Genomic DNA, 56,527 nt, shown 5'->3' with positions numbered 1-56,527 from the left:
ACGGTCCAGCGCCTGGTAGAAGAGACCGTTCATGCCGGCCATGGCGAGCCCGAAGGCGGCAACGGTCCCCCAGTCGGCGCGCCCGTACCCGCGCACCCGGGGCCGGCACACCACCAGCAGAATGATCGCGGCGGCGGCGAGCCGCAGGGCCACGACGCCGGCCGCGCCCGTGCTCGGCATGATCGTGACCGCGACGGCCGACCCGAACTGCACGGACAACCCGCCGGCCACCACCATCGCCACCGGCCCCACCCGCGCCCCGAGCCCGCCACGGGCACCTCCCCCATCACCGGCGCCGACGGCGGCCTCCCCGGTCGCGGCGGGAGCGCCGTGCGGCGGCATGGAAGGCGAGGGGTCGGGCGCGTGGCCGGGAGCGGCGGAGGTCGGCTGGTCCATACGCTCCACGGTAAGTGCGCCACTACCGTCACCTCGCCAGCACCATCACCCCGCCGGTAGTCACCTCGCCAGTAGTCACCTCCAGGCGGCGGCCATCATCGCCGGCAGCGGCACAACACGGGGCAGCGGCACCTCGTTACCCACCACGCCCCCGGGTCTGGACGGCGTGTCTCATCCGGCGGACATACCCCTCCCGCATCTGCGCCGACCGGCTACGCTCCGCTCGTGGCTGAGATCCAGATTCCCGCTGACATGAAGCCCGCCGACGGACGTTTCGGCGCGGGCCCCTCCAAGGTGCGTACGGAGGCGCTGGACGCCCTGGCCGCGACCGGCACGTCCCTCCTCGGCACGTCCCACCGCCAGGCCCCGGTCAAGAACCTGGTCGGCTCGGTGCGGGACGGCGTACGCGAGCTCTTCCAGCTCCCCGAGGGTTACGAGGTGATCCTGGGCAACGGCGGCTCCACCGCCTTCTGGGACATCGCGACCCACGGTCTGATCGAGAACAAGTCCCAGCACCTGAACTTCGGCGAGTTCTCGTCGAAGTTCGCTAAGGCCGCGAAGCTCGCGCCCTGGCTGGCCGACCCGACGGTGATCGCCTCCGACCCGGGCACCCACCCGGACCCGCAGGCCGAAGCGGGCGTCGACGTCTACGCCTTCACCCACAACGAGACCTCGACCGGTGTCGCCGCGCCCATCAAGCGCGTGCAGGGCGCCGACGCGGGCGCCCTCGTCCTGGTCGACGCAACCTCCGGTGCGGGCGGCCTGCCGGTCGACATCACCGAGACCGATGTCTACTACTTCGCCCCGCAGAAGTCCTTCGCCTCCGACGGCGGCCTGTGGATCGCGGCGTTCTCCCCGGCGGCCCTGGAGCGCGCGGCGCGCATCCACGCGTCCGGCCGGCACATCCCGGAGTTCTTCAGCCTCCCGACGGCGATCGACAACTCCCTCAAGAACCAGACGTACAACACCCCCGCACTCGCCACCCTCTTCCTGTTGAACAACCAGCTGGAGTGGATCAACACGCAGGGCGGCCTCGACTGGGCGGTACGCCGCACGGCGGCCTCCTCGGGCAACCTGTACGGCTGGGCCGCGGAGTCGAAGTACGCGACACCGTTCGTCACCGACCCCGCGAAGCGCTCGCAGGTCATCGGAACGATCGACTTCACGGACGACATCGACGCCACGGCGGTCGCCAAGACGCTGCGCGCCAACGGCATCGTCGACACGGACCCGTACCGCAAGCTGGGCCGCAACCAGCTGCGCGTGGCGATGTTCCCGGCGATCGACCCGGCCGACGTCCAGGCCCTGACGGCCTGCATCGACTACGTGATCGAGAAGCTCTAACAGGCAGGCGTACGCACGCCGGGCGGGCCGGGGCGCAGGGAGAAATCCCCAGCGCCCCGGCCCGCCCGGTTTCACGCCCCGCCGCAGCGCCGGCGAACCGGCTCAGCACTCAAAGCCGCGCGTGTGCGCCGTACTCAGAAGCGGGCGTGCGCCGTGATGTCCGCGCCGAACTGGTCGATCATCGCGGGCGTCACAGTGGGCCGGCACTGCGCGACCGCCGCCAGGTAGTCCGCCGTGCTCGCGCCGAGCGTCCGCGGATCGCCCGTACCGGTACCGATCTCCTCCAGGTCCCGCTCGAACGCGGCCTGCGCCGCGATCCGGGCCGCGTGCTCGATGTCCGCCGGCGTGAAGAGCTCGGTGGCCTCCACCAGCACCGCCACGTCCACATCGGTACGGCCGTCCGTGTAGCGGGACCAGATTGCGGCACGGGCCGCCTCGTCGGGCGTACCGATCGGAATCAGGTAGTCGAACCTGCCGGGCCGCAGGAACGCCGGGTCCAGCGACCGTATCGAGTTGGTCGCGCACACCAGCAGCCGCTCGTCGCCCTCCCGGAACCCCGGAATCAGCTTGAGCAGCTCATTGGTCACGCCGTGCATCCCGCCGGGCTGGGCGGGCTCGGTCCGTACCGGAGCGATCTCCTCCACCTCGTCGATGAAGACGAGCACCCGCTCCAGCTCCGCGATACGGGCGAACGCGTCACGCAGCGCCGCCGCGAGGTTGCCCTCGTCGGCCAGCCGCGAAGGAAACAGCTCGACGAACGGCCAGCCGAGCTTGGAAGCGATGCCTCTCGCGAACGTCGTTTTGCCGGTCCCGGGAGGCCCGAAAAGAGCCACCGCGCGCGGCGGCCGCACCCCGTGCCGGGCGGCCCGTTCCGGTTGCGCCAGCGGCAGTACGACGCGCCGCTCGATCAGGTCCTTCTCCGCCTCCATACCGGCCACCTTCGCCCAGAGGTCGCTGGGCAGGAAACGCCCGCCGAGATCCTCCAGCAGGCTGGCCGACGGCCCGTGCAGCGGCTCGACCTTCTCGAAGTACGCGACGGCGGGCTGCCGCGTGTATCCCGCGTTGAGCAGCCCCTCGCCGAGCAGGTCCTCCTCCGGCAGTACGTACGCGATACGCCCCACCCGGGCGGCGACGAGCCGCCGCTCCAGCTCGACGAGCAGCGCACTGGCCAGGCCGCGGCCGCGCCAGGCCGAGGAGATCGCGATGCGCATCACCCAGGCACGCTCCCCGGCCACACTCGCGAGCGCCGCGCCGATCGGAACGCCCTGGTGCACGGCGACGACGGCCGGCTGCCGCGAGGTGAGCGCACCGATGCACTCGGCGAGCGAGAAGACGGACTCCTGCCCGAGTTCGGCCGTGGTGTCGATCAGGTGGACCACTGCCGCGAGATCGCTCTCGCGGTAGTCGTGAATGAGCCAGTTCACCGAAACCGCCCCTCGTAGGTACTGAGCTGCTGTTCCGGTGAGGCTAGGGGCGGCGTCGCGGCTGGTCGCGCGCCGCTGTGCACAAGCCGGTGCGTGGAGTCGGACGTTCCGTCCGTAGCCAATGTGAGGCTTTTCGTCGTTCCCGGGAACGACGAAAAGCTTTCGCCGTTCCCGGGAACGGCCGATGGCCCCCAGTCCCGCGCAAGCGGAACGGAAGGCCACCGGCACAGACCTACGTGCAGGTACGAACGGACCTACTCAGGGGGGAACTGCTCCTGACGGCCGCCCATCGCGCCCTCCTGCTGGCTCTGCTCCTGCAGCCGTCGGGCCTTCTCCTGCAGCTTCTGGCGCTCCTGCGGGTCGCTCGCGCGCTCCGCCGCCTGGTTCAGCTGCTCGGCCTTGTCACGCATCTGCTGCGCACGGCCACGGGATTCGCCTGTAACGCTCATCGTCACTCCTTGGACGTTGGGGAGAGCGGTCCCCTAAATCGAAACAGGCCTTCGTCACCCTCGCACGTCGAACCGTCACGTTCCGTTACGCGGTCCCCTACGCCCGCCGTCAACCTCGCCCCGCGACGCCCGCCCCTTACACCCGCCGCCAACCCCGCCCCGCGACGCCCGCCCCGCGAGGCCCGCCCCCTATACCCGCCGCCGCAGCCGCCTCAGCCCGACGTACGCGGCAAGCACCCCGCCGATCACGACGACCCCCAGAACACCCTTGCCGTCCGAGCCGCCACCACTGCCCTTCCCACCCGCATCACCGTTCCCCTTAGGCGACTCGGAGCCTGAATCCCCGCCACCGTTCTCGCCGCCACCGCTCTCCCCATCACCGCCCTCCCCACGCCCGCCGCCCTCCACTTCCACCCGGGCGACACCGCTCCCGGCCCCCTCCGAGCCGAACATCATCGCCGTACCGTCCGCGGTGTACGTGACCGACTCGGCCTGCCCCTGGAAGGGCGCCCCCACGCTCCGGTCAGCCCCCAGCCGGTCGGCGCCCACCCGCCCGGCGCCCTTCCACTCGTACGCCCGGGCACTGAAGTAGGAGCGCAGCACCAGCTCCTTCCCGTCCGGCGAGAACGCCCCGTCCGTCACCCACGGCACCTCCCCCACCCGCCGGAAGACGTTCGTCCCGTCGCCGGCCAGCCGCTCGGGGCCCTCGTACAGCCCGCCACCGTCCTCGTTCTTGCTGGCGATGTAGACCCGGCCGCTCTTCGGGTGCACCATCAGCGCCTCGGCGTCGCGCGGCCCGTCGGCGTACTTCACCGTGAACTGTCGCGCGTCGACGGTGGCGTTCCTGAGCTGCTTCGGCTCCGGGAAGCGGTAGATCCACACGTGACTCCAACTCCCGTTCAGGTTGTCGCCGATGTCACCGACGTACACGTTCCCGTCACTCCCCACCGAGATCGCCTCGATGTCGCGCGGCGCGCCGACCCCGCGCATGGTGAGGGTGGCGACGGTCCGACCGGTCCTGGAATCGACGCCGTAGATGAACGCGCCGTCGTCGCTGTCGTTGTGCGTCCAGTAGACGCCGGGGTGGGCCCGGCTCGCCGCGAGCCCGCTGGACTCGGTGATCCGGGGGTCCTTGAGCGTGAAGCCGTCGTCGGCGACGGCCGGCCCGGCGGCGAGCAGAAGCAGAGCGGCAGCGGCAGGAGCGACGACGACGTACGAGAGCGAACGCATGACCCAAGTGTTCAGCATCACGTGTTCGACCACCGCACCGATCCGGGATGATGACGTCATGCGCTTCCTGTTCGTCGGCGATTCCATGACCATCGGGTGTGTTGGCGACTACACGTGGCGCTTCCGCATGTGGCAGCACCTGGCCGCGTCGTTCGGCGGCCCCTTCCAGGTCGTCGGCCCCCGTACCGAGCTGTACGACCCCTTCGCGAACGCCCCCATGTCGTACGAGTACGCCGACCCGGCCTTCCCCGCGCACGCCCGCCGCCACCTGTCCGGCTGGGGCGAGGGCTGGCTGCACATGGCGCCGTTGATCCGCGAGACGGTCGCGGCGACGAAGGCGGACACGCTCCTCGTCTCCCTCGGCCTGATCGACCTCGGCTTCTACACGGACTCGACGCAGACGGCCGACAACGCCGCCCGCTTCATCGCGGAGGCCCGCGCGGCCAACCCCCGGGTGCGCATGGTGATCCACCCGGTGATCCCCAACATCAGGGCGGAATCGGACGCGCCCTTCGCGGCGGAGTGCGCCCGCTTCAACGACCTGCTGACGAAAACGGTCGCCAACCTCGCCACCCAGTCCTCCCCACTGCTCCTGGCAGGGCCCCACCCGACGTACGACATCCACCAGGACACTTACGACGGCACCCACCCGGCCCCCTCGGGCGAGCACAAACTGGCGGCGGCCTTCGCGGACGCTATGCACGAAGCATGGAACGCGGGCACGCGCTACACCCCGGCTCCGGCGGCCTCTTTCAGCCGCGCGTGACGCGGCCACCGTGCCTATCGTTGTACCGGTGGCTCCATGCGATCAGGCTGCAGCGGGGAAGAGCCGCACGATGACCGTCGCAGGAGAGACCGACAGGATCGAGATGGCCGACAGCAGCGACGAGCTGACTCTGGACATGCTGTTCGAGTGGCTTGAGCGAATGCCCGTCCCCGAGGGGTACAAGGTCGAGGTCGTCCCCTCAGCGGCGTACACGCCCGGCGCCACATCGACGCCCTCCACCGCCCCGAACGCACGGCCCGCCGAGCCGTCCTCACCGCACTGCGAACCGCCGCCACGACCATCCGCCACGGCGTAACCGCTCCCCAGAGTTGACCCCCACTACCCGGGCCACCTTCATCGCGCCGTACCGACGCGAGCGCTGAACCGAGTGGGTGTTCCGGCGCACCGGACAGGTCAGGTCAGGTCAGTTGTTGACGTCCTGGTTGAAGTCCTCGGCGCACTGATCCCGTTCGCTCTGCGTGTCGGCCTGCTTCACGCAGTCGTCGAAGCTCTTGAACTCGTCGGAGTTGAGGATCGACGCGCCGATCGCGATGATCACCACGGAGGCGATCAGCCCCAGGGCCCCGAGCACCGCCCCAATGATCGACATCTTGCCGTGCGGCGCCCGGCCACCGCGTGCCCTCCGTGCGCCGATGATGCCGAGGATCACCGCGATCAGGCCCAGCACGATGCCGCCGAGGACGGTCCAGAAGAGCAGAAGCGCCGCGATGCCGAGTACGAGCGCGGCGATCGCGAGCCCGTTGCTCCGTCTCACATCCGCACCCTGATGGGTCTGCTGGTAGTCGCCTGGCGTCTGGGGGTGGTTGGAGAAGGACACCATCACACTCATCTCTGGATCCGTACCTGAGGACTTGCAGTACGTGCCCCGCGTGCCCAGCTCTCGACCACGAATGCGTCCGCGTTGCCCTGGCCGGTCGCCTCCAGCCCGTTCGGGAGGCATTCGCACGAAACTTCCCTGGCGTCGTCCCTGTCCGCGACTCCACGGATCCCGCGCGGCCCGTCGCTCGTGTTCGCGGCATCGGCGTGGTCGTCCTTCGTCTTCGCCGCACAAGGCGGGGACTTCGACGCCTGAGCCCCTACGGCCTCACGAATGCAGCGGCCATCGCGAAACGGCGGTGGCCGTTGCCATGACGGCGCCCGGAACAGCAGCCGCGCCCCGGCTGACCTGTGCATCTGAGCCGCAGCACAGCGAGTCAGTGCGAAAGGGTTGACGACAAGGGTGCGGACACCGGTTCGGAGCCCGGCAGCGGGATGGCCCGGCGTTACGCCGCTCAGGACCTCGCAGCGGTCGCCGTCGCCCGATCCGGGCTCACCCCCGCCGCATTCATCCGGCACTCCCCGCACTGCGCCGCACCGTCCACCGGCCGGAACATGTGGTCGTCGCCCGGCCCCGCGCACAGCACCAGAGCGGCCCGCTCGCGCTGCGGCGGCGGCTCGGCGTTGGCGAGCAGGCGGGCCAGCAAGGGAACCTCCGGCAGCTTCTCCACCAGGCGGTATCGCAGGAACCCGGCCACCGACCTGATCACTCCGTCCGGCAGCCCCGAACTCAACACCCGCCGAAGCTCCGCCGGCGACACCCCGCGCCGTAGCCACTCCACTGCGAGCACAGCCAGCCGCCTGGCCTCCCGCACGCCCAGGTGCAGCCGCCCGTCCATGCGCCGCAGCGACAGCAACACGCGCTCGGCCTCCGCGAGTTCGCCCGTCAGGGCCGGCTCGTCTTCGGAGGGTGGGTGGGGAGCGTTCTTCTCCCGTTTTTCATCTTCTGCAGGGGAGCCACCGACCACCCGATCAGTCGGTTCACCGACCGTCGGGATCTGCACACTCGGAACGGGCGGAGTGCCCCGGCCGGCGGGAGGCGGCGCCGCCGCCTCGCCGAGCCCGTTGGTCAGCACCTGCTCTGTGATCCAACGCCCGCGCTCGTTCTGCCACTTGCTTTCCCGCAGAAACCCGCACTCGACCAGCAGTGTCTTGGCCTTCTGGTACGCCCGGCCCTTCAGCCCGAGCCGGGCGGCGTGCTCGTTCAGCGGCTTGTCGCACCGGCCTTCGGGCAGCCCGAGGACGTACAGACAGGAGCATTTTCGCGTCGTTGTTCAGGCGTGTGTGCCGCACGATCGCGTGCGGGGCCTTGAGATAGTCGCGCGAAGGCGCGATAGCATGCCGAAGCATCCCGTTGGACCTCGTTATCCAGTCGGTGTGTAGGTCCTCGGCCGGTGTTGGTAGCACCGCCGGGGACCGCGCCGCCGTCGCATACGGAGCGTAATGACGCGGTCACCGTACAGCACGAACCGCACTCCCGGCCATTCCGCCCGCGACAACTCACCCCCGAAGCACGGCACTTCCGCCATCCTTCGCGGCCAGCGCTCACGTTCGTCGCGGCACCCGAGACGCCGATACGGCCTTCTTCGTGCGCCCCGAGAAGTCGTCGCGCGTCAGCAAAGCGAAAAGACACGCACTCATACGAGAAGACCGCCGCATCGGGGGTACGCGCCCTCTGCGCAACTGGGTGATCCCAGGAACAAGACGCAACTCGGCGATATGCATGAGGAGATGGCGACGATAGCGGTCAAGTCGAAGTTCTTAGTTTCGGTCGCAGCATGCGCGATTGTCGCGGTGGGTCTGACCGGCTGCGGAGGCGATGATTCCGCAAAGGGCGACTCCAAGGGCGACTCCAGTGCTGAACAGGAGCCCTTCGACGGCATGAGCGCGGATCAGATCGCCGACAAGGCCGTCGCCGCGACGAAGAAGGCGGATTCCGTCAGGATCTCCATAGAAACCGAGGGCGCGGCGAACCCGGTGAGCCTGGACCTGGCCATGGACAACTCGGGATCGTGCACCGGCACCACCACGTCCAAGGACGCCAAGGCCGATGTCGTCCAGGAAGGCAAGTCCGGCTGCATCAAGGGGAACAAACCGTACTGGAAGGCTGCGCTCGGCGCCCAGGGCGACTCCGCGCAGGAAGCGGACAAGGCCGTGGCCGCGTTCGCGGACAAATGGGTGAAGGTGCCGTCCTCCGAGGTGGCGGCCGACAACGGGACCTGCGACAAGAAGGCCACGGTCGCCGCCCTGGACAAGGACAAGTCGGAACGTAAGGGCATGGCCAGGGAGGGCGAGACCGAGGTCGACGGCCGTTCCGCCGTGATCCTGAAGAAGAAGACCGCCGAGGGCGCCCTCACCATGCACGTCGCCGCCGAGGGCGAGCCGTACATCCTCAAGGCGGACGAGACCGGCGGAGACGCGCCGAGCAGCATGACCTTCTCCGACTACAACAAGCCGGTCAAGGCACAGACCCCGCCCGCCGACCAGGTCGTCGACCCGAACGAAGCGGCAAAGAGCGAGAGCTGAGGCTCGGGCTCGGCCGTACGGCGTCGGCGTCGGCGTGCGCCCCTGGTCCGCACACCAGGGGCCCGCACACCCCCGGGCCCGCGCACCCCAAGGCCCGCGCACCCGGTCCGCATCCGCGTCCGACACAGGACACGCACGCACGTGAATTCCCCACCGCACAACCGCGCGACTCCCCATAGTCGGAGCCGGCTCCCGCGCCCAATCCACGAATGACCGGGAATCGTCTGGCACGCGTCCCCTGCGGACCGCCAGAGTAGGTGACCGCCGGGCGTAACCATCTCGACCAGGGTGGCCGGGTGGCCGCACACACGGGAGCGATATCTCACGTACATTCTCGGGCCGGCATTCTCGCTCGAATTACCTGATCGGCTCAACGTGCCGAGCCGACAACCCGGGAAGTACCAAGGGAATTACGGCCACGGTTGACCTCCGAGGCCGGGTAATCGACCGACAGGGGAACCATTCACATGCGTCAGGTCCGAAGCACGATCAGGATGAGGTGACCCCCGTGGTGTGGACACACCTAACAATGGATCTTGATGGTCCAGGAAGGTGTAGATCCACATGGCAAGGCCCTCGAAGTACAGTGCGGAGTTCCGGTCCGACGCGATCGCGTTGTGGCGGGCATCGGCGGGAAGGCGGACGTTCAGGGACGTCGCGGCCGATCTGAACGTCAACCCCGAGACGCTGCGGACCTGGGTGCGTGACGCCGACGACGGTCCGGCCGCCTCCGGCGGGTCGCAGGACACCGAGGCCGAGCTGGCCCTGCTGCGCGCGGAGAACGCCAGGCTGGCCAAGGCGGAGAAGGAATGGCAGCTCGAGCGGGAGATCCTGCGACGGGCAGCCGCCTATTTTGCCCGGGAGATGAAGTGAAGACTGCCGCTTGGGACTTCATCTCCGCCCACGCCGAGATGTTCGGCATCAAGCGGATATGCCGGGTACTGGAAGTCTCCCGCTCGGGCTACTACCGGTGGATCGCCGGCGCCCAGACGCGGGCCGTCCGGCAGGCCACCGAGGATGCCCTGGTCGAGGAGATCCGCGAGATCCATGCCGAACACCGCGGGAACTATGGCGCGCTCCGAGTCCATGCCGAACTGCGCGGTTTCGGCCACATTGTCAACCGCAAGCGGGTGGCCAGGCTGATGCGCAAGCACGGCATCACCGGCCGCCACCTGCGGAAGAAGAAGCGCACCACGGTCCCTGACCGGCTCGCGCCGCCGGTGGCGGACCTGGTTCAGCGGGACTTCACCGCTGTCACTCTGGACGAGAAGTGGTGCGGCGACATCACATACGTGCAGGTCGGAGCCGCGTGGCTCTATCTCGCCTGCGTCATCGACATCCGCTCGCGCCGGGTGCTCGGCTACTCGATGGCCCCGCACATGCGGGCCGGGCTCGTCATCGACGCGCTCCAGGCCGCGGTCGCAGCCCGCGGCGGTGACGTCACCGGGGTGATCTTCCACGCGGACCGCGGATCGCAATATACGTCGGCCGCGTTCGCGCAGGTCTGTGACCGGCACGGCATCCGCAGGAGCATGGGAAGGGTCGGCTCGAGCTATGACAACGCCCTGGCCGAGAGCTTCTGGCAGGGACTGAAGCGAGAAGCAATGCACGGGAAGCTGTTCGTGACGATGCGACAGGCCAGGCTGGAGATCTTCCAGTGGCTCACCTACTACAACGCCTGCCGACGCCACAGCGCGCTCGACTACCTCTCTCCAATGGAGTTCGAACAGCAGCACCACAGGACAGCTAAACTCTCACTCGCAGCATGAACCCCTGTGTCCACACTCCGGGGGTCACCTCATCCTGCACTGGGCAGGCTCATACGGCAAGATTCTGGCATTCGGCATCGAGGGAACCGGCTCCTACGGCGCCACCCTGGCCTCGTTCCTTCGCCGGGCCGGGCACAAGGTGGTCGAGGCCGGCCGCCCGGACCGGCGGCTGCGACGGATGAACGGCAAGTCCGACACCCTGGACGCCGAGAACGCCGCCCGAGCCGTCCTGGCCGGGTTCGCGACAGCCACGCCCAAGAGCGCCGACGGTGAAGCCGAGATGATCCGGCAGCTAAAGATCGCCCATGACCAGGCCGTCGAACAGCGCTCAGCGGCGATGGTCACCATGAAAGCGATGCTTGTCCACGCTCCTGATCCCTTGCGCAACGAGACCGCGGGCAAAACGCAAATCGCCCTGGCCCGGCACCTGGCGGGCCTGCGTCCTCGACAGCTGGAGAGCCCCGAGGACGCACTGCGTCACGCCCTTCGAACACTGGCCAAACGGTGGCAGTACCTCGACGCCGAGGCCAAGGAACTGACGAAAATGATCGCTGAGCTGGTCCACCGTGCCGCCCCGCAACTGCTCGAACCATTCGGCATAGGTGTGGACACCGCCGCGGAGATCCTCGTCGTGGTCGGCGACAACCCTGAACGCATCAAGTCCGAAGCCGCCCTCGCCAAGCTTGCGGGCATCGCTCCTGTGCCCACCGGCTCCGGCATGACCAGCGGCAGGCACCGCATCAACCACGGCGGCCACCGCCAGCTCAATGCCGCGATCTACCGGACCGTCATCGTCCGCATGCGATTCCACCAACCGACGATCGACTACGTCACCCGCCGCACCGCCGAGGGCAAGACGAAACGCGAGATCATCCGCTGCCTCAAACGCTACGTCATCCGCGAGGTCTACCACCTGATCCGACCCGCACCACGGACCGTCCCCACAGCGAGTTGACAACTATAGGAGCGTCAACGCCCTCGCCGAGTCGTTCTGGCAGGGCCTCAAGAGGGAGACGATGCACCAGAGGCTGTTCTCGACGATGCGTCAGGCGAGGCTGGAGATCTTCCAGTGGCTGACCTACTACAACGCCCGCAGACGTCACAGTGCCCTCAACTACCTCTCACCGGTGGAGTTCGAACAGCAGCATCTGCGAGCAGCTAAACTCTCAATCGCGGCATGAGCCCCTGTGTCCACACTCCGGGGGACGCCTCACCGTTCGGTCGGTTCGCTGGCGCTGCGGCTGCAAACGCTGGCCGATCCGCGCTCTCGGCGCGGAAGGCGTCACCCGTTCGTGGCGGTGTTGCTGGTGGCCTGCTCGGCGGTGGTGGCCGGTGCGAAGTCCTTCTCGGCCATCGGGCAGTGGGCCAAGGACGCGCCGCAGGACGTCCTGGCCCGGCTCGGGGCCCGCACCGCCACGGCGTTCAACGTACGGATGGCGCCGAGTGGCGCGACGATCCGCCGGATCATCCAGCGGACCTGCCCCGGCGGACTGGCCGACCTGTTGGGATGCGAGCCGAGCGGGTGCGAGACGCTGGCCGTGGACGGTAAGAGCGCGCGCGGCTCGCGTCACGGCACCACCGCGGCCGCCCATCTGCTGGCCGCGATGACCGGCAGCGGGCAGACCGTCACCCAACTGAGAGTGCCCGACAAGACAAATGAAATCACCTGCTTCGCCGCCCTCTTGGAGCCCTATGACCTGACCGGCATCACCGTGACAGCCGATGCCCTGCACACCCAGCGTGACCATGCCCGCTTCCTGGTGGAGACCAAGAAAGCCCACTACGCGTTCACCGTGAAGCGCAACCAGAAGTTGCTGCATCAGCAGTTGCGCACGCTGCCCTGGCAAAAGGCCACGGCGAAGTTCTACGACCGCGCCGAGGGACACGGGCGGCTGGAGACCCGGGTGGTGCGGGCCCTGACCGTCACCGACCTCGGCGTGGACTTCCCACACGCCGCCCAGGTCGCGAAGATCGTGCGACATCGCACCACGGTGGCGACGGGCAAGCGCACCCGCGAGACCGTCTACGTCATCACCGACCTGACCAGCCGACAAGCCTCCCCCGAACGCATCGCGAGGACCGTGAGGTCGCAATGGGTGATCGAGAACCGGCTCCACTTCGTCCGCGACACCGCCTTCCGCGAGGACGCCTCAAAGATCCGCACCGGACACGGCCCGGAGAACATGGCCACCTTGCGCAGCTTCGCGATCAATCAACTCCGCGCCGCCGGCCACACCAACATCGCCGCTGGACTCCGGGAGATGGCCCTCCGCCCCTTTGAACGGCCTCTGGCCCTCATCGGCCTCGGATGACCCGCACCGATCCAAGATCATCAGACTTTGCAATCGCCCTGGCGTTCCACCTCCCTGCGGACCGGCGGCTTGCCTGGCGAGCGCATCGCCGGACGCCCCGTAACCGCCGTCGTCCACCCTGCCGGACGCCCCATCGGACACCTCCATGATCAAGGTGTTGCGACGACCGATTGAATCCGCCCAGTACACCAGCTTCCGCCTGGCCGCCCACCTCGCCGCAGAGGGCATCGCGGCAAGCATCGGCACCGTCGCCGACGCCCTGGACAACGCCCTGATGGAATCGACGATCGGCTTGTATAAAACGGAGTTGATAAAGCGTCAGAAACACTGGCGAAGCCTTACCGCCGTCGAGATCGCCACCGCCGAGTACGTCGACTGGTACAACCAGTCCAGACTTCACGGTGAGCTCGATCACGTACCGCCCGCCGAGCACGAAGCCACCTACTACCTCCAGAACCAGCAAAAACCACTGGTCACAGCCACAACCTAGAGTCTCTACCGAACCCGGAACGATTCACCTCCTGGAGCAGGGAGTGGAACTCGTCGTGATCAGGGAGCTGTTGGGCCACGCCCACATCGGCGTCACCGCCACCGTGTACGCCCACGTCCGGCTTCGCCTCCAACGCGACGCCATCGACCTCCTCGGCCACGCCCTCCGCAACCCCGCCGAGACCACCGGCGGGCCCGACGACAGCGACGAACCACCCCTCGTCGGATCCACCGTCCGCTGACGTTGCGTTGCCGTCAGCTACTGCCGTCAGATACCCCAGAGGCCCCACCCGAGAAATATTCGGGTGGGACCTCTGGGGCTATCGCTGAGCTATTAACCGCATTTCGGAGGCCAGCGTCCCACCTGGAGAAACGGGGAGTTTTTCGACCCAATCCGCAATCACACAAATTCTTGAATATTGGCGGATCTCACTACTTTTTCGAGACCATCGAAATGCCGCCCGCCGCAAGGGAGAACATCCGGACAAGCACCTTCCGAACATCCGGGTCTCGATCTATCCGCTCCAGTGATTCGAACCTCTCCAGATCAAGATCGATCGTGGCAATTCCACCAGCATCGCCGTCACCTACGGTCGAGAACAGCACGAGGCATCGGTACGCCCGTAGAATCCCTCCTCGCTCTTCGCGCATCAGCGACTGGAGGACGACGGCCCCTTCTTTGACCTGACTACGGACTGCGTCCACCGAGGTCCACCGCGTTGCCCAGCCTCGAGCCTCTGCCTCCAATTGGATCTCAAGCAGCGTATCGAAACTGATCTGGCACACACGAAAGTCAGGGTCAGTCGAATGAATCATGGACATCAGAGCACTACTCCCCGCCGAGGACGTCGATACGGATTGGCGTGTCTGGGTCGATACGCCCGTCTTTAATTCTGGTCTCGAGTTCGTCCCAGCGGTGGTGACCTCCAAGAATTGTCCCGCCGCGGGAGACAAGGATTCCCTCTCCCTCGGCAGCATTGTTGATTCCGTCCAGAAGACCCTTGTTGCTCAGCTCTTCGTGATACCACTGTGACGCCGGGTCCCGAGTCGATTGCCCCTCAGTGTATTTACTACCGAGATCGCCAGCCTTCTCGTTGCGCGGCACGAACTCCGGGCACCCGCCAGAATTGTGAACCAGGACCGGCGTAGCCCCCGCCAGCACATAGTACGTGTGTATGTCAGCGACAGTGAGGTTGTAAGTCCTCTGCCTCTGGGTGAAAGAGTGGTTCTCCTGCACCTTGACCGTGGTTTTGTCGCTGCTCAGGAGTGTCATGCCTGGCTTGAGTGCGGCGGCTTCGACCCAGTGCCGCTGCGAAGGGCTCCAGAACGGATGCTCACTGGTAGTGATGAGCTTTTCCGGGCGGGTTGAGGTGGTAATCGTCAGGGTGTTGAAGTCTTTGTCGCCCCCGGTGACGATCTGACGGGTTACGTCGCGAACCGCGGTACGTCCAGAGATCGGATCGGTGGCGAGGACCTTGTCGCCCGGATGGACATCCTCGATGTTCCTCTTGGAGCCGTTCCCCATGAGGACCTTAGTGCCGGGAGGGAAGCACTTCGTGCAATAGCGCCTGAGGGCCCTCAGGCCACCGTACGCCTTTTCGAGTGCCTTGAGTTTGGCGCCGATGAGGACATCGACTGCCAGGCCACTGCAGGAATCGAAGTCCTTGTTCTGCAGGCACGCCTCGAGCTCTCCGAGGCCCGTGAGGTCCTTGGCGGCCCCCCACACTTTCTTCATGCCAGCGTTGAAAGAGGGGCCTACTTCTGAGATTTGACAGATGAGTTCATTCTGCAGGCACCAACGCGCTTGCGCCCCGGCCTCGCAAGGGATGTAGCCCGAGCCGCAGCGGTACATCTCCGTTGCGCGTCTCCCGGGGTCACTCAGTGCCTTCTCTTTGGCTTCCACCGCGGCCTTGCGGCGCGCCTCTTCCTCTTCCTTCAGTTTCGTTACGGCGATGCTGAAGGCTTCAGTGGCGGCCTTGAGTGCGCCCGCAGCGTCTTCGCCTGCCGCAACAGCGGACCTCTTCGCCTGATCGGCTGAGAACCAAGCGCGGGAGGCCGAAGTCTGGGCCATTTCCGAGGAGAGCGTGGCGTCGGCCGCGGATCTGGCAGCATCTCCTGCGGCGACGTCGGCGCTCTTGGCCGCGTCACGGGCGGTCTTGGCGGACGCGGCGGCCCTGGCCGCGGAGTCCTCGGCGTCCTTGGCATGCTTGGCGGCCTGGTCGGCGTAGCCCTGCGCCTGGGTGGCGGAGGCGTTGGCCTTCTTGGCCCAGTTGCTTGCTTCTTCAGCTGCCTTGCGGGCGGTGGCGGCGACCTTCTGGGCGGTGGCGGCGTTCTGCTGCGCTAGGGCCGCGAACTTCGCCGCGTCCGCGGTCAGCTTCTGGATCTGCGCCGTGTGGGTGGCGTTGAGGTAGTCCTTGCGCTGCGCCTTGTACTGGCCGGAGGCGATGAAGACGTGCAGCGTCTGCCCGGACCCCTCCAGAGCGATCCGGGCCGCGGACTTCACCTCGGGCCCGCCGGAGGAGACCAACTGCGCCGCGCGCACCCGCTCGTCCTGGGTTCGGGCGGTGTCCTGCCCACCGGTCAGGAACGCGCTGTACTTCTTCGGATCGCCTGTGGCGAGAGCCGCCCGGCCGGCCTCGGCGAGGACCGCTCCCGCACCATCGACGATCTGTGCGATGGCGACGCGCATGCTCTGGGCAGCAACCTGGTACTGGCCGTCCTTGACGAACGCCGTGATGGTAGCGGCGTTACCGTTGAGGGCGGTCTCGGCCGCGTCACGTACCTCTTTGGTCTCGCTCTCCTCAGCCAGACGCTCGACATAGGCGCGATCATCCTGTGCTTGGGCTTTCTCCCAGCCGTTGCGCAGGTATTCGATCACGTCGTCGTCGGAGCCGGCCAGGGCGGTTTCGGCCGTGGCGCGTTGCCAGGCCGTACCGTTCTTCATCACCAGCACAGCGAGCTTGCGGCCCTCATCGGCCACAGCCTTCAGCTCAGTGTTCCCAGCGGCCAGAGCCACCAGCCGGCTCCGCTCCGCCTCCCGGTCTTTTTCTGCCTGTTCCAGTCTGGTCAGCGCGAGGATCCGGGCGGTGTCGGCGGTCTTCTGATCCTTGGCTCGCTCAATACCGGCGTTGCTGCGGCCCAGCAACTCCTCGGCCTCCACCTCACGAGCCAGGGAGTAGACGCCTTGCGCCTTCACCACAGCAGCGGAGGCCGCGTTCGCCGAGGTCGTGGCGGCGTTGGCGTACTGCGTGGACTTGGCGGCAGCTGTAGCGGCGTCACCCGCATGCTCCGCTGCTTCGTCTGCGGATTTGGCGGCGTTGTTGGCGTGCGTCGCAGCCGATCTGGCGGCGTCTCGCGCCTCCCCTGCGGCCGTGGCGGCTTTGCGGGAGAGAGCCTCGGCGGCCGAAGCGGCACGGTTGGCCTCGGCGGCGTGACGCTTGGTCGCCGCGGCGGCCGCACGGGCCTGGGCGGCGGCCGCGCTGGAGTCACCCGCGAAGCTGCTCGCCTCAACGGCCGCATTGGCCGCCAGGGTGGCATTGCTGCCCGCGCTCGCAGCGGACCGCGCGGCGTCTCCGGCCGCGGTGGCGGCCGTGGACGCCTGATCGGCGGCGTCGGCCGCGAGGTTGGCACCCTTGGCAGCAGTGCGAGCATTCTCCGCCGCCTTGCGTGCGGCATCGGCGTTGCCTGCGTCCACTGCCGCATCGGCGGCGGCGCTCTGGGCCCGGGAAGCCGCCTGCGCAGCACCCGCCGCGGCGGCCGCAGCCTGAGAAGCGGCATTGGCCGCGATACGCGCCGAGTTGTTGGCCGCACGGGATGCGTCGATGGCGGTCCGCGCCGCCGAGGCGGCCTGCGAGGCGGCCTTGGCCGCACGGCCGGCCGCACGGCCGGCCTTGGCGGTGTCGTTCTTGGCTGCCTCCGCCTCGGCGGCCGCCTTCAGAGCCGCTTCCTTGGCCAGCTTCGAGGCCTCAACCGCCTTGGCGGACTGTGTCTTGGCGGCGTCGGTCTCCTTGGCCGCCTGCCGGCCTGCCTCCTTCGCCTGCGCGGCGAGCTGGGCGACAGTGGCGTGCTCCTGGTCCTTGGCCCGCGCGACGAACTGCCCCACCTCCAGGAACTCCCGGATGTCCGTAGCGTTGCCGTTCAGAGCCAGCCGCCCCGCCGCCCGGACGTTGGTAGCGCCGACACTGATGACCTGCACCAGCTGCACCCGCTCGTCCTGCTCACGCTGGACGTACTGCCCCTCGTCAAGGAACTTACTGACATCAGCCGCCGTACCGTTCAGCGCAGCACGCCCGGCATCCTGAACATTGGGCCCGCTGGCGTCGATGACCTGAGCGACCCGGACCCGGTCATCCTGCTCCATGGGAGCCTTCCAGCCTTCCCAACGCAGGAAGAACTCGAGATCGTCCTGAGATCCCGCGAGAGCTTTTCGGGCGGCAGCCAGCAACTCAGTACCGCCGATGCTGGCGAACTGAGCCGCGCTGACCCGCTTGTCCTGAAACGTCAGGTCCTCCACGGCACCAAGGAACTCTTGCAGATCTGCGTCGCTGCCCGTCAGTGCGGCTTCGGCGGCCGCCTTGACCCCGGGACCGCCCTCCTTCCAGTAGTCGACCGCCCTGCCACGGTCAGTCGCCTCCACCAAGTCGATTGACTGTTCGGTCTCGGCAAGGGGTCCTTCCGCTGTAGCGAGAACGGAGCCCAGAAGCCCGGAGGCAGCCGCAGGCTTGCTGGACGGGAAGCGCGCGACCACGCACTGGGCGCACACCGGGACCTTGGCCGCCCGCTACCCCCGGGTGGAAGTGGACCCGGACGTGCTCTACGTGGACAACGGCAGCGTGCTCACCTCCGCCGGCAAGGCCGCCGCGATGGACCTGTGCCTGCACCTTGTCCGCCTCGACCACGGCTCGTCGATCGCCAACGCCGCCGCCCGCCGCCTGGTCGTGCCGCCGCACCGGGCCGGCGGCCAGGCCCAGTTCGTCACCACCCCGGTACCCGCCCAGGCCGACCACCCGCTCGCCGCACTGTTCCCCTGGGTCATCGAACGGCTTGACCATCCACTGACGGTGGAGGACCTGGCCCGCCAAGCGCGGATGAGCTCGCGCAACCTGGGCCGCCACTTCAGGTCGGTGGCCGGTACCACGCCGCTGCAATGGCTGCTGACTCAGCGGATCCGCCACGCCCAGGAGTTGCTGGAGACCACCGACGACACTGTCGACGCCATCGCCGCAGCCACCGGCATGGGCACTGCCACGACGCTGCGCCGACACTTCAACCGCACTGTCGGCGTGCCCCCCGATACGTACCGCCGCACCTTCCGATCACGGATCCGCCCCGGCCCGAACGACAACCGGCAAACCGCCCGACGACCCTGAGCGATGGGAAGCAGGTCAGTACAAGTACAGCGAACGATCAGACAGTCGTTCGTCTCACCATCCTGTCCCACGGCCGGGAGTGGTTCGTCGATACCTTCACGACGACGCCCACGGCCGGGCAACGCCTGACATCTTCCGGTCTGCCCCGTAGACCGTGCTCGGACGCCCGGCGTGTCTCGGAAGCCGTGCGTATCGTTGTACTGCGCGGCTGTGGTGACCGAGCGGCAGCCGGGGAGGAGCGCCACGATGACCGTCGTAGACACCGACAGGATCAACATGGCCGACAGCAGCGACGACCTCACCCTCGACATGATGTTCGAGTGGCTGGAGCGGATGCCCGTCCCCGAGGGATACAAGGTGGAGATCGTCGAGGGGGCCATCCACATGTCGCCGCAGCGGGACACTCACTGGGAGATCATCCGCAGGATCGTCCGCGCCCTGGAGGACAGGTTCGGCATGGGTGTCAAGGTCCTGTCCGACGTACGCGTCGACTTTCCCGGCCACCGAAACGGCTATGCCCCGGACGTCGCCAAACTCCGCGAAGACGCCGCCAAGGATGCCAACGGCCGCTGGCGCCACCAAGACGTCGAGTTCGTTGCCGAAGTCATCTCCAAGGACACTTCGGCCAACGACTACGGTCCGAAGAAGGCCGCATACGCCGTCGCGGGCGTCCCCGTATACCTGATCGTCGATCCGTACACCGCCCAATGGCACCTCCACACGCTGCCGAAGGGCGACGAGTACCGCGGCGAGCTGACCCTCGACTTCGGCGACGGCGTGGACCTGACCGGCACGGAGCTCGGCCTCGTCCTCAGGACCGACGGCTTCCCCCGCGACTGAGCGGCCCCCGCACGGCCACGCGCTCTTGCTTCGAGCGCGCTCGAAGGCGTTGGCTTGGGCGTTATGAAGTACACGCAGCTCGGACGCACAGGACTCAAGGTCAGCCGCCTCGTCCTCGGGACGATGAACTTCGGGCCCCAGACCGACGAAGCCGACAGCCACAGCATCATGGACGCCGCTCTCGGGGCCGGCGTCAACTACTTCGACACCGCCAACGCCTATGGGTGGGGCGCCAACAAGGGCCGTACCGAGGAGATCATCGGCTCCTGGTTCGCGCAGGACGGTGGCCGGCGGGACAAGACCGTTCTCGCCACCAAGTGCTTCGCCAACATGTCGCCGCACGACGCGGAGCCGTGGCCCAACCACGACCGGCTCTCCGCACTCAACATCCGGCGGTCCGTCGAGGCCAGCCTCAAGCGGTTGCAGACCGACTACATCGACGTCTACCAGTTCCACCATGTCGACCGGCACACCCCGTTCGAGGAGATCTGGCAGGCCGTCGACGTCCTGATCCAGCAGGGCAAGATCCTCTACGCCGGGTCGTCGAACTTCGCCGGCTGGCACATCGCGCGCGCCAACGAGACGGCGCGGCGGCTCGGGTCGTACGGCCTGGTGAGTGAGCAGTGCCTCTACAACCTCGCCGAGCGCCGCGCCGAGATGGAGGTCGTTCCGGCCGCGCGCGAGTACGGCCTCGGGGTCATCCCCTGGTCGCCGCTGCACGGCGGGCTGCTCGGCGGCGTACTGCGCAAGGAGCGCGAGGGCGGCGCGGGGCGTTCGTCGTCCGGGCGGTCGGCGGACGCGCTGGCGAACACGACCGTACGGGCGCAGGTGCAGGCGTACGAGGACCTGCTCGACAAGCACGGTCTCGCGCCCGGCGAGGTCGCGCTGGCCTGGCTGCTCACCCGGCCGGGGGTCACCGGGCCCATCGTCGGGCCGCGCACGGCGGAGCAGTTGGAGTCGGCGCTGCGCGCGGTGGAGCTGGAGCTGACCGAGGACGTACTGGCGTCGCTGGAGGAGATCTTCCCGGGGCCGGGGCCGTCTCCTGAGGCGTTCGCCTGGTAGCGAGGCGGACGCTCCAGAGCATGCTGGGCGGCCCGGACGGGGTCAGCCGCCGCCGCCCGGTCGGGGGTTCAGCCGCCGACCGCGGCCGCCACAGCGACGAGAGCGAACATCAGCACGAGTACGCCGGCCATGATCCGGTTCCTGGTTTTCGGGTCCACCCGTCGAGCGTAACCGGCCGGGGGGACGGGTCCGCCCGCGGCCCGGCTCAGTGGCCGAGCGGCCAGGAACCCACGGTGGCGTAACGCGGCTGCGCGCCCCGCACGCCCGCGGTCGGCGGATGGCTGCGTACGAGAGCCAGCTCACCGACCGTCCAGGGCGCACCCTCGAAGGCGCCGAGCGCGTCGACGTACGGGCGGCAGTCCGTCTCGTGGCCGGGGCGGCTGCGGGCGATGGTGAGGTGCGCCTTGTACGCGTGGTGCTCCTCCATCGCCACCCCGGCCCGTCGCGCCGCCGCGTCCGCCCGCTCCGCGAGCCGGCGCATCGCGTCGATACCGCCCGCCGCCCCGGCCCACAGGGCGCGCTGCCCGAAGCGGCCGCCGGCGTGGATACGGAGGGAGAAGGGGGCCTGGCGGGCGGCGGCGCGGCCGAGGCGTTCCTTCAGGTCCGGGACGAGTTCGTCGGCCACCTCGCCCATGAAGGCGAGCGTGAAGTGCCAGCCGTCGTGACCCGTCCAGCGCAGGCCGTCGGCGCCGGGCAGCGTATGCAGCCGGTCGACAGCGACGGCGAGTTCGTCGATGGCCTCGGCGGGCGGCAGTACGGCCGCGAAGAGTCTCATACGACCAGTTTCCGGCACCCGGTGATCGACTGTGGTCGCCGCCCACCCGAATGTGCACTTCCGCTTTCACCTGCGCAGACACCGTGCCAACATGGCGACATGGCTACGAGGATGCTCAGCGTGCGCATAGACAGCGACTCCCTTGAGTCGATCAAGGAGCGGGCCGCGGCTCGTCACATGACCGTCCAGGAGTACGTCGTCACGACGCTCCAGCGGGACGAGTTCGAGGAGCGCTTCAAGGCGGCATTCCGCGAAACGTTGGAGCTGTACGGCGACGTGCTCGCGGAGGCGGACGCGGCCGACAGGGTGGAGGAGGCGGCGCAGCGCACAGAGGCCGACGCCGATGCCCCGCCCAGTACGGAGTCCGTTGCCGCGTGACGAACCATCTGGACCTCACCGATTTGCTCTGGGCGGCAGAGGAGCTTCAGGGCGATCCCCAGCCGGACGACCTCGGTTCCCTGATCGCCGCCTGCGCCCGCACCAGGGCCGAGGCATTCGGCTACGAGGTGTACCAGTCCGTGCACCTCAAGGCTGCTGCTCTCATGCAGACAATCGCACTGCTTAAGCCCCTTGAGCACGAAAACAAGACCCTGGCGTTCGGCGCGGCACGTTCCTTCATGGCAGCCAACGGCTTCCGGCTGCGCCCGAAGCAGGAGCAGCTCCGGGACGCTCTGGCCACCATCCGGCCGGGGGCTGGGGGCGTGCGCGTGCTCGCCAAACACTTGGACCGCTGGGCCCAGCAATAGCCGTCCCGCACGCACGACGGCGGCCCCGGACACGTCCGTGTCCGGGGCCGCCGTCGTCAGGCGAATGGCGTCACGCCACCGTCGCAAGCTCCTTCGGGCGTACGACGTCGCCCTCCTTCGGGGCCTTCGGTACGAACCCCACGTGCCGGTGCCCCCGGCGCAGGTCCAGCCGTAGGCGCAGGCCCGCGAGGCGGGCCAGGACCAGTCCGACGGTGACGGCGGCCAGCGCGGAGATCACGCCGCCCGCCGCGAAGCCGATCCTGGGGCCGTACGTGTCCGTGATCCAGCCGAAGAGGGGCGCGCCCAGCGGCGTACCGCCGGTGAAGACCATCATGAACAGGCTCATCACCCGGCCTCGCATGGCCGGGTCTGTGGCGAGCTGGACGCTGGAGTTGGCCGTGACGTTGACCGTCAGGCCGAACATCCCGATCGGCACCATCAGCGCCGCGAAGATCCACAGCGTCGGGGCCGTCGAGGCCACGATCTCCAGCAGGCCGAAGGCCAGCGCCGCGCCGACCAGCAGGCGCAGGCGGGACGTGCCGCGCCGGGCCGCGAGGAGGGCGCCGGCGAGGGAGCCGGCGGCCATCAGCGTGTTGAGCCAGCCGTACATGCCGGGGCCGCCCTGGAAGACATCGTCCACGAAGGCGGAGAGCCAGATCGGGAAGTTGAACCCGAACGTGCCGATGAAGCCCACCAGCACGATCGGCCAGATCAGCTCGGGGTGCCCGGACACGTACTTCAGGCCCTCACGCAGCTGGCCCTTGCCGCGCGGGGCGCGGTCGACCCGGTGCAGCTCGGAGGTGCGCATGAGCAACAGGCCGATGACGGGTGCGATGAAGGACAGGCCGTTGAACAGGAAGGCGTAGCCGCTGCCGACCGCCGTGATCAGGACACCGGCGACGGCGGGGCCGACGAGCCGGGCGGACTGGAAGTTGGCGGAGTTCAGGCCGACCGCGTTGCGCAGGTCGTCCGGGCCGACCATCTCCACCACGAAGGACTGCCGGGCCGGGTTGTCGACGACGGTGACCAGTCCCCCGGCGAAGGCGGTCGCGTAGACGTGCCAGACCTCGACGTGGCCGCTCAGGGTGAGGGCCGCGAGCGCGAGGCCGGTGAGGCCCATCGCGGACTGCGTAGCGAGGAGCAGGGGCCGCTTCGGGAGCCGGTCGGCGAGGACGCCGCCGTACAGGCCGAAGAGCAGCATCGGCAGGAACTGCAGGGCGATGGTGATGCCCACGGCGGACGCCGACCCGGTGAGGGACAGGACCAGCCAGTCCTGGGCGATGCGCTGCATCCAGGTGCCGGTGTTGGAGACGACTTGCCCGCTTGCGAAGAGCCGGTAGTTACGGATCCTGAGCGAGCTGAACATGGAAGTAGGTGCGGTCGGTGCGGGGGCGGAGTCTGCTCCGGATCCCGTACTCAAAGTGGTTTCGCCTCCTTGGTGGCGCGCGGGGTCGGTGGGGTGCGTCAGAGGTGCGCGAGCTTCTCCAGGACCGGGGCGGCAGCGCGCAGCTTCGCCCACTCGTCCTCGTCCAGACCCTCGGCGAGTCCGGCCAGCCAGGCGTTGCGCTTGCGGCGGCTCTCTTCGAGCATCGCCTCGGCGGTCTCGGTCTGGCTGACCACCTTCTGCCGGCGGTCGTCGGGGTGCGGCTCCAGCCTGACCAGCCCCTTGGCTTCCAGCAACGCCACGATGCGGGTCATCGAGGGCGGCTGCACATGCTCCTTGCGGGCCAGCTCGCCGGGCGTGGCGGAGCCACAGTTGGCGAGGGTGCCGAGCACCGACATCTCGGTGGGGCTCAGCGATTCGTCGACGCGCTGATGCTTCAGGCGCCGGCCCAGCCGCATGACGGCGGAGCGCAGGGAGTTCACGGCGGCAGCGTTGCCGTCGTGCGACAGGTCAGGCATGTAGTTAGCTTAACTCATTACCCACGCTAAATACCAGTGGGATCGCGGGCGTGTCCGGCGGGCGCCTGGATCACCCATACGAGTGAGTCGAGGCCGGAAAGTGACGCATCTCCGGGGCGCGGCCCGCGACTCTCTTCGACATGGGATCCACAGTGCTCAGCCTGCGCATTGACGGTGAGCTGCTCGACCGTCTCCGGGATCATGCCGCCAAACGCGGAATGAGCGTCCAGGACTATGTGGTCCGGACGCTCATTCGCGACGACTTCGACGAACGCTTCAATACGGCGGTCGACGAGACGGAGAAGTTCTACGGGGAAGTTCCACGGCCTGACGTGCGGCAGTAGACCCTGATGTGAGGCAGTAGACGCAGGGAGACTTACGTGAGACCCAGCGCGGGCATCAGGTAGTAGAAGCCGAAGACCGCCGCCACCGCGTACATCGCCACCGGCACCTCGCGCCCGCGCCCCGCCGCGAGCCGCAGCACGCAGAAGCTGACGAAGCCGATGCCGATGCCGTTCGTGATCGAGTACGTGAACGGCATCATCGTCATGGTCAGGAACGCCGGGATGGCGACAGTGTGGTCGCTCCAGTCGATGTCCTTGACCGAGCCCGACAGGATCAGGAAACCCACCGCCAGCAGCGCGGGGGTGGCTGCCTGCGACGGGACCATCGTGACCAGCGGCGTGAGGAAGAGTCCTACGGCGAACAGGCCGCCGGTGACGACGTTGGCGAGGCCGGTACGCGCGCCCTCGCCGACTCCGGCCGTGGACTCCACGAAGCAGGTGGTGGCGGAACTGGAGGTCGCGCCGCCCGCGGCGACGGCGACGCCGTCGATGAGCAGCACCTTGTTGACGCCGGGCAGGTTCCCCTTCTCGTCCAGCAGCTTGGCCTCGTCGCTCACGCCGAGGATCGTGCCCATGGCGTCGAAGAAGCAGGACAGCAGCACGGTGAAGACGAACAGGACGCCGGTCAGCAGCCCGACCTTCTCGAAGCCGCCGAACAGGCTGACCTCGCCGACCAGGCCGAAGTCGGGGCTCGCGACCGGATTGCCGGGCCACTCGGGCGTGGTCAGGCCCCAGGTTCGCGCCGGGATGTCGGCGAGTGCGTGAATGACGAGCGCGAAGACGGTCATCATGACGATCGAGATGAGGATGGCTCCCGGCACCTTGCGGACGATCAGCGCCAGCGTGAGCAGCACGCCGAGCACGAAGACCAGGATCGGCCAGCCGTTGAGATGGCCGTCGCCGCCGAGCTGGAGCGGGACGGTGGTGTTCGCGGCGTCGGGCATGCGGGAGACGAAGCCCGAGTCGACCAGGCCGATCAGCATGATGAACAGGCCGATGCCGATCGCGACGCCCTTGCGCAGGCTGAGCGGCACCGCGCTCATCACCCGCTCGCGCAGGCCGGTGGCGACGAGCAGCATCACCACGAAACCGGCGAGAACCACCATGCCCATGGCGTCGGGCCAGCTCATGCGCGGGGCGAGCTGGAGTGCGACGACGGTGTTGACGCCGAGGCCGGCGGCGAGCGCGATCGGCACATTGCCGATGACGCCCATCAGCAGCGTGGAGAACGCGGCGGTCAGCACGGTGGCGGTGACCAGCTGGCCGCCGTCGAGCTGGTTGCCGTACATGTCCTTCGCGCTGCCGAGGATAATCGGGTTCAGCACGATGATGTACGCCATCGCGAAGAACGTGGCCAGGCCGCCGCGGATCTCACGGGACACGGTCGAACCCCGCTCGGAGATCTTGAAGAACCGGTCGAGACCGTTCTGCGATCCCTGGTGAGACGGCGGCTGCTTGGCGTCGACCGGAGCCGTGGCCGAGGGAGACATGCGTGACCTCATGCGGAAGAAGGGGCTCTTGGGGCCCTGGAGAGAGGAGCTGAAACGGTCGACCTTGGATGTTCGGACGAACATAACCAGTCAGACGAAAGCCGTTTCAGTATGAATACATAAGAGGAAGATCGCTATCTCCGCGCGTAGACCCTTGCCCCGTCTACGTCCTCGCCGGACAGCCCCTACCCCGCCGCCCCGATGTCCGGGCGCCCTACACTGACCCCATGGCGAAGTGGACCCCCCAGCACGAGGCACCCGAGCCCCTCGAAGGGCCGGTCATGGCCACCGTCGTCGGCGGCACGATTGTCTGGTTCGCCCTCTTCCTGGTGCAGCTCCCCTTCTACGGCTGGTACGACGACCGCGGCTGGACCTGGTGGGTGTGGACGTTCCTGGCCGGCGCCGGACTCGGGCTGATCGGAATCTGGTACGTGCGAGGACGCGAGGCGGCGCTGCGGCGCGAGGCGGAGGCCGGGTCCACGGGGTCCTCGAAGTCCGCCGGGTCCGCCGGCTCCGCCGAAGCTGCGGGCTCCGCCCAGTAACCCGCCGGATCACGCCCGTAATCCGCACTGCCGATCGGCAGGTCCCGCCGTACCGTCGACAACATGACGCAGCGGGCAGAGATCGACGCGGGCTCCGAGCTCGACCCCGTACACCCCGTCCCGCTCCCCGCGTCCGGGCGGCCGGCCGGGCTGACCGCGGCGGAGGTGGCCGAGCGGGTCTCCCGCGGCGAGGTCAACGACGTACCGGTGCGCAGCTCGCGCTCCACCGCCGAGATCATCCGGTCCAACGTCTTCACCCGGTTCAACGCGATCATCGGCGTGCTCTGGGTGATCATGCTGTTCGTCGCGCCGATCCAGGACAGCCTCTTCGGGTTCGTGATCGTCGCGAACACCGGCATCGGCATCGTCCAGGAACTGCGCGCCAAGAAGACCCTCGACGGCCTAGCCGTCATCGGCGAGGCCAGACCGACCGTCCGCCGGGACGGGGCCTCCGCCGCCGTCTCCACCTCGGAGATCGTCCTCGGCGACCTCGTCGAGCTCGGGCCGGGCGACAAGGCCGTCGTCGACGGTGAGGTCGTGGAGAGCGACAGCCTGGAGATCGACGAGTCACTGCTCACCGGCGAGGCCGACCCGGTGCTCAAGCACCCCGGCGACCAGGTGATGTCCGGCAGTTTCGTCGTGGCTGGCGGCGGCGCGTTCACGGCCACCAAGGTCGGCCGCGAGGCGTACGCCACGCAGCTCGCCGAGGAGGCGTCCCGCTTCACGCTCGTCCACTCCGAGCTGCGCAGCGGCATCAACCAGATCCTCAAGTTCGTCACCTGGCTGATGGTGCCGACCTCGATCGGCCTCATCATCAGCCAGCTGGTCGTCAAGGAGACCGACTTCAAGAACTCTCTGGCGCGCACCGTCGGCGGCATCGTCCCGATGATCCCCGAGGGACTGGTGCTGCTCACCTCGGTCGCCTTCGCCGTCGGCGTGATCCGGCTCGGCCGCAGGCAGTGCCTGGTGCAGGAGCTGCCCGCGATCGAGGGGCTGGCGCGCGTGGACGTCGTGTGCCTCGACAAGACGGGCACGCTCACCGAGGGCGGCATGGACGTGACCGAGGTGCGGGTACTGACCGGTTCCGGGGCGGCACTGACCGCCGGGGCGGCCGACGCCGCCCGAGCCGAGGTGTACGTACGCACGGTGCTCGGCGCGCTCGGCGAGTCCGACCCGCGGCCGAACGCGAGCCTTCAGGCGATCAGGAACGCGTACCCGGCCGAAGACCCAGCCGACGCAGCAGGCGCACCAGACGCACCAGACGCACCAGGCTCAGCCGACTCAGAAATCTCCGCGGGCTCCTGGCGCTGCACGGAGTCGCTGCCCTTCTCCTCCGCCCGCAAGTACAGCGGGGCGAGCTTCATCGAGGGCGACGGGCACACCGCCAGCACCTGGCTGCTTGGCGCGCCCGACGTGCTGCTGGCCGACGACGCGCGCGCGCCCTTCGCCGACGAGATCGACGAGTTCAACCAACAGGGCCTGCGCGTGCTGCTGCTCACCCGCGTCACGGGCGCCAAGGAGCTGGACGACCCGCGGCTCACCGACGGTTCGCACCCGACCGCCCTGGTCGTCCTGGAGCAGCGGCTGCGCCCCGACGCGGCCGCCACGCTGCGGTACTTCGCCGACCAGAACGTCGCCACGAAGGTCATCTCGGGCGACAACGCGGTGTCGGTCGGCGCGGTAGCCGCCAAGCTCCGGATGCCGGGCGCCGGGGGCACCGTCGACGCCCGCACGCTGCCCGCCGAGCGGGTGGGGATGGCCGACGCGCTGGACGAGGGCGCGGTCTTCGGCCGGGTCACCCCGCGGCAGAAACGCGAAATGGTGGCGGCGCTCCAGTCGAAGGGCCACACGGTCGCGATGACGGGCGACGGGGTCAACGACGTACTCGCGTTGAAGGACGCCGACATCGGCGTGGCCATGGGCTCGGGTTCGGAGGCGACGCGGGCGGTCGCGCAGATCGTGCTGCTCAACAACAGCTTCGCGACGCTGCCTTCGGTGGTCGCGGAGGGGCGCCGGGTGATCGGCAACATCACGCGGGTCGCGACCCTCTTCCTGACGAAGACGGTCTACTCCGTGCTGCTGGCGATCCTGGTGGTCGTCTCGCAGGTGGAGTACCCGTTCCTGCCGAGGCATCTGACGCTGCTGTCGACGCTGACGATCGGCGTGCCGGCGTTCTTCCTCGCCCTGGCCCCGAACAAGGAGCGCGCGCAGCCGAATTTCGTGCGCCGTGTGATGCGGTACGCGATCCCGGGCGGCATCATCGCGGCGTCCGCGACCTTCGTGACGTACCTCCTGGCCCGGTCGCACTACAGCGGCCCGGACGCGCTCGCCGCCGAGACGAGCGTGGCGACGCTGACGCTGTTCCTGGTGTCGGTCTGGGTGCTGGCGATCGTGGCCCGCCCGTACACCTGGTGGCGGGTCGGCCTGGTGGCGGCGATGGGGCTGGGGTTTGTGGTGGTGCTGGTGGTGCCGTGGCTGCAGGACTTCTTCGCGCTGAAGCTGGTGGGTACGACGATGCCGTGGACGGCGGTGGGCATCGCGGCGGTGGCGGCGGCCGGCCTGGAGCTGGTGTGGCACCGGGTCGACCGCCGCCGCGTTCCCGCGTAGCGGGGGGCGTGCAGGGTACTCAGCGCACGTCGACGTAGTCACCCGCGGTGGTGACCGCCGGGGTGGTGGTCGTACCGGCGAACGAGTAGCGCCAGTAGCCGTCGGAGACCGCCGTGGAGGTGGTCTTCAAGTCGCCGGAGCTGTTCGTGGTCACCGTCTTGAGCGTGGTGTACGTGCTGGTGCCGGCCTTGCGGAACTGCAGCTTCACCGGCTGGACGGTGTAGCCCCGGTACGTGAAGGACTCCCAGTTGGCGCGGGCCAGCTTGCCCGTGATCGTGACGGGCTTGCCCTTGGTGACCGGTTCGGGCGCCGCGTTGTGCGTCAGCGTCGCGAAGCGCTGGAGCTTGAAGGAGCCGGCCTTCTCCTTCCAGATGAAGTCGCCGTCGGCCGCGTTGACCCACGCGTCGACGTACCAGGTGCCGGCCTGGTCGTTGGCGTAGGCCAGGTCGACCCGAGGGTCGACCGAGAAGGTGCCGGTGCAGGTGTTGCCCGTGCAGTCGACGTCGGTGGGCTGCATCGAGCCGAAGCCGGGGCCGTTGAGCGTCAGGTCGATCCCGGTGATGCCGGAGTCGTCCGACGCGGTGACCGCGACGGTGAACGTCTTGACGTTCGTGGTGCCGACCACGACGTTCTTGCCGCCGTTGACGACCACATTCGTGATGGCGGTGTCACCGTAGTGACCGTCCGCCTGGGCGGCCGGTGCGACGAGGGCGGACAGGGCCAGGGCGCCCGTAACGGCGGCCACAGTGGCACGTATGCGCATGTATGTAAGTCCCCACATGGATGCGATCCCGCCGCGTTTCCCCCCCGGCGGGATCTTGAAGTGTCGAACCAAGTGTAGGGACGATGTGGAGAGTTCGTAAACGGAGTTTGTAGAACGGGCTGCGTTAAGGGGCTGGGGCTGTCAGTCGAACCAGCGGTCGCGCGCCAGCTCTTCGGTGCGGGACGGGTCCTCGATCAGTGCCGCGACCTCGAACCGGCGCGGCCACTGCCCCGCCGACCAGGCAAGGCCTGCCGCCACGCCCTCCAGCGTCGCCGCGTGGACGATGTCGTCGGGGGTGCGGCGCCAGTCCAGTTCAACGCCGCCCGCGAGGAGTTCCTCGTGTTCGATGTACGTCGCCGGGGTGCCGGCGCCCAGCAGGACGCGCACCGCTTCGGGGACGTCCCGCCGCACACCGTCGGTGGTCACGTCCGCGTCCGTCGACTCGCCCAGGCGCCGCACCTGGAGCAGGTCCGCCAGGTCGGCGGCGCGGGACGGCGCCACCGGCAGCAGCGCGAGCCCGGCACAGAGCGGCAGCAGGTCGGGGGCGTCGGCGACGACCGCGTCGGCCGCGTCGACCACCCGCACCTCGCCGTCCACGATCGCGCGCAGCTCGTCGGGGAGGGTGACCTGCTCGGGGTCGAGGTCGGCCAGGGCGCCGTACAGGGCGTGCAGTTGGGGCCCGGTGACCGTGCGCGCCGGGTCCGCGAGGCGGCCGAGGAGTTCGGCGGCGCCGCCGGGCTCGTCGAGCAGCGCGGAGACGGAGGTCCGTACGCCGAGCGCCCTCAGCACCTGCTCGTCGTCGAAGCCGGCCGCGTCCGCCGACGTGTAGAGGCCGTCGAGCAGCGGGTCGCCGCCGGCCGAGCGCAGGCCCGCGGGGCGGCGCCCGCCGAGTACGGGGTGGTCCCGCAGCCACCAGGCGGTGTAGGGCCGTACGGACTGCGTCGTGCCGTCCGGCAGCAGTACACGCACGGGCTGGGTCAGCGCGTCCCGCAGCGGGGGCTGGGCGAGCAGTGCGAGAGCCTGCGGCCACGCGTCGTCGTCGACGAGCTCCAGGTCCCGTACGGCGACGAGCTCGGTGGCGACCGGCGGCAGGGGGGTGTCGGGGAGTTGGTCGAGGATGTCCTCGCACCACACGTCGACGGCGTCGAGTAGCCCCGCGTCGTCGGGCTCGGCGAAGTCGCCCTGACGGGGCTCCAGTTCGTCGGGGTCCAGGACGATGTCGGTGGTGCGTACGAGCGCGAAGGTGGCCAGCACGCCGCAGGCGGTGAGGGGCTGCGGACCCCAGCGGGTGGCCAGTTCCGCGTCGCACAGAGCGAGTTCGTCCGCACGCATGATCTGCGCGAACGGGCTGCCCGGCAGGACGAGTTCGCCGGCGGGTGCGAGTTCGCCGTCCTCGTCGGGCAGGGCGAGCGCGCCGAGCCAGGGCTCGTCGCCGGGTGCCAGGTCGGCGTCCCGTACGAGCGCCAGGACGGTCTCGGCCAGCTCCTCGGCGTCGGGCGCGTCCTCGTCCCAGATCTCGTTGTCGTCCATCGACGCGGCTACGGCGGCCCGGACCTGGGGGGTCGTCAGGACGGCTCGGGGGGTGGCGGGGAGGGCGCCGAGCTTTTCCAGGAGGGGGTGCGTGGCGTCGGGGTGGGCGACCTTCAGGCCGAGGCGGGCGAGCCGGCCGGGGGCTGCGTCGCCGCCGTCGGTGCCGCCACCGTCGGAGGGGGTGCCGGGCAGCGGGAGGAGCACCTGGCGGGGGCCGATGACCGTACGGCCGCCGGCGAGCGGCACCGGGAGCCCGGACAGCCGGTCGGGGTCGACGCCGGCCAGGGACACGTACAGCCGGCGCCACCAGGACGGGGCGCGCTCGGCGCCCGCGAGACGCTCGATGGCGTCGCCGAGCGGGAGGCGGCCCACGCCGAGGGTGCGGAGTTCGGGACGGCGCTCCAGGCCGGCGGGCAGCAGCGTCGGCAGGACCTCCGCCATCACGCCCACGGTGTCGGCGCCCGCGCCCTCGACGACCTCCGCCTCGAACGGGCGCAGCGCGGTCAGCTCCTCCGAGGGAGCCGCGGGCGCGAGGAAGGCGACGCGGGGCAGCCGTGCGATGACTGCGGCGCGCAGGGCGCCGTCCAGCTCGCCCTTGCCGAGCGGGCCGGGAACGAGGTCGACGGTGCCGGTGGAGACGGGCTGCCAGTCGCCGAGCAGTTCGGCGTACGCGTCGGCCGCGCGCTGCACGAGGAAGTCCGTGAGGGGACCGGGCGCGGGGTGGCGGCGGGTGGTGTCCAGCGGGAACGACGCGATCAGCAGGGCGGGTACGCCGAGGGGCTCGTCGGTGGGCGTGGGGGCGTGCACGACGGGCGCGGTGCGGGGGCGCTGCGGCGCGCCGTCCTCGGCGACGGGAACCGCCCAGGTGACGGCCCAGTGGGGGCGCAGGCGCTCCTCGACGGGGCGGTCGGCGAGGAGGGCGGGCTCCAGGGGGCCGGAGCGGGTGACGGTGCGCCAGCGGGTGGTGCGGGTCGTGGCGTGGGCGTGCGCGGGGTCGGTGCCGGTGCCATTGGTGGTGCCGGTGTCATGGATGTGGACGTACGTGTCGTGGTCGCTGCGGGTCAACGTCCGGGTGGCGTCGGGGGTTTCGACGGTCACCTCGGCGAGGCCGGGCAGGGTGAGCAGGAGTGCGTCGTCGATGCCGTCGAGGAGATGCCGGGCGAGGTCCACGGCGCCGCCGTCGCGCAGCGGCAGGACCACGACGGTGTCGTACCCGGCCGGGGCGGTGCCTTCGGCGGGGAGCGGGAGGCGCAGGAGGGGTACGTGGCCGTTGCGGCGGCGCAGCTCGTCGCCGAGCCCGGCGGACGCGGACGCGGACCCGGACCCGGACCCGGCTGCAGCCGCCTGGACGGCGAGTGCCCGCGCCTCCTCCAGGGACCAGCGGACGCCGCCGTGCCGGCCGAGTACGGCGGGCTCGTCACTGACGGCCAGTACGGCGGCGAAGCCGACGCCGAAGCGGCCGACGGCGCCATCCGTGTCCTCGCGCTTGGCGGAGGCGCGCAGGGTGCTGAGCGATTCGACGCCGACGGCGTCGAGGGGGCTGCCGGTGTTGGCGGCGGCGAGAATCGCGGGCGTGCCGTCGGGGGTGGCGGCGTGCAGGGTGAGCCGGAGCCTGCCGGGGACACCGGCGCGGGCGGCGGCGTCGGCGGCGTTCTGGGCCAGCTCGACGACGAGGCGGTCGCGGTAGCCACCGAGGGCAAGGTCCTCCTCGGCGTTGGCGTCCTCGCGGAACCGGGCGGGGCTCGCGCTCCACGCGTCGAGCACCCCGCGCCGCAGCCGCGCCGTCCCGAAGGGGTCTGCCTCGTCGGTGGCCGTGACGCTCACGCTGTTCTCCGCTCGTCCGGTACTGGTGCTTCTGCTGACGCGCCTACCCGTGTGTACGGGCCTACCCGTGTGTACGGGCGGCAAGTATCCCGCGCGGACGGCATGGGGGCGTCCACCTGGCCGTGGGATGCGGGCTCCGCCCCGGACCGAAAAGCGGGGTCCGGGGCGGAGCCCGGGGTCAGGAGTGGCCCAGTTCCTCGGTCGGGAGGTCCGGCGTGGCCGGAACAGAGCCGCCCTCCGGGTCCGGGCGCAGCACGAACACGTCCGAAGCCATCGAGTCCAGAACATGCGGCGCAGGCCGCAGCGGCGTCGGCATGACCGCAGCCTCCGAGTGCCCCCCGCACCCGTACGCCAGCGACACCACACGCCCGTCGGCCGGCGCGAACTCGTTCGCGCAGACACCGAACGCCTGGCGCAGCGACCCCGCCAGCGGCACCAGGAAGGCACACGAGACACACGTGGCGGGCGCCGCCTGCGCCATCGGGGTCTTCGCGCCGTACGCCTCGTCCCAGCGGTCCGCCGCGATGTGCAGCCCGTACCGCGACAGGACTCGCGCCCGGCGCATCCCGAGCTCTTCGGCGACCGACGCGATCGAACCCCGGGTGGGGACCAGCGGCAGCATGGCCGGCGGACCGTCGGTGACCTCGGCGTCCTCCGCCTCGACGAGTTCGGCCATCTCGTGGGACACCGGCGAGTCCGGCGGCGGCGTGTCGCCACCCGTGTAGCCGGGCTCCAGGCGCAGGTCCTCCGCCTCGGTGGGAAGCAGATCGCCCGGACCCATGTCGCCGGGGCGCAGCCGCTCGCTCCACGGCACCCACTCGGGTGCCAGCAGCGAGTCGGACCCCGGCAGGAGCACCGTTTCGTCAAGGGTGACCAGCTTGGCCCGCGACGCGCGGGTCACGGTCACCGCCCAGCGCCAGCCCCGGTAGCCGGGCTCCTCGCACTCGAAGAGGTGCGTGACGACCCGGTCACCCTCCGAGAAGCAGGAGACATGCTCGCCGACCACCCCGGGGAAGGCGGCCTCCTCGGCGGCCCCACGGGCAAGGTCTACCGCCTCGGCGCACAGGCGGTCAGGGGTTCGGCTTCGCGTCGTCGCAGCACTCACAGGTCTCGCTTCTCTCCTACGCCGTCTCACGGGTGCGCCAACGGATGCCCGTACGAGGTACGAGATACGAGGTACGAGCTGCGGGCGGAGCGGACCGAAGGGCCGCGTCGACGTCCGCGCCCGACCTGGTCTCGGTCTCGGGCGCACTTTCCACCACCCATTCTGCGGGATGACGGAGAGGCGCGCGGCCGAGGACAACCGCCGGTGGCGCGCTACGCACGCTACCTCCTTCGCCGCCCACCGCCCACCTGCACGCCCCCTTTGACGCGGGGAACCCGGGAGAGAGTCCTGGAGAGTCCGGTATGCCCGGAGAATGCCAAGAGATTGGCACGGCAGCGCGGCTCCGCCCCGTTTACCGGTGCACCTGGCGGACCTTGGGGCACTATGACGGGGTGGCTGCCGCAAAGTCGTCCGAGTCGTCCGACGGATCCGGTCCACTGGGCAGGACGGGCCGGGCAGTCGGCCGCGCCCTCCATCTGCCCTTCACCGGTACGGCGAAGGGCATCCGGCGCGCCACGCACGCACACGGCGCGGGCGAGTCGGGCCTCGGCAAACTGATCGAGCTGCACGCCGTCAACGGCGCCGGCGACGTGATGATCACGGTCGCGCTGGCCTCCACCGTCTTCTTCTCCGTCCCCACCGACGAGGCCCGCGGCCGCGTCGCCCTCTACCTCGCCGTCACCATGGCGCCGTTCACCCTCCTCGCCCCCGTCATCGGCCCGCTCCTCGACCGCCTCCCGCACGGCCGCCGCGCCGCGATGGCCGGCGCGATGCTGGCCCGTGCGCTGCTCGCGCTCGCCATGTCGGGCGCGGTCGCGACCGGCGGCCTGGAGCTCTATCCGGCGGCGCTCGGCGTCCTGGTGTCCTCGAAGGCGTACGGCGTCGTACGCAGCGCCGTCGTGCCACGCCTTCTCCCACCCCGCTTCTCCCTGGTCAAGGCCAACTCGCGGGTCACCCTGGCCGGGCTGCTCGCCACCGGCGCGGCCGCGCCCATCGGAGTGGGGCTCCAGCAGATCGGGCCCTCCTGGCCGCTGTACGGGGCGTGCGTGCTGTTCATCGTCGGTACGTTCCTGGCCTTCACCATGCCGCCCAAGGTCGACTCGGCGAAGGGCGAGCGCAAGGCCACCCTGCTGGAGCACGGTCACGCGCCGCGCCGGCCCGGCCTGCGCACCGTGGGCCCGTCCGTACTGCACGGCCTCCAGGCGAACGCGGCGCTGCGCAGCCTCTCCGGGTTCCTGATCTTCTTCCTGGCGTTCCTGCTGCGCGAGCATCCGCTGTCCGGGCAGAGCGCCGCCGTGTCGCTGGCCGTCGTCGGCGTCTCGGCCGGCGTGGGCAACGCCTGCGGTACGGCGGTGGGCGCCTGGCTCAAGGCCCGCGGCCCGGAGGCGATCATCGCGACCGTGCTGGGGCTGACGCTGGGCATGGCCGTCTGCGCCGCCCTGCTCTTCGGCGGAATCATGGTGGCGGCGCTCGGCGCGACGGCCGGGCTGTGCCAGGCGCTGGCCAAGCTGTCCCTGGACGCCCTGATCCAGCGCGACGTACCCGAGGAGGTGCGGACGTCGGCGTTCGCGCGCTCCGAGACGCTGCTCCAGATGGCCTGGGTGGTGGGCGGGGCCATCGGGATCTTGCTGCCCCTCAACGGCTCGCTCGGCATGTCGGTCGCCGCCTGCCTCCTCGCCACCGGCTTCGCCCTGTCCGTACGCGGCCTGCTGACCGCAGCGCGGCGCGGCACGCCGCACCCCCGCGTGGCGTGAGGCGGGTCGGGCGATAGCCTTCGCCCCATGACCGTTGCGCTCCCCTCTGGTAAGGCCCGCCGCACCGCCACCGTGATCGGTGCCGTGTCGGCCGGACTCCTCGTGCTGTCCGCCTGCGACAAGCCGACGCCGCTCGCGACCGTGACGGTCGGCACCGACTCGATCAACACCGAAGCGACCTGCTACAACGACGGCGAGCCCATCAAGAACTCGCTGCTCGACGGCTGCCTGAACAAGAAGGCCGAGAAGGTCGTCAAGGTCTCGATGGACAACCAGGTCCGCTTCGGCGTCGACCCGGAGATCGCCGACGACGGCTGGACGCTCTTCATCAACGGTCAGCAGGCCGAGCAGGAGCCGTTCAAGAAGACGTACAGGACCGTCCCCGGCAGCGCGTTCTTCGCCGCGACGCAGCCGCAGCAGCCGGGCACTCCGAGCCCGAACGAGGCGCAGGTCAGCATCGTGGAGACCAAGGGCAAGAAGCTCACCGGCATCTGGCACTTCAAGCTGGAGAAGTCCTCCTGACCTGCTGGCCTGCCTGACCTCCTGACCATCCGACCGCCTCCTGACCAGGAGGAACACTGATGCGTGTACTCGTCGTGACCGCGGTCCCCGCCGAACGGGACGCGGTCACGCGCGCGTTGGGCCCCGGCCCGGTCGGGGTCGAGGTCGTCGCCGCGGGGGTCGGTCCCGCCGCCGCGGCGGCGGGTACGGCGACCGCGCTGGCTCTCGCCCGGTCGGGGGCGGGCGGTGAGCGGCCCTACGGGCTCGTCGTCTCGGCCGGGATCGGTGGCGGGTTCGCCGAAGTGGCCCCGCTCGGGTCCGTCGTCGTCGCCGACGCGATCGTCGCCGCCGACCTGGGCGCCGAGACCCCCGGCGGATACGTCCCGGTGACCGCCCTCGGTTTCGGCACCGTGGAGCACCGGCCGCCCGCCGCGCTCGTACGGGCCGTGGCCGACGCGGCCGGGGCGCTCACCGGGGCCGTGCTGACCGTCTCCACCGTGACCGGCTCCGCCGCCCGCGCCGCCGAACTGCGCACCCGTCACCCGTCCGCCGCCGTCGAGGCGATGGAGGGCTTCGGGGTGGCGGAGGCCGCCGTCCAGCACGGGGTGCCGGTGCTGGAGATCCGCGCGGTGTCGAACGCCGTGGGGCCGCGCGACCGGGCCGCCTGGCGCATCGGGGAAGCGCTGGAGGCGCTGACGGGGGCGTTCGGGAAGCTCCTGCCCGTACTCGAAGGTTGGGACAGCCATGACTGACGCAACCATGACCGGCGCAACCATGACCGGCGCTCTGAAGATCGCGTACTCCCCCTGCCCGAACGACACGTTCGTCTTCGACGCCTGGGCCCACGGCCGCGTGCCGGGGGCGCCCGCGCTCGACGTCACCTTCGCGGACATCGACATCACCAACGCGATGGCGGAGCGCGGCGAGTTCGACATCCTCAAGGTGTCGTACGCCGTGCTGCCGTGGGTCCTGGACGACTACGCCCTGCTGCCGTGCGGCGGGGCGCTCGGGCGGGGCTGCGGTCCCCTGGTGCTCACGCGCGAGCCGGGGGTGGACCTCACCGGCAAGCGGGTCGCCGTGCCGAGCGAGCGCTCGACGGCGTATCTGCTGTTCCGGCTGTGGGCGGCGGAGGCCGTGCCGGGCGGGGTCGGCGACATCGCCGTCATGCCGTTCCACGAGATCATGCCCGCGGTACGGGACGGCAAGGTCGACGCGGGACTCGTCATCCACGAGGCGCGCTTCACGTACCAGGACTACGGGCTGCACTCCCTGGCCGACATGGGCGAGCACTGGGAGAACACCACCGGCCTGCCGATCCCGCTCGGCGCGATCATCGCCAAGCGCTCGCTGGGCGCGGAGCGGCTGCGCGAGCTGGCGCAGGCGGCGCGGGCGTCGGTGCGGATGGCCTGGGACGATCCCGCGGCGTCCCGCCCCTATGTGCTGGAGCACGCACAGGAGATGGATCCGGCAGTGGCGGACCAGCACATCGGGCTGTACGTGAACGAGTTCACGGCGGATCTGGGGACGGCAGGCTACGCGGCGGTACGGGGGCTCCTCACCCGCGCCGCAGCGGAGGGCCTGGTCCCCCCGCTGGCCCCGGACGCCCTGTCGTTCGGCTAGGGAGTGTTCTAGAAGTAGCGTCGTCCGCCCGGAGGGCGGGTCTCGCGTGGTCTGGCGCGTGCGATCGCAAGGCGCCGGGATGGTCTCGTAGCGGAGCTACTAGGGCATTTCGGCAACGCGGCGAGGATGGGGTCTCCCCTGGTCGAGCGGAGCCGAGACCTTGGGGAAGTGCCAGACCACGCGAGACAGACGGGACTTCTGAAACACGACCTAGCTTGAGATTTAACCTCGCCGCTCGAACACGACCGCAAGTCGGCTTCACGGAACCAGCATGCGCACCGTTTGTCCCGACTTGCTTAGGTTTCCGACTGTGCTGCGGGGCCTGCTCGTGCGGCAGGAAGGGCTGGTCGGAGCTGTTCGAATCCGGAGGTTAAATCTCAAGCTAGGGGTGTCCGGGGGCTGGCACACCGCCCGGAGGGCGGCGTGGGCAGCGTGGGGGCGCTCAGACGTCCAGTTGGTCGGCCACCGCGCGCAAGAGGCCCGCGATCTTCGAGCCCGCCGCCTTGTCCGGGTAGCGGCCGCGCTCCAGTTGTGGGGTGATGTTCTCCAGGAACGTCGTCAGGTCCTGCACGATCGACGCCAGTTCGTCCGGCTTGCGCCTCAGCGCCGCCGCGACCGACGGGGTCGGGTCGAGGATCACCACCGACAGCGCCTGGTCACCGCGCTGACCCGCCACCACGCCGAACTCCACGCGCTGGCCGGGCTTCAGGGCGTCGACTCCGGCGGGGAGCACCGACGAGTGGACGAAGACGTCGCCGCCGTCGTCGCGGGAGAGGAAGCCGAAGCCCTTCTCCACGTTGAACCATTTCACCTTGCCGGTGGGCACCGTCTGTCCTCGTCCTCGTACCTGTCGGGGTCCCGGGGCTCGGTTTCGCCCGGGAAAGGCTCTGCACAGCACTACAGCGGGTCGCCAGTGACCCGCCAGGACCAAGGCTAATGGTCCTGGGGCCGGTGACAAGACGTCCCCGGGTTGTTCCTCCGGGCAGGGAACTACCCTGGCCGGGTGATGACTGAAACCCACTCTGCCGAGGCCGGCCCCGGTGACCGGCTCGTTCGTATCGGCGCGATCGTCTTCTTCGTCGGCGCGGTGGCCACGCTGGTCACTGTGGCCCCGCTGTTCCTCGGCACCGAGCCGTTCCCGACCGTCGCGTACGCCGTGTGCATGCTCATGGGCGTCGGCTTCGCGATCGCAGCCGGCGGGGTCCTCAAGTCGATCGCCGTGCAACGCCGTCAGGCGCGCGCGGCGACCTCGTCGCAGTAGGTACGCAGCCACGCCGGGAACGCCGTGAGGTCCGCCAGAATCACGTCCGCACCGGATTCCCGCAGCTCAGCGGCGTCGCAGGGGCCCGTCGGGACGGCCACGGACAGGGCGTCGGCGGCGCGGGCGCCCCGTACGTCGCCGGTGTGGTCGCCCACGTACACCGAGGCGCCGTACTCGCGCAGCGCCTCCGCCTTGGCCTCGGCCCACAGCCACCCCACGAGGGCGTCCGGCTCGATGCCGAGGTGCGCGAGGTGGAGCTTCGCGTTCGGCTCGTGCTTCGCGGTGACGACGACGCTGCGTCCGCCCGCCGCGCGCACGGCGGCCACCGCCTCGCGGGCGCCGGGCAGCGCCGTGGATGGCGTGATCGCGTACGTCGGATATATCTCGCGGTAGCGGTCGCACATCTCCTCGACGTGTTCCGCCGGGAACCAGCACGCCATTTCCTGCTCCAGCGGCGGCCCGAGGCGGGTCACGGCCAGCTCGGCGTCGATGTGGGTGCCGGTCTCGGCGGCGAGTACCTGGTACACGGCCCTGATGCCGGGGCGGGAGTCGATCAGCGTCATGTCGAGGTCGAAGCCGACGGTCAGCGGGTGAGGCAGCGGGCCGGGCAGTGGGTGCGAGGTCATGGGGGCCATTGTGCCTGCGGGGGTGCGCGGCCCCGCCCGTACACTTAGCCAACCCTTACCTCCGGAATGTGATCGGTTCAGATGCCAGCCGCCACTACCAGCCGCTCCGGACGCGCCCTGGTGACCCGTCGCATCGGCTGGACGGCGGCGGCCCTCGTCGCGCTGCTGGTCTCCGTGCTGCTGAGCCTGGCGGTCGGGGCGCGGTCCATCCCGCCGTCCGAGGTCTTCGACGTACTGCTGCACGGCGGCAGCAGCGACGCCGCCGAGGTCGTCCGTACGCTCCGGGTCCCGCGCACGCTCATCGCCCTGATGGTCGGGGCGGCGCTGGCGCTCGCTGGGACGGTGCTCCAGGGCATCACCCGCAATCCGATCGCCGATCCGGGGATCCTCGGGATCAGCCAGGGCGCGTCGGTGGGTGTGGTGCTGGCGATCGCGTTCGCCGGGATCCACTCGCTGTCCGGGTACGTGTGGTTCGCGTTCGCCGGCGCGGCCGCCGCCTCGGTCGCGGTGTACGCCATCGCGGCGAGCGGGCGCGGCGGCGCGACCCCGGTGAAGCTCGCGCTCGGCGGCGCGGCGATCAACGCCCTGCTCGCGTCGGTGACGCTGGCGGTCCTGACGACGCAGGCGGCGGCGCTGGACGAGTTCCGCTTCTGGCAGGTCGGTTCGGTGGCCGGGCGGGATGCGGAAGTGGTCGGGCAGATCTGGCCGTTCCTGCTGGTGGGCGCGGTGCTGGTGCTCGCGGTGGCGCGCGGGCTCGACGCGCTGGCGCTCGGTGAGGACGTGGCGAAGGGGCTCGGCCAGAACGTCGCCGCGGTACGGATCGTGGGCGGCGTCGGCGCCACCGTCCTGACCGGGGTGGGCGTCGCGGCGGCGGGTCCGATCGCCTTCGTGGGGCTCGCGGTGCCGCACATCGCGCGGGCTGTCGTGGGCAGCGACCACCGGTGGGTGCTGCCGATGGCGGCGCTGATCGGCCCGGTGATGCTGCTGGTCGCGGACGTGGTGGGGCGCGTGATCTTCCCGCCGGGCGAGGTTCCGGCGGGTGTGACGACGGCGCTGATCGGCGTGCCGTTCCTGGTGGCTCTCGTACGACGAAAGGCGGTACCGGCGTGACGGGCGGCGTCGTGACGGGCGTCCGGCCCGGCGGCCCCGGCGGCGGGCCGGACGGCGGTCGGCCCGACGGCGGTCGGCCCGACGGAATCCGGCCCGCCGGGTACGCGGTCGTACGGGTCGGGCCGGGGCGTTTCCTGCTGCACCGGCGTGCGGGTGTAGTGGCCGGGGGCCTTCTGCTGGCGCTGGCCGGGGTGTGTGTGGCGTACCTCTGCGTCGGTGAGAGCTTCATCGCGCCCGGTGAGGTGCTGAAGGTCCTCCTGGGGCGGCCTTCGGCGGACGAACTCGTCGTCGGGACGCTGCGGGCTCCCCGGCTGGTGGTGGGGCTGCTGGTGGGCGCCGCGTTCGGGGTGGCCGGGGCACTCATCCAGACCGTGGCGCGCAATCCGCTGGCCAGCCCCGACATCATCGGGATCAGCCAGGGCGCGAGTGCGCTCACGGTCGGGGCGATGACCTTCGGGATCACGTCGTACGCCGTCCTGCCGTATCTCTCGGTCGCCGGCGGAGTCCTCGCCGCCGCCCTCGTGTACGCCTTCGCCTGGCGCGGCGGGCTGCACGCCACCCGGTTCGTGCTCGTCGGCATCGGGTTCGCCATCGCGCTGCGGTCGATCACGCACCTCTTCCTGACCAAGGGCGACTACCTCGTCGCCCAGCAGGCGCAGATCTGGATGACCGGTTCCCTCAACGGGCGGGGCTGGGACGAGGCGGCGCCGCTGGGGTGGGTGCTGGTGGCGCTGCTGCCCGCGGTGCTGTGGGCGGCACGCGCGCAACGCACGGTGTCGATGGACGACGACACGGCGACCGCGCTCGGTGTGCGGCTGGGGCGGGTGCGGCTCGGGCTCGTGTTCACCGGCGTAGTCCTGGCCTCGGTGGCCACGGGGACGGCGGGGCCAGTCGACTTCGTGGCGCTGCTGGCACCGCAGATCGCCCGCCGCCTGACCCGGACCGCGCAGATCCCGCTGCTGGGCTCGGCGCTGCTGGGCGCGCTGATCGTGGTGTCGGCGGATCTGCTGGCCCGGCGGCTGCTGTCGCCCACGGAGCTGCCGGTGGGTGTGCTGACGGCGGCGGTGGGCGCCCCGTATCTGATCTGGCTGATCGTTTCCGGCCGTAACGGCCGCTCTGGAGGCAAGGCGTGAGCAGGCTCACCGCGCGCGGGCTGACGCTCGCCTACGAGGACCGTACGGTCGTGCACGAACTCGACCTGGCCGTGCCCGACGGGCGGGTCACCGTCATCGTCGGGCCGAACGCGTGCGGGAAGTCCACCACCCTGCGGGCGCTCGGGCGGCTGCTCAAACCGCGCGGCGGGGCCGTGCTGCTGGACGGCGCGGAGCTGGCGACGATCCCGACGAAGAAGATCGCCCAGGCGGTGGGTCTGCTGCCGCAGACACCGGTCGCGCCCGAGGCGATCACCGTCGCCGACCTGGTCGCACGCGGGCGGCAGCCGCATCAGCGCTGGTGGCAGCAGTGGTCGGACGACGACGAGCGTGCGGTGACCGACGCGATGGCGCGCACCGACGTGACCGCGCTCGCCGAGCGGCCGGTCGACGCCCTGTCGGGCGGTCAGCGGCAGCGGGTGTGGATCGCGATGGCCCTGGCGCAGGAGACGGATGTGCTGCTGCTGGACGAGCCGACGACGTACCTCGACATCGCCCACCAGGTGGAGGTGCTGGACCTGGTACGCCAGTTGGCCACGCCGGCGCCGGACGGCGAACGGGGCCGGACCGTGGTGACGGTGCTGCACGACCTCAACCAGGCGGCGCGGTACGCGGATCACCTCGTGGCGATGAAGGAGGGCCGCATCGTCGCGGAGGGGCGGCCCGGGGACATCGTGACGGCGGATCTCGTACGGGAGGTCTTCGGCCTGGACGCGATAGTCGTCCCGGACCCGGTGACCGGTTCCCCCCTGGTGATCCCGGGCGCCCCATGGGCCCCACCGGGCCCCCGCGAGGCGGACCGCGCGGCCGCCGTACCCCACGCGCCGGCACCGGGCGGCGCACGTCCGGCGTCCGGGGCGGCCCCGGTAAACGGGTCCGGAAACGGGTCCGAACGTGGGGTGCGGAGCCGCCTGACGCACAGCTGACGCGTTCTCAGCAGTACTGATGCCGGCTCGGCAGTACCACGCCCGGCTCAGGGCTGCCGCGTCCGGCTCAGCACTGCCGCGTCCGGCCGCGCGCCGGGCGACCGTTCACCGCCTGCGTGCCCGCCACACCAGGTAGAGCGCGGAGGCGACGGCCGCCGTCCGTACCAGCACCGGCCACATGCCGGCGAACGCCTCGCCCATCGCCTCCGGTGCGATCGGCTCGCCCCACCGGCCCTCGCCCCGCCCCCACAGCCAGACGAGCCCGCCCGCCGCGATCAGCCCCGGCAGGCCGAGCACCACCCACTTCGCCTCGGCGCGGCTGATCCGCCGCGAGGCGTACGCGAGGAGCCAGCCGCCGCCCAGCGCCAGCCAGTTGCCGAGGACCGCGCCGGCGACCAGCAACGCGGCGGCGAGCAGGAGCAGGACGCCGACCGGGCGCCGGGGGGCCGGCACGACGACGGTCTGCGCGACCACGGGGGCCGTGCGGCGCAACCTCGGCCGCCACCAGCGCGAGGCGCGCGGGGCGGGGACGGCGGGCGGGGAGCCCTGCCCCGGCTTCGTGTCCGCCTCCGAGTCCGCTTCCGTGTCCGCGGCCGTTTCCGCCGGCTTCTGCGCGTCCCTGTCCGGCGGTGGCCGCAGTATTTCCGGGATCTCCACGCCGCCCACGAACCCCGGCACATCGACCCCCATCCCGAACGGACCTGGCTCGACGCGCCACCAGTCGGGTTCGCTGCCCTGCGAGCCGAGTTCGTCCGTACCCGCGAGGTGGGGTGGAGAGGCGGCCGAGGAGGGGAGGGCGGGCGGGGACGGGTCCCAGACCTCCATGTCCGTGTCCGGCCTGCGGTGTTCGCGCCCGCGCGGACGCGGGATCCGGCGACCGCGCCCCGGCGGCTTGTCCGGGCTGGCCGACCTCTCCGGGCTGGACGGCTTCTCCCGGCCCGACGGCCTGTCCGGACCCGGCAGCTTGTCGAGCGCGGCCGACCTGTCCCGCTGCTCGGGGAGTACGACCCGCGGCGGCGCGGTGTCGGTCTCCCGCCCGAAGCCGGGCAGGTCGCCGCCCGACGACGCGGCCGCCCGCACCAGTTCGGCCGGCGATCCCATCCGGCCGAGGATGCGGCGTACGGCCGCGGGAGAGTCCGGGCCGGACCGGGAGCGCTGGCGGTCGATCTCCTCGCGCAGCGTGGACACCAGCCGCATCCGCGCCCCGGAGGGCAGCTTGTGCTGCTGAGCCAGGTCGCCGACCCGGCTCAGAAAGTCGTAGACGAGCTGATCGCTCTCGATCCCCACGTGCTGGTCCGTCCCCTCACCTTCCAAATTCGCCTGCACCGACGGTAGCGCCACACCGGCTACCGTGGGGCGGATGGGGACCGGCGAGCGCAACCAGGAGGCGCACGTGTCCGAAGGATCAGGCGCAACGCCACCACGCACGCTCGCGGAAGCCCTGCGCGGCCGCGGCGACGCGTCGCTGGCCGCGCTGATGCGTGCCCGGCCCGATCTGCTCTCGCCCGTGCCCGGCGACCTGTCGCAGCTCGCGACCCGCGCGGCGACACGCGCCTCCGTCGTGCGCGCCCTGGAACGGCTCGACCGGTTCACCATCCAGGCCGCCGAGGCACTCGCGGTGGCCCCGGACCCGGCTCCGTACGAGGCACTGCGCGCCCTGATGACCGGCGACGACGGCGACGCGGCGATCGATGCGGCGCTGCCCGGCGCGGTGGCCGCGCTCCGCGAGCAGGCGCTGCTGTGGGGCGCCGACGACCGGCTGCGGCTGGTGCGTACGGCCCGTGAACTGCTCGCCCCCTCCGCCGGGCACCCCTCCCCCACCGGTCTCGGCCCGACCGTGGCGGAGGCGACCGCCGGTATGTCGCCCGGACGTTGGCAGGAGACGCTGGCCGCCGCCGGGCTGCCGCCCACGCACGACCCGGTGTCGGCGGTGACGGCGCTGGCCGCGCTGTTCAGCGACCGGACCCGGATGTCGGAGCTGCTGGACGCCGCGCCGAGCGACGCGCTGCTGGTACTGGAGCGACTGGTGTGGGGGCCGCCGTACGGCGAGGTGACGTCGGACCCGGCGCCGCCGGTGCGCTGGCTCCGCGACCGGGGGCTGCTGCTGCCGACGAGTCTGCGTACGGTCGTACTGCCGCGCGAGGCCGCGCTGCATCTGCGGGCCGGGCGCGCGCACCGGCTGCCGGAGCCGGTCGCGCCCGTCGTGGGGGCGGCCGCCGAATACCGTCCACAGGTTGTGGACAGCACGGCCGCCGCCCAGGCGTACACGGCGCTCGCGACGATCGAGGAGCTGCTGAAGGACTGGAACGAGGGCGGTCCGGCCGTCATGCGCTCCGGCGGCCTGAGCGTGCGCGACCTCAAGCGGACCGCCACCGCCCTCGACATGCCCGAGCGCACGGCGGCCTTCTGGGTGGAACTCGCCTACGCGGCAGGGCTGTTGGCGGCGGACGGCGAGGCCTCGGAGCGGTACGCCGCCACGCCCGCGTACGACGAGTGGCTGGACCTCGCGCCCCAGGACCGCTGGATCCGCGTCGCCACCGCCTGGCTGCGCGCGACGCGCACGGCGGGGCTGGTCGGCGGCCAGGACGCGAAGGGGCGTGTCCTGTCCACGCTCGGCCCCGACCTGGACCGCTCGGCCGCCCCGGAGGTACGCCGCCGGGTCCTCGCCCTGCTCGCCGCGCTCCCGGAGGCCGCCGCACCCGCCCCGGAGCAGGTGCTGGCCCGGCTGCGCTGGGAACGGCCACTGCGGGGCGGTGGCGGAAGCGGCAGAGGTGTCGGTGTCGGTGGCAGCACGTCGTCCGCCGGCGCTTCGGGTGACCTGCGGTCCCGGATCGCGCTGTGGACGCTGAACGAGGCGGAGTTGCTGGGCCTGACCGGGCGCGGGGCGCTGTCCTCGCACGGGCGGGCGCTGCTGGGGGCGCCGCGCGACGACGGCCGCGTGTCCGGGGCGCAGGAGGCGGCAGAGGCGGCGGTGGGCGCCGCGCGGGCCGCCGCGCTGCTCGCGCCGCTGATTCCGGTGCCGCTGGACCACGTACTGCTGCAGGCGGACCTCACCGCCGTCGCGCCGGGGCCGCTGGCGCGGCCGCTGGCCGACACGCTCGACGTACTGGCGGACGTGGAGTCGAAGGGCGGGGCGACGGTGTACCGCTTCACGCCCGCCTCCGTACGCCGAGCGCTGGACGCCGGGCGGGCCGCGTCCGACCTGCACGCCTTCCTGGCGGCGCACAGCCGTACGCCCGTGCCGCAGCCGCTGAGCTACCTCATCGACGACGTGGCCCGCAAGCACGGGCATCTGCGGGTGGGGGCGGCCTCCGCGTATGTGCGCTGCGACGACGACGCGATGCTGGGCGAGATCCTCGCCGACAAGCGGTCGCAGCCGCTGGGTCTGCGGCGGCTCGCCCCGACGGTGCTGGCGGCGCAGACCGACCCGGCGACCCTGCTCGAAGGCCTGCGCGCGATGGGCTTCGCGCCCGCTGCGGAGTCGGCGGCCGGAGACGTACTGATCACTCGGGCGCATGCCTACCGCACGCCCCCGCGCACCGCGCCCGCCCCGGTCCCGGAGGGTCCGCCGACGCCGGACGACACGCTGCTGGGGGCGGCGCTGCGGGCGATCCGGGCCGGCGACATGGCGTCCACCGCGGTACGCCGGGACGTCCCGGCGGCGACGACGGCGGGCCGTGCGACGGCCCCCGGCGAGCTGCCCCGCACGACGTCGGCGGAGACGCTGGCGACGGTGCAGGCGGCGGCGCTGACGGGGGCGGCGGTGTGGATCGGGTACGTCAACGCGGACGGGGCGGCGAGTCAGCGAGTCATCGCGCCGGTGCGGGTGGAGGGGGGCTTTGTGACGGCGTACGACCACACGGCGGACGAGGTCCGCACGTACCCCCTGCACCGCATCACAGGAGTGGCCGAACTGGCCGACCTCCCCTGACGGGCCGGGGCTCCGCCCCCCCCCCCCCCCCCCCCCCCCCCCCCGAACCGCGGTCGGAAACCCAATGGAGCCGGTCGGTCTAAGCTTGCGGGATGAAGCGTCCCGAACCACCGCTCGAACCGCTCGACGTCACCGACGACGAGCGCAGGACGCTCGAAAGCTGGGTCCGCCGCCGCAAGACCGCCCAGGAGGCCAAGGACGCCGCCCTGCGCGCCCAGATCGTGCTGGCCTCCACCCGCCCCGGCGACGACGGCCACCCCGTCTCCCCGCGCACCGTGGCCGGCCGCCTCCAGATCCCGTACGAGACCGCCGCGAAGTGGCGCAGCCGCTTCGTCGAGGCCCGGCTGAGCGGACTGACCGGCCCGGACGTGCCCTACGTCCCCGACGCGCCCGCCGAGGGGACGCCGCAGAGGACCGCGCCGCCCAAGCCGGTGGCCGAACCGTTCGACCTCGACGGGTCGTACGACGTCGTCGGCCTCTACCTCGCTCCGCCCGAGCGGGCCGTCGCGCTGTGCGTCGACTCCGACGCGGCGCGGCCGCCCCGGCAGGGCACCGACACCACCGCGCTCCTCACCGCCCTGGACGCGACGACCGGCATGTCGATCGGCTCGCTGCACCGCCGGCATCGCGCGGTCGAGTTCCGCCGGTTCCTCACGACGGTCGACAAGCAGGTGCCCGGGGACCTCCCGGTGCACCTGCTCTGCGACAACCAGGCCGCCCACCGCGCGCCGACCGTGAAGAACTGGCTGCTCGCACACCCCCGCTTCCGCCTGCACTTCACGCCGGCGGGTGCGTCCTGGCCGGCCCTGGTCGACCGCTGGTCCGTGACCGCTCCGGACGACCGGGAGATCCGTGCCTGGACGGACAGCGGGGCCGAAGAGCCGTACGTCTGGACCGGGAACCGGACCGGGAAGAAGTAGGGCGGCCGGTTACCTCACTTCTCGACGGGCACCGCGTCCCCCCGCTCCCGCGCCGCCCCGGCCTTCGGTGCCCGGCGGGCGTGCACTGCCCGCCCGATTCGCCGGCCGAGCAGGAAGTAGCCGATCAGCGCACCGGTCGTGTTGAGGATCACGTCGTCCACGTCGAACGCCCGCCCCGTCACCACCGCGCCCTGCGCCATCTCCACCAGCACCATCACGAGCACCGTCAGCGCCGTCACCCGCAGCAGCCGATGCGACCTGGGCATCAGCACCGGCAACAGCAGCCCGAAGGGCACGCCGAGCAGCAGGTTGCCGCCGATCTGCTTGCACGCGGCGAGGAACGTGTAGTCCTCGGCGTACTGACGCAGGGAGGCGCCCGGTTGCAGGTTGGTGGTGACCAGGGCCTCGGACGCCTGCGAGGGCGCGAGGGTGAGCCGGGCCAGTACGGCCGAGAAGACGACAAGGCACGCAAAGGCGACCAGCATGGCCAGGGCTCTCAGTACGGCCCGCCCCCAGGACGGACGAGGTTCCGCTTCAGCTGTCATGGACACCCGCTTACCCCGCACTCCCGACCACATACCGCCCGGCGTGCGGCACACTGGACGTTTGGCCGTAGGGGCCGAGCCGCCGCAGAAAGGCCGAAACACGCGTGAATGGGCCACTCATCGTTCAAAGCGACAAGACGCTGCTCCTGGAAGTCGACCATGACCGGGCCGACGAGTGCCGCCGTGCCATCGCGCCCTTCGCCGAGCTGGAGCGCGCCCCCGAGCACATCCACACCTACCGGTTGACCCCGCTCGGCCTGTGGAACGCGCGGGCCGCCGGGCACGACGCCGAGCAGGTCGTCGACGCGCTCGTGGAGTTCTCCCGCTACCCGGTGCCGCACGCGCTGCTCGTCGACGTGGCCGAGACGATGGCCCGCTACGGCCGCCTCACCCTGTCCAAGCACCCCGTGCACGGCCTGGTGCTGACCTCCACGGACCGCCCCGTACTGGAGGAGATCCTCCGCTCGAAGAAGGTCCAGCCGCTGGTCGGCGCCCGGCTCGACCCGGACACCGTCGCCGTCCACCCGTCCGAGCGCGGCCAGATCAAGCAGACGCTGCTGAAGCTGGGCTGGCCGGCCGAGGATCTCGCCGGTTACGTCGACGGCGAGGCCCACGCGATCGACCTCGCGGAGGACGGCTGGGCGTTGCGCCCGTACCAGAAGCAGGCCGTCGAGGGCTTCTGGCACGGCGGCTCGGGAGTCGTCGTGCTGCCCTGCGGCGCGGGCAAGACGCTGGTGGGCGCGGGCGCGATGGCGCAGGCGAAGGCGACGACGCTGATCCTGGTCACGAACACCGTCTCGGCCCGCCAGTGGAAGCACGAGCTGGTGAAGCGGACCTCGCTGACCGAGGACGAGATCGGCGAGTACAGCGGTACGCGCAAGGAGATCCGCCCCGTCACCATCGCGACGTACCAGGTCCTGACGACGAAGCGGAAGGGCATCTACCCGCACCTGGAGCTCTTCGACTCCCGGGACTGGGGCCTGATCGTGTACGACGAGGTGCACCTGCTGCCCGCGCCCGTCTTCAAGTTCACGGCCGACCTCCAGGCGCGGCGGCGGCTCGGGCTCACGGCGACGCTGGTACGCGAGGACGGGCGCGAGTCCGACGTCTTCTCCCTCATCGGGCCGAAGCGCTTCGACGCCCCCTGGAAGGAGATCGAGGCGCAGGGTTACATCGCGCCCGCCGACTGTGTCGAGGTACGGGTCAACCTCACCGAGAGCGAGCGGCTCGCCTACGCGACGGCCGAGACGGAGGAGAAGTACCGCTTCTGCGCGACGACGGCGACGAAGCGGAAGGTGACGGAGGCGCTGGTGCGGAAGTTCGCCGGCCAGCAGATCCTCGTCATCGGCCAGTACATCGACCAGCTCGACGAGCTGGGCGAGCATCTGGACGCGCCCGTCATCAAGGGCGAGACGTCCAACGCGCAGCGGGAGAAGCTCTTCGAGGCGTTCCGGCAGGGCGAGATCAGTGTGCTCGTCGTGTCGAAGGTCGCGAACTTCTCGATCGACCTGCCGGAGGCGACGGTAGCGATCCAGGTGTCGGGAACGTTCGGGTCCCGGCAGGAGGAGGCGCAGCGGCTGGGACGGGTGCTGCGGCCGAAGGCGGACGGGCACAAGGCGCACTTCTACTCGGTGGTCGCGCGCGACACCATCGACCAGGACTTCGCGGCGCACCGCCAGCGGTTCCTGGCCGAGCAGGGGTACGCGTACCGGATCGTGGACGCGGACGAGCTGCTGTCGGGCGACGGCAGCGCGACGCCGTAACGGGCAGCGCCGCCCGGGGCCACGGGGCTCAGCCCGCCGCCCCGGGCCTGATCCCTGAGCGCTGGGCGACGATCGCACCCCGTCCGGCGTTCGGGGCCGCGCGGCCGAGCCGCCACGCGTACACCAGCAGCCCCACCCCCAGCAGCGGATACGGCGACGCGAACGCCTGCTGCCACCAGGGGATTTCGAGATCCAGTTCCCGGTCGTGCGGCACGATCCACATCGTCCGCGCCATGAAGACCAGCGCCACCGCCCACGCGGCCCGCCGCCGGCCCTCCCCGGCGAGCACCGCGATCAGCGGAACGCACCACACCCAGTGGTGCGACCAGCTGATCGGCGACACCAGCAGCGCCGTCACGGCGGTCGCCAGCACACCCCAGGTCTCCCAGCCCGCCCGGGCCGCCCGCCGCGCGGCCCACAGCCCGCCGGCCCCGGCCAGTACCGCCGCCACGAGCCACACCGCGCCGGGCTCGGTGGTGTGCAGTACACGGGCGAACATCCCTTGCAGCGACTGGTTGTCGACGATCCACAGCTTGCCGACCCGCCCGGTCTCGAAGATCCGCCGCGTCCAGAAGTCGATGCTGGCGTGCGGCAGCACGAGCGCGCCGAGCAGCACCGTGCCGGTGAACGACGCCACGGCGGTGACACCGGCCCGTACCCGTCCGGTGATCAGCAGGTAGACGATGAAGATCGCCGGAGTGAGCTTGATCCCGGCCGCGATGCCGAGCGCGAAGCCCTTGCCGATGGCGTCGTCCCTGCGGGAGAGGTCCCACAGGATGAGGCAGGCCAGGGCGAGGTTGATCTGTCCGAAGAGGATCGTCTGGAAGACGGGTTCGAGCCACAGGCCGACAGCGGTGGCCGCGACGATCAGTGCCGGCCGCGCCGGGAGCCGGGCGAAGCGGCAGGAGAGGTGGACGAGCAGGGCGAGGAGCACGGCGTTGCCGACACCGAAGACGATCTTGAGCGCGCCGACCGGCAGCCAGGTCGTCGGCACGAAGAGGATCGCGGCGAACGGCGGGTAGGTGGCCGGCAGTTTCCATTGGGTGACGGTGAATCCGTACAGGTCGGTGCCGTTTGCGACGGCTTCACCTTCGGCCCGGTAGACGAGCGTGTCCACCATCTGGATGCGCAGGAGTACGCAGAGTGCCGTGAGCGCGCCGATCGACAGGACCAGCAGCGCGCAGGAGAGCACGACGCCCCGCGTGGAGCCGGACGCCCAGCCAGACGTCCAGCGGCGTGGCTGGCCGCGTTGCCGCCTGCCGGCGCCGGGGGGCGGCTCGTCGGCCGTCGGGCCGACGACGGGCGTGGGGGCCGCTGCGGCGGCTGGTGAACGAGGGGGCGCGCTCCGGTGTTCCACGGCCGCGACACTAGTGGATTAGCCCGGCGGCACCCTCCGGGGCGCCCACCCGCTCAGCGGCGTCGTACGCCCGCTTCCTGGGCGTACTCACCGAGGACGATGACGCTGACCGCGGCGCGCACGAACACCTTGACGGCGCGCACGGCCGCGCCGAGCGGGTGGCCGTGATGGGTGGTGCCCATGGCGGTGGCGCCGTGGGCGGAGTTGCCGGAGGGATTTGTGGGGCCTGGGGGACCCGGGGGGCCTGGGGGACCCGGGGGGCCTGGGGTGAAGGTGGCTGCACTCATACCTCCATGATGGATTCCGGACATTGGGCGCACATCGGGCGCTGGTCTGAACTCCCGCCGCAGCCGTGTCCCTCTGCGGTCGGACCCCGACCCTGAGTACCGCGTACCGCGTACCGCGTACCGCGTACGGGCCGGGGTGGCGAGACACGCAGCGAGGCGGCCAGGAAAACCATTGGTCCCGGCCTGCCCACCGCGGCTAGAATCCCCGCTTCCCCCGCCTCCCCAGTGGAGCGCCACCGCCCGGACGGAAACCGGCCGGTCCACGCCGCGACCTCCGGAGGCACCACCATGCCCGCGCCCGCCCCCGCCGAACCCCTCGCCGCCGACCCACTGGGCCGCGAGCGCGCCCACCTCGCGGCGTCCCGCGCCGCGCTGCGCGCCATGCGCGAGGACGCCGAGGCGCTCGACATCCGCGATGTCACCGCGAACTGGGTGAACGCCGTCGTCCTCGGCGCCCAGATCGAGGAGCGCGTCAAGTCCCTCGCCGATCTCTCCCACACGCCTCTCTTCTTCGGCCGCCTCGACTACCTGCACGCGGTCGGCGCGGACCGGGCCGAGGGCGCGGAGGGCGAGCTGTTCTACATCGGCCGCCGCCACGTACACAACGCCGAGGGCGACCCCATGGTCATCGACTGGCGCGCCCCCGTCTCCCAGCCCTTCTACCGGGCGTCCAAGAAGGACCCGCTGGACGTGGGACTGCGGCGCCGCTTCGGTTACACGGGCGGCGAGCTCACGGCGTACGAGGACGAACACCTCTCCGACCCCACCGAGGCCACCCGCACCAGCAAGCTGCTCCAGCGGGAGATCGAGCGCCCCCGCGTGGGCCCGATGCGCGACATCGTGGCGACGATCCAGCCCGAGCAGGACGAGATCGTACGGTCCGGCCTGTCCGGCAGCGTGTGCGTGCAGGGCGGCCCCGGCACCGGGAAGACGGCGGTGGGCCTGCACCGGGTCGCGTACCTCCTCTACGCCCACCGGGACCGGCTCGCCCGCACCGGCACGCTCGTCATCGGCCCGAACAAGTCCTTCCTGCACTACATCGAGCAGGTGCTGCCCGCCCTGGGCGAGCTGGAGGTCAGGCAGGCCACCGTCGACGACCTGGTGGCCCCGCGCGGCGAGGTGCGTGGCGCGGACGAGGCGGACACCGCGGTGATCAAGGGCGACGCGCGGATGGCGGAGGTGCTGCGCCGCGCCCTGCGCTCGCACGTCACCGCGATCCCGACCGAACCGGTCGTCGTGGTCCGCGGGGCACGCAGGTGGCGCATCCCGGCGTACGAACTGGAGCAGATCGTCGGCGAGTTGCTCGCCCGCGACATCCGGTACGGCGCTGCGCACGACGCGCTGCCGCAGCGGATCGCCCATGCGGTGCTGGTGCGCATGGAGGAGGCGGGCGAGGCGCCGGACGACCGGGTGCAGGACGCGGTGGCCCGTAACCCGGCGGTGAAGGCGGCCGTCAAGGCGCTGTGGCCGGCGGTGGACCCGGCAAAGCTGGTGCTGCGGCTGCTGTCCGACACGGAGCTCCTGGCAGAGCACGCGGAGGGGGTCCTGACGGCGGAGGAGCAGAAGCGGATCCTGTGGGCGAAGCCGGCCAGGTCGGTGCGGGCGGCGAAGTGGTCGGCGGCGGACGTGGTGCTGCTGGACGAGGCGGCGGACCTGATCTCCCGTACGCACTCGCTCGGACACGTCGTGCTCGACGAGGCGCAGGACCTGTCGCCGATGCAGTACCGGGCGGTGGGCCGGCGCTGCTCGACGGGCTCGGCGACGGTACTGGGCGACCTGGCGCAGGGCACGACACCGTGGGCGACGACCAGCTGGGCGGAGGCGCTGCGGCACCTGGGGAAGCCGGACGCGGCGGTCGAGGAGTTGACGGCGGGCTTCCGCGTGCCGCGCGAGGTGATCGCCTACGCGTCCCGCCTGCTGCCCCACATGTCGCCGGGCCTGGCCCCCGTCTCGTCCGTCCGCGAGAGCCCCGGTTCGCTCGCGGTACGCGCGGTGGATACGGCGGCGGAGCTCCCCGACGCGGTGGTCGCGGCGTGCGAGGAGGCGTTGCGGCACGAGGGCTCGACGGGCCTGATCGCGGCCGACGCTCGCATCCCCGACCTGGCGGGGGCACTCGCCGCGGCGGGCCACGCGTACCTCTCCCCCGGCGAGGAGACGACGGCCGAGTCCCGCCTGACGCTGGTGCCGGCGTCGCTGGCGAAGGGCCTGGAGTACGACTACGTGGTGCTGGACGAGCCGGGAGCGGTGGTCTTGGGCGAACCGGACGAACGCACTGGGCTGCGCCGGCTGTACGTCGCCCTGACCCGAGCCGTCTCAGGCCTCACCATCGTCCACACCACTCCACTCCCGGCCCCGCTGGCCTAGGGGGTGTGGCGGCTAGCGGCGGCCCGGCGGGCGCTGCCGCGTGCAGGGCTCCGCTCAGGCCCATCGAGCCGTCGAGCGGGGCTCTCCCGTCCGGGGCCGGGGTACGGCATCGCAGCCGCAGCCCGCCCCGCTACGCGTCCACCGCCAGTCGCCACTCCCGCACCGCCTCCACCGAAACCCCCTCCGCCCAGCCGCCCGGCCTGGCCGCCCCGCCGATGTGAAACGCGTCGATCCCCGCCGCCCGCAGCCCCGCCACATGATCGAGCCGCAGCCCGCCCCCCACCAGGATGCGCGGCCGGTACCCCGGCTCGCCCCGCCCCGTGGCCGCCGCCTCCGCCCGTAGTACCGGCAGGCCCGCGTCCACGCCCTCCGCCGCGCCGGCGGTCAGGTAGGTGTCCAGGCCGGGCAGCTCCGCGAGATGCATACGCAGCTCCTCACGGTCCTTCGCCCGGTCGATCGCCCGGTGGAACGTCCAGCCGCATCCGTTCAGCTCGGCCACCACCCGCTCGACCGCCACCAGATCGGGGTTGCCGTCCGCGTCGAGGAAGCCCAGCACGAACTCCTCCGCCCCCTCGGCCCGCATCCCCCGAGCCACCTCCACCAGGGCCTCGATGTCACCCGCCAGGAACCCGCCGGCCAGCCGCAGCATCACGCGCAGCGGAATGTCCACCGCCGCGCGGATCCGGCCGAAGGTCTCGCGGGACGGCGTGAGCCCGTCCGCCGCCATGTCGGTGACCACCTCCAGCCGGTCCGCCCCTCCGGACTGGGCGGCGACCGCGTCCTGCGCGTCGAGGGCGATCACCTCCAGGACTGCACGCTTACTCATGGGGCCCCATTCCTTCACGACGGCCGGATGACTGAAAGGCTGCAAGGGAGAAGAACCGCTACAGGTCTAGTCCAATAGACACCCTACGGGTCGCAGCCCCGTCACCGCAGCAACACGGCCCGCCAACCCCGCCTCGCCCCCGGCGGAGTTCGCCGCAGCCACGCCCCGGCCGCCACCGCCAGCGCCGCCCCCGCCACCGGCGCCAGCAGATACGCCCACAGCATGTCGGTACGTCCCGACACCAGCGCCGGACCGAATTGCCTGGCCGGGTTGGCCGCTCCGCCCGACAGCGGCCCCAGGAAGATGATCGCGGCGGCCACGCAGCCGCCCGTCAGCGCAGGCAGCGCGGCGGACAGACGCGGTCTGGCCACCGCCGCCACGGTCAGCAGCGTCATCACCGCCACCGCCCCGCCCTCCGCGGTGAAGACCTCCGCCGCGCTCCAGCCCGCCGCCGGGCCGACGGCCGCGCTCCGTACCTCTTCGGCAGCCTCACCCCACGCCAACCGGCCGAGCGCGGCGCCGGTCGCCGAACCGGCGAGCTGCGCCACCACGAACGGCGCGACCGCGCGCCCCGGGAACACCCGCAGCAGCCACAGACCCACCGTGACGGCGGGGCTCAGGTGCCCGGCGGTGTTGTGTCGCATGGACGGGCCCATCACGGCCGCGACGATCGCGCCGAACACCAGCCCGGTCGCCACCAGTTCGGTGCGCGGACCCGGCAACAGGGGCGCCACCGGCGAGTCCGCGGCGAACAGCCACCGGACGGTCGTGACCACCGTGAACAAGAAGCCCGTGGTCAGCAGGAATTCATACCCAGCGGTACGCAGATACGAGTACGGCACGTCGTTCTCAACTCTCCGGAGAATCGCCGCGCCGACAGGAGTTAAGCGGATGGCCCGCCGATGAACAAGAGCGGGGTGGCCCATGCGCGTGCGTCGGCACAATGAGGGGCATGAACGCCACGGCCGCCACCCCCGCCGACCAGCACCCCGCCCACGACGACCTGCTCCGCCGCTGGCTGGACACGGTCCCCGCCGCGGGCGACCAGGGGGCCGACCCCCGCCCGTACGCCGAGAACCTCCTCGCCCGCTGGGCCGAGCCGCAGCGCCGCTACCACACCACCGACCACCTGCTCGCGGTCCTC

At 70.9% G+C, this 56,527-nt stretch carries 51 protein-coding genes and 4 pseudogenes (2 of these 55 only partly in view); 32 read left to right on the top strand and 23 right to left on the bottom strand.

The genetic code is table 11. From position 1 onward, the window contains the following. Positions 1 to 342: the 5' portion of an EamA family transporter gene (locus ACU6WZ_RS16450; RefSeq protein WP_447034070.1), read on the bottom strand. 639 nt of this gene lie to the left of the window's left edge; 342 of the gene's 981 nt are visible here — the first part of the coding sequence; the start codon lies at positions 340 to 342; its stop codon lies off the left edge, out of view. A gap of 279 nt (positions 343 to 621) precedes the next feature. Here ACU6WZ_RS16450 and serC point away from each other — a divergent pair, with 279 nt between their 5' ends. After that, a complete protein-coding gene (gene serC, locus ACU6WZ_RS16445; RefSeq protein ID WP_447028802.1) occupies positions 622 to 1,740 on the top strand; it encodes a phosphoserine transaminase in 1,119 nt (372 codons plus the stop codon). A 134-nt stretch (positions 1,741 to 1,874) separates the two neighbouring features. Here serC and ACU6WZ_RS16440 read toward each other — a convergent pair whose 3' ends face one another. The 3 genes from ACU6WZ_RS16440 to ACU6WZ_RS16430 form a co-directional block, all read right to left on the bottom strand. Continuing rightward, positions 1,875 to 3,164 carry an ATP-binding protein gene (locus ACU6WZ_RS16440; RefSeq protein ID WP_447028801.1) on the bottom strand — a complete coding sequence of 430 codons (1,290 nt, stop codon included), beginning with the start codon at positions 3,162 to 3,164 and terminating at the stop codon, positions 1,875 to 1,877. Positions 3,165 to 3,418: 254 nt separating this feature from the next. Beyond that, positions 3,419 to 3,613, bottom strand: a complete 195-nt coding sequence (locus ACU6WZ_RS16435) for a DUF6381 family protein (protein ID WP_447028800.1) — start codon at positions 3,611 to 3,613, stop codon at positions 3,419 to 3,421. Between the two features lie 189 nt (positions 3,614 to 3,802). Then, a complete protein-coding gene (locus tag ACU6WZ_RS16430) occupies positions 3,803 to 4,861 on the bottom strand; it encodes a YjiK family protein (protein ID WP_447034069.1) in 1,059 nt (352 codons plus the stop codon). 40 nt (positions 4,862 to 4,901) lie between these two features. On the opposite strand from ACU6WZ_RS16430, the gene ACU6WZ_RS16425 reads away from it, so the two are divergent. From ACU6WZ_RS16425 to ACU6WZ_RS16415, 3 genes and pseudogenes are all read left to right on the top strand, one after another. Next, on the top strand, positions 4,902 to 5,609 hold the full coding sequence (locus tag ACU6WZ_RS16425) for a GDSL-type esterase/lipase family protein (protein ID WP_447028799.1): 708 nt from the start codon (positions 4,902 to 4,904) through the stop codon (positions 5,607 to 5,609). A 70-nt stretch (positions 5,610 to 5,679) separates the two neighbouring features. Then, positions 5,680 to 5,820 (top strand): annotated as a pseudogene (locus ACU6WZ_RS16420) (Uma2 family endonuclease); the annotation flags it as partial. Then, a pseudogene (locus ACU6WZ_RS16415) lies at positions 5,802 to 5,942 on the top strand (LysR family transcriptional regulator); the annotation flags it as partial. The pseudogenes ACU6WZ_RS16420 and ACU6WZ_RS16415, both read left to right, overlap by 19 nt. A 91-nt stretch (positions 5,943 to 6,033) precedes the next feature. Here the strand turns inward: ACU6WZ_RS16415 and ACU6WZ_RS16410 are convergent. Both ACU6WZ_RS16410 and ACU6WZ_RS16405 read right to left on the bottom strand, forming a co-directional pair. After that, complete coding sequence (locus ACU6WZ_RS16410) at positions 6,034 to 6,459, bottom strand: DUF4190 domain-containing protein (protein WP_447028798.1); 426 nt, start codon at positions 6,457 to 6,459, stop codon at positions 6,034 to 6,036. Positions 6,460 to 6,901: 442 nt separating this feature from the next. Next, positions 6,902 to 7,306, bottom strand: a complete 405-nt coding sequence (locus ACU6WZ_RS16405) for a hypothetical protein (RefSeq protein ID WP_447028797.1) — start codon at positions 7,304 to 7,306, stop codon at positions 6,902 to 6,904. 871 nt (positions 7,307 to 8,177) lie between these two features. On the opposite strand from ACU6WZ_RS16405, the gene ACU6WZ_RS16400 reads away from it, so the two are divergent. From ACU6WZ_RS16400 to ACU6WZ_RS16370, 7 genes and pseudogenes are all read left to right on the top strand, one after another. Beyond that, on the top strand, positions 8,178 to 8,972 hold the full coding sequence (locus ACU6WZ_RS16400) for a hypothetical protein (protein WP_447028796.1): 795 nt from the start codon (positions 8,178 to 8,180) through the stop codon (positions 8,970 to 8,972). 564 nt (positions 8,973 to 9,536) lie between these two features. Continuing rightward, positions 9,537 to 10,741 (top strand): IS3 family transposase gene (locus ACU6WZ_RS16395; RefSeq protein WP_447028795.1). Its coding sequence is split into 2 segments (ribosomal slippage): positions 9,537 to 9,777 and positions 9,777 to 10,741, totalling 1,206 coding nucleotides; the frame shifts between segments, so codons are not numbered across the junction. Positions 10,742 to 10,745: 4 nt separating this feature from the next. Next, positions 10,746 to 11,696 (top strand): IS110 family RNA-guided transposase, encoded by a 951-nt coding sequence (locus ACU6WZ_RS16390; RefSeq protein ID WP_447034068.1) that lies wholly within the window; start codon positions 10,746 to 10,748, stop codon positions 11,694 to 11,696. A 16-nt stretch (positions 11,697 to 11,712) separates the two neighbouring features. After that, positions 11,713 to 11,922, top strand: a pseudogene (locus ACU6WZ_RS16385) (integrase core domain-containing protein); the annotation flags it as partial. Between the two features lie 111 nt (positions 11,923 to 12,033). Beyond that, positions 12,034 to 13,053 (top strand): ISAs1 family transposase, encoded by a 1,020-nt coding sequence (locus ACU6WZ_RS16380; RefSeq protein ID WP_447028794.1) that lies wholly within the window; start codon positions 12,034 to 12,036, stop codon positions 13,051 to 13,053. A gap of 157 nt (positions 13,054 to 13,210) precedes the next feature. Then, positions 13,211 to 13,543, top strand: a complete 333-nt coding sequence (locus ACU6WZ_RS16375) for an integrase core domain-containing protein (RefSeq protein WP_447028793.1) — start codon at positions 13,211 to 13,213, stop codon at positions 13,541 to 13,543. A gap of 43 nt (positions 13,544 to 13,586) precedes the next feature. After that, the gene (locus ACU6WZ_RS16370; protein ID WP_447028792.1) at positions 13,587 to 13,784 is read left to right on the top strand and encodes a hypothetical protein; all 198 of its coding nucleotides are present in this window, start codon (positions 13,587 to 13,589) and stop codon (positions 13,782 to 13,784) included. Between the two features lie 190 nt (positions 13,785 to 13,974). Here the strand turns inward: ACU6WZ_RS16370 and ACU6WZ_RS16365 are convergent, their stop codons facing one another. Beyond that, positions 13,975 to 14,364, bottom strand: coding sequence for a hypothetical protein (locus ACU6WZ_RS16365; RefSeq protein WP_447028791.1), 390 nt, complete (start codon positions 14,362 to 14,364; stop codon positions 13,975 to 13,977). 7 nt (positions 14,365 to 14,371) lie between these two features. Then, positions 14,372 to 18,178, bottom strand: coding sequence for a polymorphic toxin-type HINT domain-containing protein (locus tag ACU6WZ_RS16360; protein WP_447034067.1), 3,807 nt, complete (start codon positions 18,176 to 18,178; stop codon positions 14,372 to 14,374). Between the two features lie 73 nt (positions 18,179 to 18,251). Here ACU6WZ_RS16360 and ACU6WZ_RS16355 point away from each other — a divergent pair. The 3 genes and pseudogenes from ACU6WZ_RS16355 to ACU6WZ_RS16345 form a co-directional block, all read left to right on the top strand. Continuing rightward, positions 18,252 to 18,911 (top strand): annotated as a pseudogene (locus ACU6WZ_RS16355) (helix-turn-helix domain-containing protein); the annotation flags it as partial. A gap of 246 nt (positions 18,912 to 19,157) precedes the next feature. Beyond that, on the top strand, positions 19,158 to 19,751 hold the full coding sequence (locus tag ACU6WZ_RS16350; protein WP_447028790.1) for a Uma2 family endonuclease: 594 nt from the start codon (positions 19,158 to 19,160) through the stop codon (positions 19,749 to 19,751). Between the two features lie 63 nt (positions 19,752 to 19,814). Continuing rightward, on the top strand, positions 19,815 to 20,813 hold the full coding sequence (locus ACU6WZ_RS16345; RefSeq protein WP_447028789.1) for an aldo/keto reductase: 999 nt from the start codon (positions 19,815 to 19,817) through the stop codon (positions 20,811 to 20,813). Positions 20,814 to 21,018: 205 nt separating this feature from the next. Here ACU6WZ_RS16345 and thpR read toward each other — a convergent pair whose 3' ends face one another. Then, complete coding sequence (gene thpR / locus ACU6WZ_RS16340) at positions 21,019 to 21,588, bottom strand: RNA 2',3'-cyclic phosphodiesterase (protein ID WP_447028788.1); 570 nt, start codon at positions 21,586 to 21,588, stop codon at positions 21,019 to 21,021. Positions 21,589 to 21,687: 99 nt separating this feature from the next. Between thpR and ACU6WZ_RS16335 the strand changes: the two genes are divergently transcribed. After that, a complete protein-coding gene (locus tag ACU6WZ_RS16335) occupies positions 21,688 to 21,966 on the top strand; it encodes a hypothetical protein (RefSeq protein ID WP_447028787.1) in 279 nt (92 codons plus the stop codon). Next, on the top strand, positions 21,963 to 22,334 hold the full coding sequence (locus tag ACU6WZ_RS16330; RefSeq protein WP_447028786.1) for a fic family toxin-antitoxin system, toxin component: 372 nt from the start codon (positions 21,963 to 21,965) through the stop codon (positions 22,332 to 22,334). Before ACU6WZ_RS16335 ends, ACU6WZ_RS16330 begins: the two co-directional genes overlap by 4 nt. Before the next feature lie 70 nt (positions 22,335 to 22,404). Here ACU6WZ_RS16330 and ACU6WZ_RS16325 read toward each other — a convergent pair whose 3' ends face one another. Both ACU6WZ_RS16325 and ACU6WZ_RS16320 read right to left on the bottom strand, forming a co-directional pair. Next, the gene (locus ACU6WZ_RS16325) at positions 22,405 to 23,754 is read right to left on the bottom strand and encodes an MFS transporter (protein ID WP_447028785.1); all 1,350 of its coding nucleotides are present in this window, start codon (positions 23,752 to 23,754) and stop codon (positions 22,405 to 22,407) included. Positions 23,755 to 23,798: 44 nt separating this feature from the next. Then, complete coding sequence (locus tag ACU6WZ_RS16320; protein WP_447028784.1) at positions 23,799 to 24,236, bottom strand: MarR family winged helix-turn-helix transcriptional regulator; 438 nt, start codon at positions 24,234 to 24,236, stop codon at positions 23,799 to 23,801. 140 nt (positions 24,237 to 24,376) lie between these two features. Between ACU6WZ_RS16320 and ACU6WZ_RS16315 the strand changes: the two genes are divergently transcribed. Then, positions 24,377 to 24,580, top strand: a complete 204-nt coding sequence (locus ACU6WZ_RS16315) for a ribbon-helix-helix protein, CopG family (protein WP_447028783.1) — start codon at positions 24,377 to 24,379, stop codon at positions 24,578 to 24,580. A 32-nt stretch (positions 24,581 to 24,612) separates the two neighbouring features. Here the strand turns inward: ACU6WZ_RS16315 and ACU6WZ_RS16310 are convergent, their stop codons facing one another. Beyond that, the gene (locus tag ACU6WZ_RS16310) at positions 24,613 to 26,070 is read right to left on the bottom strand and encodes an NCS2 family permease (RefSeq protein ID WP_447028782.1); all 1,458 of its coding nucleotides are present in this window, start codon (positions 26,068 to 26,070) and stop codon (positions 24,613 to 24,615) included. A 227-nt stretch (positions 26,071 to 26,297) separates the two neighbouring features. Here ACU6WZ_RS16310 and ACU6WZ_RS16305 point away from each other — a divergent pair, with 227 nt between their 5' ends. Then, the gene (locus tag ACU6WZ_RS16305) at positions 26,298 to 26,612 is read left to right on the top strand and encodes a DUF2530 domain-containing protein (RefSeq protein ID WP_447028781.1); all 315 of its coding nucleotides are present in this window, start codon (positions 26,298 to 26,300) and stop codon (positions 26,610 to 26,612) included. A gap of 63 nt (positions 26,613 to 26,675) precedes the next feature. Next, the gene (locus ACU6WZ_RS16300; protein WP_447028780.1) at positions 26,676 to 29,219 is read left to right on the top strand and encodes an HAD-IC family P-type ATPase; all 2,544 of its coding nucleotides are present in this window, start codon (positions 26,676 to 26,678) and stop codon (positions 29,217 to 29,219) included. A gap of 19 nt (positions 29,220 to 29,238) precedes the next feature. Here ACU6WZ_RS16300 and ACU6WZ_RS16295 read toward each other — a convergent pair whose 3' ends face one another. From ACU6WZ_RS16295 to ACU6WZ_RS16285, 3 genes are all read right to left on the bottom strand, one after another. Further along, entirely contained in the window at positions 29,239 to 29,982 is a 744-nt protein-coding gene (locus ACU6WZ_RS16295; protein WP_447034066.1) for a calcium-binding protein, read from the bottom strand. A 141-nt stretch (positions 29,983 to 30,123) separates the two neighbouring features. After that, positions 30,124 to 33,336, bottom strand: a complete 3,213-nt coding sequence (locus ACU6WZ_RS16290; protein WP_447028779.1) for a sacsin N-terminal ATP-binding-like domain-containing protein — start codon at positions 33,334 to 33,336, stop codon at positions 30,124 to 30,126. A 178-nt stretch (positions 33,337 to 33,514) separates the two neighbouring features. After that, positions 33,515 to 34,441: a DUF3027 domain-containing protein gene (locus ACU6WZ_RS16285; protein WP_447028778.1), complete on the bottom strand. Its 927-nt coding sequence runs from the start codon at positions 34,439 to 34,441 to the stop codon at positions 33,515 to 33,517. 374 nt (positions 34,442 to 34,815) lie between these two features. Here ACU6WZ_RS16285 and ACU6WZ_RS16280 point away from each other — a divergent pair, with 374 nt between their 5' ends. From ACU6WZ_RS16280 to ACU6WZ_RS16265, 4 genes are read left to right on the top strand one after another with little or no spacing between them, the layout of a single operon-like run. Beyond that, positions 34,816 to 36,195 carry an MFS transporter gene (locus ACU6WZ_RS16280; protein ID WP_447028777.1) on the top strand — a complete coding sequence of 460 codons (1,380 nt, stop codon included), beginning with the start codon at positions 34,816 to 34,818 and terminating at the stop codon, positions 36,193 to 36,195. Between the two features lie 27 nt (positions 36,196 to 36,222). Next, positions 36,223 to 36,717 (top strand): DUF2771 domain-containing protein, encoded by a 495-nt coding sequence (locus ACU6WZ_RS16275; RefSeq protein WP_447028776.1) that lies wholly within the window; start codon positions 36,223 to 36,225, stop codon positions 36,715 to 36,717. A 59-nt stretch (positions 36,718 to 36,776) separates the two neighbouring features. Next, entirely contained in the window at positions 36,777 to 37,448 is a 672-nt protein-coding gene (locus ACU6WZ_RS16270; RefSeq protein ID WP_447028775.1) for a futalosine hydrolase, read from the top strand. Next, positions 37,441 to 38,316, top strand: coding sequence for a 1,4-dihydroxy-6-naphtoate synthase (locus tag ACU6WZ_RS16265; RefSeq protein ID WP_447028774.1), 876 nt, complete (start codon positions 37,441 to 37,443; stop codon positions 38,314 to 38,316). The genes ACU6WZ_RS16270 and ACU6WZ_RS16265 overlap by 8 nt, the downstream gene beginning before the upstream one ends. A gap of 442 nt (positions 38,317 to 38,758) precedes the next feature. On the opposite strand, the gene ACU6WZ_RS16260 is transcribed toward ACU6WZ_RS16265, so the two are convergent. After that, the gene (locus ACU6WZ_RS16260) at positions 38,759 to 39,142 is read right to left on the bottom strand and encodes a cold-shock protein (RefSeq protein WP_447028773.1); all 384 of its coding nucleotides are present in this window, start codon (positions 39,140 to 39,142) and stop codon (positions 38,759 to 38,761) included. A 180-nt stretch (positions 39,143 to 39,322) separates the two neighbouring features. Here ACU6WZ_RS16260 and ACU6WZ_RS16255 point away from each other — a divergent pair, with 180 nt between their 5' ends. Continuing rightward, positions 39,323 to 39,577, top strand: coding sequence for a hypothetical protein (locus tag ACU6WZ_RS16255; protein WP_447028772.1), 255 nt, complete (start codon positions 39,323 to 39,325; stop codon positions 39,575 to 39,577). Here the strand turns inward: ACU6WZ_RS16255 and ACU6WZ_RS16250 are convergent. Then, complete coding sequence (locus ACU6WZ_RS16250; protein WP_447028771.1) at positions 39,547 to 40,212, bottom strand: HAD family hydrolase; 666 nt, start codon at positions 40,210 to 40,212, stop codon at positions 39,547 to 39,549. The genes ACU6WZ_RS16255 and ACU6WZ_RS16250 overlap by 31 nt on opposite strands. A gap of 72 nt (positions 40,213 to 40,284) precedes the next feature. Between ACU6WZ_RS16250 and ACU6WZ_RS16245 the strand changes: the two genes are divergently transcribed. The 3 genes from ACU6WZ_RS16245 (at position 40,285) to ACU6WZ_RS16235 (ending at position 43,390) form a co-directional block, all read left to right on the top strand. Continuing rightward, positions 40,285 to 41,313 carry a FecCD family ABC transporter permease gene (locus ACU6WZ_RS16245; protein WP_447028770.1) on the top strand — a complete coding sequence of 343 codons (1,029 nt, stop codon included), beginning with the start codon at positions 40,285 to 40,287 and terminating at the stop codon, positions 41,311 to 41,313. Between the two features lie 86 nt (positions 41,314 to 41,399). After that, on the top strand, positions 41,400 to 42,446 hold the full coding sequence (locus ACU6WZ_RS16240) for a FecCD family ABC transporter permease (protein ID WP_447034065.1): 1,047 nt from the start codon (positions 41,400 to 41,402) through the stop codon (positions 42,444 to 42,446). Beyond that, positions 42,443 to 43,390 carry an ABC transporter ATP-binding protein gene (locus ACU6WZ_RS16235; RefSeq protein WP_447028769.1) on the top strand — a complete coding sequence of 316 codons (948 nt, stop codon included), beginning with the start codon at positions 42,443 to 42,445 and terminating at the stop codon, positions 43,388 to 43,390. Before ACU6WZ_RS16240 ends, ACU6WZ_RS16235 begins: the two co-directional genes overlap by 4 nt. A gap of 105 nt (positions 43,391 to 43,495) precedes the next feature. Here ACU6WZ_RS16235 and ACU6WZ_RS16230 read toward each other — a convergent pair whose 3' ends face one another. Further along, positions 43,496 to 44,677, bottom strand: coding sequence for a hypothetical protein (locus ACU6WZ_RS16230; protein ID WP_447028768.1), 1,182 nt, complete (start codon positions 44,675 to 44,677; stop codon positions 43,496 to 43,498). Between the two features lie 73 nt (positions 44,678 to 44,750). Here ACU6WZ_RS16230 and ACU6WZ_RS16225 point away from each other — a divergent pair, with 73 nt between their 5' ends. Together ACU6WZ_RS16225 and ACU6WZ_RS16220 are read left to right on the top strand one after the other, a co-directional pair. Next, positions 44,751 to 47,321: a helicase-associated domain-containing protein gene (locus ACU6WZ_RS16225; RefSeq protein ID WP_447028767.1), complete on the top strand. Its 2,571-nt coding sequence runs from the start codon at positions 44,751 to 44,753 to the stop codon at positions 47,319 to 47,321. A 92-nt stretch (positions 47,322 to 47,413) separates the two neighbouring features. Beyond that, a complete protein-coding gene (locus ACU6WZ_RS16220; protein ID WP_447028766.1) occupies positions 47,414 to 48,241 on the top strand; it encodes a hypothetical protein in 828 nt (275 codons plus the stop codon). Between the two features lie 14 nt (positions 48,242 to 48,255). Here ACU6WZ_RS16220 and ACU6WZ_RS16215 read toward each other — a convergent pair whose 3' ends face one another. Next, on the bottom strand, positions 48,256 to 48,786 hold the full coding sequence (locus tag ACU6WZ_RS16215) for a VanZ family protein (RefSeq protein WP_447028765.1): 531 nt from the start codon (positions 48,784 to 48,786) through the stop codon (positions 48,256 to 48,258). 104 nt (positions 48,787 to 48,890) lie between these two features. Between ACU6WZ_RS16215 and ACU6WZ_RS16210 the strand changes: the two genes are divergently transcribed. Then, entirely contained in the window at positions 48,891 to 50,549 is a 1,659-nt protein-coding gene (locus tag ACU6WZ_RS16210) for a DNA repair helicase XPB (RefSeq protein WP_447028764.1), read from the top strand. 28 nt (positions 50,550 to 50,577) lie between these two features. Here ACU6WZ_RS16210 and ACU6WZ_RS16205 read toward each other — a convergent pair whose 3' ends face one another. Together ACU6WZ_RS16205 and ACU6WZ_RS16200 are read right to left on the bottom strand one after the other, a co-directional pair. Beyond that, a complete protein-coding gene (locus tag ACU6WZ_RS16205) occupies positions 50,578 to 51,906 on the bottom strand; it encodes a glycosyltransferase 87 family protein (RefSeq protein WP_447028763.1) in 1,329 nt (442 codons plus the stop codon). Between the two features lie 53 nt (positions 51,907 to 51,959). Next, entirely contained in the window at positions 51,960 to 52,088 is a 129-nt protein-coding gene (locus ACU6WZ_RS16200) for a hypothetical protein (protein WP_447028762.1), read from the bottom strand. Positions 52,089 to 52,481: 393 nt separating this feature from the next. Here ACU6WZ_RS16200 and ACU6WZ_RS16195 point away from each other — a divergent pair, with 393 nt between their 5' ends. Then, a complete protein-coding gene (locus ACU6WZ_RS16195; RefSeq protein WP_447028761.1) occupies positions 52,482 to 54,557 on the top strand; it encodes a HelD family protein in 2,076 nt (691 codons plus the stop codon). Between the two features lie 130 nt (positions 54,558 to 54,687). On the opposite strand, the gene ACU6WZ_RS16190 is transcribed toward ACU6WZ_RS16195, so the two are convergent. Then, entirely contained in the window at positions 54,688 to 55,383 is a 696-nt protein-coding gene (locus tag ACU6WZ_RS16190; RefSeq protein WP_447028760.1) for a copper homeostasis protein CutC, read from the bottom strand. Positions 55,384 to 55,484: 101 nt separating this feature from the next. Continuing rightward, complete coding sequence (locus ACU6WZ_RS16185) at positions 55,485 to 56,225, bottom strand: aquaporin (RefSeq protein ID WP_447028759.1); 741 nt, start codon at positions 56,223 to 56,225, stop codon at positions 55,485 to 55,487. Positions 56,226 to 56,335: 110 nt separating this feature from the next. Here ACU6WZ_RS16185 and ACU6WZ_RS16180 point away from each other — a divergent pair, with 110 nt between their 5' ends. Continuing rightward, positions 56,336 to 56,527: the beginning of an HD domain-containing protein gene (locus ACU6WZ_RS16180; RefSeq protein ID WP_447028758.1), read on the top strand. 492 nt of this gene lie beyond the right edge of the window; only the first 192 of its 684 coding nucleotides appear in the window; the start codon lies at positions 56,336 to 56,338; its stop codon lies off the right edge, out of view.

It is taken from the genome of Streptomyces hypolithicus, from assembly GCF_052934925.1.
This window is presented reverse-complemented; position numbering and strand designations above follow the sequence as displayed.

Bases quoted from the DNA above. Each gene is read 5' to 3' on its own strand.
- ACU6WZ_RS16435 (WP_447028800.1), bottom strand. From the start codon at position 3,613: ATGAGCGTTACAGGCGAATCCCGTGGCCGTGCGCAGCAGATGCGTGAC.
- ACU6WZ_RS16430 (WP_447034069.1), bottom strand. From the start codon at position 4,861: ATGCTGAACACTTGGGTCATGCGTTCGCTCTCGTACGTCGTCGTCGCT.
- ACU6WZ_RS16425 (WP_447028799.1), top strand. From the start codon at position 4,902: ATGCGCTTCCTGTTCGTCGGCGATTCCATGACCATCGGGTGTGTTGGC.
- ACU6WZ_RS16410 (WP_447028798.1), bottom strand. From the start codon at position 6,459: ATGAGTGTGATGGTGTCCTTCTCCAACCACCCCCAGACGCCAGGCGAC.
- ACU6WZ_RS16400 (WP_447028796.1), top strand. From the start codon at position 8,178: ATGGCGACGATAGCGGTCAAGTCGAAGTTCTTAGTTTCGGTCGCAGCA.
- ACU6WZ_RS16365 (WP_447028791.1), bottom strand. From the start codon at position 14,364: ATGTCCATGATTCATTCGACTGACCCTGACTTTCGTGTGTGCCAGATC.
- ACU6WZ_RS16350 (WP_447028790.1), top strand. From the start codon at position 19,158: ATGACCGTCGTAGACACCGACAGGATCAACATGGCCGACAGCAGCGAC.
- ACU6WZ_RS16345 (WP_447028789.1), top strand. From the start codon at position 19,815: ATGAAGTACACGCAGCTCGGACGCACAGGACTCAAGGTCAGCCGCCTC.
- thpR (WP_447028788.1), bottom strand. From the start codon at position 21,588: ATGAGACTCTTCGCGGCCGTACTGCCGCCCGCCGAGGCCATCGACGAA.
- ACU6WZ_RS16335 (WP_447028787.1), top strand. From the start codon at position 21,688: ATGGCTACGAGGATGCTCAGCGTGCGCATAGACAGCGACTCCCTTGAG.
- ACU6WZ_RS16320 (WP_447028784.1), bottom strand. From the start codon at position 24,236: ATGCCTGACCTGTCGCACGACGGCAACGCTGCCGCCGTGAACTCCCTG.
- ACU6WZ_RS16315 (WP_447028783.1), top strand. From the start codon at position 24,377: ATGGGATCCACAGTGCTCAGCCTGCGCATTGACGGTGAGCTGCTCGAC.
- ACU6WZ_RS16310 (WP_447028782.1), bottom strand. From the start codon at position 26,070: ATGTCTCCCTCGGCCACGGCTCCGGTCGACGCCAAGCAGCCGCCGTCT.
- ACU6WZ_RS16305 (WP_447028781.1), top strand. From the start codon at position 26,298: ATGGCGAAGTGGACCCCCCAGCACGAGGCACCCGAGCCCCTCGAAGGG.
- ACU6WZ_RS16300 (WP_447028780.1), top strand. From the start codon at position 26,676: ATGACGCAGCGGGCAGAGATCGACGCGGGCTCCGAGCTCGACCCCGTA.
- ACU6WZ_RS16295 (WP_447034066.1), bottom strand. From the start codon at position 29,982: ATGCGCATACGTGCCACTGTGGCCGCCGTTACGGGCGCCCTGGCCCTG.
- ACU6WZ_RS16275 (WP_447028776.1), top strand. From the start codon at position 36,223: ATGACCGTTGCGCTCCCCTCTGGTAAGGCCCGCCGCACCGCCACCGTG.
- ACU6WZ_RS16270 (WP_447028775.1), top strand. From the start codon at position 36,777: ATGCGTGTACTCGTCGTGACCGCGGTCCCCGCCGAACGGGACGCGGTC.
- ACU6WZ_RS16265 (WP_447028774.1), top strand. From the start codon at position 37,441: ATGACTGACGCAACCATGACCGGCGCAACCATGACCGGCGCTCTGAAG.
- ACU6WZ_RS16255 (WP_447028772.1), top strand. From the start codon at position 39,323: ATGACTGAAACCCACTCTGCCGAGGCCGGCCCCGGTGACCGGCTCGTT.
- ACU6WZ_RS16250 (WP_447028771.1), bottom strand. From the start codon at position 40,212: ATGGCCCCCATGACCTCGCACCCACTGCCCGGCCCGCTGCCTCACCCG.
- ACU6WZ_RS16245 (WP_447028770.1), top strand. From the start codon at position 40,285: ATGCCAGCCGCCACTACCAGCCGCTCCGGACGCGCCCTGGTGACCCGT.
- ACU6WZ_RS16225 (WP_447028767.1), top strand. From the start codon at position 44,751: ATGGGGACCGGCGAGCGCAACCAGGAGGCGCACGTGTCCGAAGGATCA.
- ACU6WZ_RS16220 (WP_447028766.1), top strand. From the start codon at position 47,414: ATGAAGCGTCCCGAACCACCGCTCGAACCGCTCGACGTCACCGACGAC.
- ACU6WZ_RS16215 (WP_447028765.1), bottom strand. From the start codon at position 48,786: ATGACAGCTGAAGCGGAACCTCGTCCGTCCTGGGGGCGGGCCGTACTG.
- ACU6WZ_RS16200 (WP_447028762.1), bottom strand. From the start codon at position 52,088: ATGGGCACCACCCATCACGGCCACCCGCTCGGCGCGGCCGTGCGCGCC.
- ACU6WZ_RS16195 (WP_447028761.1), top strand. From the start codon at position 52,482: ATGCCCGCGCCCGCCCCCGCCGAACCCCTCGCCGCCGACCCACTGGGC.
- ACU6WZ_RS16190 (WP_447028760.1), bottom strand. From the start codon at position 55,383: ATGAGTAAGCGTGCAGTCCTGGAGGTGATCGCCCTCGACGCGCAGGAC.